This window comes from Danxiaibacter flavus, from assembly GCF_041060425.1.
Taxonomy (GTDB): Bacteria; Bacteroidota; Bacteroidia; order Chitinophagales; family Chitinophagaceae; genus Danxiaibacter; species Danxiaibacter flavus.
Map to the genome: position 1 here is coordinate 177,319 of NZ_JAULBC010000006.1, position 57,671 is coordinate 234,989.

At 40.8% G+C, this 57,671-nt stretch carries 48 protein-coding genes (1 of these 48 running past the window's edge); 28 read left to right on the top strand and 20 right to left on the bottom strand.

Going from position 1 to position 57,671, the window contains the following annotated elements:
- Positions 1-147: 147 nt before the first annotated feature.
- Positions 148-1,413: an aspartate kinase gene (locus tag QTN47_RS17935; RefSeq protein WP_369330786.1), complete on the bottom strand. Its 1,266-nt coding sequence runs from the start codon at positions 1,411-1,413 to the stop codon at positions 148-150.
- A gap of 420 nt (positions 1,414-1,833) precedes the next feature.
- Positions 1,834-2,652 (bottom strand): polysaccharide deacetylase family protein, encoded by an 819-nt coding sequence (locus QTN47_RS17940; RefSeq protein ID WP_369330787.1) that lies wholly within the window; start codon positions 2,650-2,652, stop codon positions 1,834-1,836.
- 426 nt (positions 2,653-3,078) lie between these two features.
- Here QTN47_RS17940 and QTN47_RS17945 point away from each other — a divergent pair, with 426 nt between their 5' ends.
- From QTN47_RS17945 to QTN47_RS17970, 6 genes are all read left to right on the top strand, one after another.
- On the top strand, positions 3,079-3,279 hold the full coding sequence (locus QTN47_RS17945) for a hypothetical protein (RefSeq protein ID WP_369330788.1): 201 nt from the start codon (positions 3,079-3,081) through the stop codon (positions 3,277-3,279).
- A 64-nt stretch (positions 3,280-3,343) separates the two neighbouring features.
- Entirely contained in the window at positions 3,344-3,736 is a 393-nt protein-coding gene (locus QTN47_RS17950) for a GreA/GreB family elongation factor (protein WP_369330789.1), read from the top strand.
- A 109-nt stretch (positions 3,737-3,845) separates the two neighbouring features.
- Positions 3,846-4,367: a bifunctional pyr operon transcriptional regulator/uracil phosphoribosyltransferase PyrR gene (pyrR, locus tag QTN47_RS17955; RefSeq protein ID WP_369330790.1), complete on the top strand. Its 522-nt coding sequence runs from the start codon at positions 3,846-3,848 to the stop codon at positions 4,365-4,367.
- A gap of 248 nt (positions 4,368-4,615) precedes the next feature.
- On the top strand, positions 4,616-5,542 hold the full coding sequence (locus QTN47_RS17960; protein WP_369330791.1) for an aspartate carbamoyltransferase catalytic subunit: 927 nt from the start codon (positions 4,616-4,618) through the stop codon (positions 5,540-5,542).
- Between the two features lie 134 nt (positions 5,543-5,676).
- The gene (gene coaD / locus QTN47_RS17965) at positions 5,677-6,153 is read left to right on the top strand and encodes a pantetheine-phosphate adenylyltransferase (RefSeq protein WP_369330792.1); all 477 of its coding nucleotides are present in this window, start codon (positions 5,677-5,679) and stop codon (positions 6,151-6,153) included.
- 171 nt (positions 6,154-6,324) lie between these two features.
- Complete coding sequence (locus QTN47_RS17970) at positions 6,325-7,794, top strand: glycoside hydrolase family 130 protein (RefSeq protein ID WP_369330793.1); 1,470 nt, start codon at positions 6,325-6,327, stop codon at positions 7,792-7,794.
- Between the two features lie 283 nt (positions 7,795-8,077).
- Here QTN47_RS17970 and QTN47_RS17975 read toward each other — a convergent pair whose 3' ends face one another.
- From QTN47_RS17975 to QTN47_RS17985, 3 genes are all read right to left on the bottom strand, one after another.
- Entirely contained in the window at positions 8,078-9,085 is a 1,008-nt protein-coding gene (locus tag QTN47_RS17975) for a glycosyltransferase family 4 protein (RefSeq protein WP_369330794.1), read from the bottom strand.
- Positions 9,086-9,090: 5 nt separating this feature from the next.
- Complete coding sequence (locus QTN47_RS17980; RefSeq protein ID WP_369330795.1) at positions 9,091-11,361, bottom strand: glycosyltransferase family 4 protein; 2,271 nt, start codon at positions 11,359-11,361, stop codon at positions 9,091-9,093.
- Positions 11,362-11,452: 91 nt separating this feature from the next.
- Positions 11,453-11,875 carry an NUDIX hydrolase gene (locus tag QTN47_RS17985; protein ID WP_369330796.1) on the bottom strand — a complete coding sequence of 141 codons (423 nt, stop codon included), beginning with the start codon at positions 11,873-11,875 and terminating at the stop codon, positions 11,453-11,455.
- Positions 11,876-12,259: 384 nt separating this feature from the next.
- Here QTN47_RS17985 and pyrE point away from each other — a divergent pair, with 384 nt between their 5' ends.
- Entirely contained in the window at positions 12,260-12,892 is a 633-nt protein-coding gene (pyrE, locus tag QTN47_RS17990) for an orotate phosphoribosyltransferase (protein WP_369330797.1), read from the top strand.
- A gap of 189 nt (positions 12,893-13,081) precedes the next feature.
- The gene (locus QTN47_RS17995; protein ID WP_369330798.1) at positions 13,082-13,501 is read left to right on the top strand and encodes a hypothetical protein; all 420 of its coding nucleotides are present in this window, start codon (positions 13,082-13,084) and stop codon (positions 13,499-13,501) included.
- Between the two features lie 592 nt (positions 13,502-14,093).
- On the opposite strand, the gene QTN47_RS18000 is transcribed toward QTN47_RS17995, so the two are convergent.
- The 4 genes from QTN47_RS18000 to QTN47_RS18015 all read right to left on the bottom strand — a co-directional run bounded on the left by QTN47_RS18000 (position 14,094) and on the right by QTN47_RS18015 (position 18,760).
- Positions 14,094-15,272: a hypothetical protein gene (locus QTN47_RS18000; protein ID WP_369330799.1), complete on the bottom strand. Its 1,179-nt coding sequence runs from the start codon at positions 15,270-15,272 to the stop codon at positions 14,094-14,096.
- Between the two features lie 28 nt (positions 15,273-15,300).
- Positions 15,301-16,281: a class 1 isoprenoid biosynthesis enzyme gene (locus tag QTN47_RS18005; protein ID WP_369330800.1), complete on the bottom strand. Its 981-nt coding sequence runs from the start codon at positions 16,279-16,281 to the stop codon at positions 15,301-15,303.
- A gap of 57 nt (positions 16,282-16,338) precedes the next feature.
- Complete coding sequence (locus tag QTN47_RS18010) at positions 16,339-17,331, bottom strand: hypothetical protein (RefSeq protein ID WP_369330801.1); 993 nt, start codon at positions 17,329-17,331, stop codon at positions 16,339-16,341.
- Between the two features lie 301 nt (positions 17,332-17,632).
- Positions 17,633-18,760, bottom strand: a complete 1,128-nt coding sequence (locus QTN47_RS18015; RefSeq protein ID WP_369330802.1) for a M42 family metallopeptidase — start codon at positions 18,758-18,760, stop codon at positions 17,633-17,635.
- Positions 18,761-19,025: 265 nt separating this feature from the next.
- On the opposite strand from QTN47_RS18015, the gene QTN47_RS18020 reads away from it, so the two are divergent.
- The 3 genes from QTN47_RS18020 (at position 19,026) to QTN47_RS18030 (ending at position 24,735) form a co-directional block, all read left to right on the top strand.
- Positions 19,026-19,886, top strand: a complete 861-nt coding sequence (locus tag QTN47_RS18020) for a sugar phosphate isomerase/epimerase family protein (RefSeq protein ID WP_369330803.1) — start codon at positions 19,026-19,028, stop codon at positions 19,884-19,886.
- 48 nt (positions 19,887-19,934) lie between these two features.
- Positions 19,935-22,805: a PVC-type heme-binding CxxCH protein gene (locus tag QTN47_RS18025; protein ID WP_369330804.1), complete on the top strand. Its 2,871-nt coding sequence runs from the start codon at positions 19,935-19,937 to the stop codon at positions 22,803-22,805.
- 100 nt (positions 22,806-22,905) lie between these two features.
- Positions 22,906-24,735 (top strand): glycoside hydrolase family 9 protein, encoded by a 1,830-nt coding sequence (locus tag QTN47_RS18030; protein ID WP_369330805.1) that lies wholly within the window; start codon positions 22,906-22,908, stop codon positions 24,733-24,735.
- Between the two features lie 232 nt (positions 24,736-24,967).
- Here QTN47_RS18030 and QTN47_RS18035 read toward each other — a convergent pair whose 3' ends face one another.
- From QTN47_RS18035 to QTN47_RS18055, 5 genes are all read right to left on the bottom strand, one after another.
- Complete coding sequence (locus QTN47_RS18035; protein WP_369330806.1) at positions 24,968-27,310, bottom strand: GAF domain-containing protein; 2,343 nt, start codon at positions 27,308-27,310, stop codon at positions 24,968-24,970.
- Between the two features lie 38 nt (positions 27,311-27,348).
- A complete protein-coding gene (locus tag QTN47_RS18040) occupies positions 27,349-30,981 on the bottom strand; it encodes a metallophosphoesterase (protein ID WP_369330807.1) in 3,633 nt (1,210 codons plus the stop codon).
- A gap of 14 nt (positions 30,982-30,995) precedes the next feature.
- Entirely contained in the window at positions 30,996-31,853 is an 858-nt protein-coding gene (locus tag QTN47_RS18045) for an SdiA-regulated domain-containing protein (protein WP_369330808.1), read from the bottom strand.
- Between the two features lie 11 nt (positions 31,854-31,864).
- Complete coding sequence (ppk1, locus tag QTN47_RS18050; RefSeq protein ID WP_369330809.1) at positions 31,865-33,958, bottom strand: polyphosphate kinase 1; 2,094 nt, start codon at positions 33,956-33,958, stop codon at positions 31,865-31,867.
- A gap of 114 nt (positions 33,959-34,072) precedes the next feature.
- Positions 34,073-35,299, bottom strand: coding sequence for a Pycsar system effector family protein (locus QTN47_RS18055; protein WP_369330810.1), 1,227 nt, complete (start codon positions 35,297-35,299; stop codon positions 34,073-34,075).
- Between the two features lie 640 nt (positions 35,300-35,939).
- Here QTN47_RS18055 and QTN47_RS18060 point away from each other — a divergent pair.
- From QTN47_RS18060 to QTN47_RS18085, 6 genes are all read left to right on the top strand, one after another.
- Positions 35,940-36,293 carry a hypothetical protein gene (locus QTN47_RS18060; RefSeq protein ID WP_369330811.1) on the top strand — a complete coding sequence of 118 codons (354 nt, stop codon included), beginning with the start codon at positions 35,940-35,942 and terminating at the stop codon, positions 36,291-36,293.
- Between the two features lies 1 nt (position 36,294).
- Positions 36,295-36,984, top strand: coding sequence for a LytR/AlgR family response regulator transcription factor (locus QTN47_RS18065; protein WP_369330812.1), 690 nt, complete (start codon positions 36,295-36,297; stop codon positions 36,982-36,984).
- A gap of 412 nt (positions 36,985-37,396) precedes the next feature.
- Positions 37,397-38,473, top strand: a complete 1,077-nt coding sequence (locus tag QTN47_RS18070; RefSeq protein ID WP_369330813.1) for a 3-oxoacyl-ACP synthase III family protein — start codon at positions 37,397-37,399, stop codon at positions 38,471-38,473.
- Between the two features lie 280 nt (positions 38,474-38,753).
- Positions 38,754-39,200 (top strand): RNA recognition motif domain-containing protein, encoded by a 447-nt coding sequence (locus QTN47_RS18075; RefSeq protein ID WP_369330814.1) that lies wholly within the window; start codon positions 38,754-38,756, stop codon positions 39,198-39,200.
- Positions 39,201-40,303: 1,103 nt separating this feature from the next.
- Positions 40,304-42,457, top strand: a complete 2,154-nt coding sequence (locus tag QTN47_RS18080) for a glycoside hydrolase family 3 N-terminal domain-containing protein (protein WP_369330815.1) — start codon at positions 40,304-40,306, stop codon at positions 42,455-42,457.
- 593 nt (positions 42,458-43,050) lie between these two features.
- Entirely contained in the window at positions 43,051-43,233 is a 183-nt protein-coding gene (locus QTN47_RS18085) for a hypothetical protein (protein ID WP_369330816.1), read from the top strand.
- Between the two features lie 16 nt (positions 43,234-43,249).
- Here QTN47_RS18085 and QTN47_RS18090 read toward each other — a convergent pair whose 3' ends face one another.
- Positions 43,250-43,717 (bottom strand): nucleoside deaminase, encoded by a 468-nt coding sequence (locus tag QTN47_RS18090; protein ID WP_369330817.1) that lies wholly within the window; start codon positions 43,715-43,717, stop codon positions 43,250-43,252.
- 75 nt (positions 43,718-43,792) lie between these two features.
- On the opposite strand from QTN47_RS18090, the gene QTN47_RS18095 reads away from it, so the two are divergent.
- The 4 genes from QTN47_RS18095 (at position 43,793) to lepB (ending at position 47,594) form a co-directional block, all read left to right on the top strand.
- Complete coding sequence (locus QTN47_RS18095; RefSeq protein ID WP_369330818.1) at positions 43,793-44,026, top strand: hypothetical protein; 234 nt, start codon at positions 43,793-43,795, stop codon at positions 44,024-44,026.
- Positions 44,027-44,167: 141 nt separating this feature from the next.
- The gene (locus QTN47_RS18100) at positions 44,168-44,620 is read left to right on the top strand and encodes an SRPBCC family protein (RefSeq protein WP_369330819.1); all 453 of its coding nucleotides are present in this window, start codon (positions 44,168-44,170) and stop codon (positions 44,618-44,620) included.
- A 233-nt stretch (positions 44,621-44,853) separates the two neighbouring features.
- The gene (locus tag QTN47_RS18105; protein ID WP_369330820.1) at positions 44,854-45,960 is read left to right on the top strand and encodes an MFS transporter; all 1,107 of its coding nucleotides are present in this window, start codon (positions 44,854-44,856) and stop codon (positions 45,958-45,960) included.
- Between the two features lie 95 nt (positions 45,961-46,055).
- Entirely contained in the window at positions 46,056-47,594 is a 1,539-nt protein-coding gene (gene lepB, locus QTN47_RS18110) for a signal peptidase I (RefSeq protein ID WP_369330821.1), read from the top strand.
- A gap of 128 nt (positions 47,595-47,722) precedes the next feature.
- Here the strand turns inward: lepB and QTN47_RS18115 are convergent, their stop codons facing one another.
- Together QTN47_RS18115 and QTN47_RS18120 are read right to left on the bottom strand one after the other, a co-directional pair.
- A complete protein-coding gene (locus QTN47_RS18115) occupies positions 47,723-48,469 on the bottom strand; it encodes a DUF4397 domain-containing protein (RefSeq protein WP_369330822.1) in 747 nt (248 codons plus the stop codon).
- A gap of 763 nt (positions 48,470-49,232) precedes the next feature.
- The gene (locus QTN47_RS18120; protein WP_369330823.1) at positions 49,233-50,228 is read right to left on the bottom strand and encodes a helix-turn-helix transcriptional regulator; all 996 of its coding nucleotides are present in this window, start codon (positions 50,226-50,228) and stop codon (positions 49,233-49,235) included.
- Positions 50,229-50,410: 182 nt separating this feature from the next.
- On the opposite strand from QTN47_RS18120, the gene QTN47_RS18125 reads away from it, so the two are divergent.
- The 5 genes from QTN47_RS18125 (at position 50,411) to QTN47_RS18145 (ending at position 53,328) form a co-directional block, all read left to right on the top strand.
- Entirely contained in the window at positions 50,411-50,836 is a 426-nt protein-coding gene (locus QTN47_RS18125; protein WP_369330824.1) for an SRPBCC family protein, read from the top strand.
- A 202-nt stretch (positions 50,837-51,038) separates the two neighbouring features.
- Positions 51,039-51,419 (top strand): ArsR/SmtB family transcription factor, encoded by a 381-nt coding sequence (locus QTN47_RS18130; protein WP_369330825.1) that lies wholly within the window; start codon positions 51,039-51,041, stop codon positions 51,417-51,419.
- Between the two features lie 4 nt (positions 51,420-51,423).
- The gene (locus QTN47_RS18135; RefSeq protein ID WP_369330826.1) at positions 51,424-51,915 is read left to right on the top strand and encodes an SRPBCC family protein; all 492 of its coding nucleotides are present in this window, start codon (positions 51,424-51,426) and stop codon (positions 51,913-51,915) included.
- A gap of 1 nt (position 51,916) precedes the next feature.
- Positions 51,917-52,804 carry an alpha/beta fold hydrolase gene (locus QTN47_RS18140; RefSeq protein ID WP_369330827.1) on the top strand — a complete coding sequence of 296 codons (888 nt, stop codon included), beginning with the start codon at positions 51,917-51,919 and terminating at the stop codon, positions 52,802-52,804.
- Between the two features lie 98 nt (positions 52,805-52,902).
- Positions 52,903-53,328, top strand: a complete 426-nt coding sequence (locus QTN47_RS18145) for a VOC family protein (protein ID WP_369330828.1) — start codon at positions 52,903-52,905, stop codon at positions 53,326-53,328.
- A 77-nt stretch (positions 53,329-53,405) separates the two neighbouring features.
- Here QTN47_RS18145 and QTN47_RS18150 read toward each other — a convergent pair whose 3' ends face one another.
- The 3 genes from QTN47_RS18150 to QTN47_RS18160 form a co-directional block, all read right to left on the bottom strand.
- Positions 53,406-54,050: an HD domain-containing protein gene (locus QTN47_RS18150; RefSeq protein ID WP_369330829.1), complete on the bottom strand. Its 645-nt coding sequence runs from the start codon at positions 54,048-54,050 to the stop codon at positions 53,406-53,408.
- 25 nt (positions 54,051-54,075) lie between these two features.
- Positions 54,076-54,525 (bottom strand): carboxymuconolactone decarboxylase family protein, encoded by a 450-nt coding sequence (locus QTN47_RS18155; RefSeq protein ID WP_369330830.1) that lies wholly within the window; start codon positions 54,523-54,525, stop codon positions 54,076-54,078.
- 61 nt (positions 54,526-54,586) lie between these two features.
- On the bottom strand, positions 54,587-55,162 hold the full coding sequence (locus QTN47_RS18160; RefSeq protein WP_369330831.1) for a Crp/Fnr family transcriptional regulator: 576 nt from the start codon (positions 55,160-55,162) through the stop codon (positions 54,587-54,589).
- Between the two features lie 324 nt (positions 55,163-55,486).
- On the opposite strand from QTN47_RS18160, the gene QTN47_RS18165 reads away from it, so the two are divergent.
- A complete protein-coding gene (locus tag QTN47_RS18165) occupies positions 55,487-56,530 on the top strand; it encodes an efflux RND transporter periplasmic adaptor subunit (protein WP_369330832.1) in 1,044 nt (347 codons plus the stop codon).
- A protein-coding gene (locus tag QTN47_RS18170; protein WP_369330833.1) for an ABC transporter permease crosses the window boundary here: on the top strand, positions 56,527-57,671 show its 5' portion. Its footprint extends 118 nt past the window's final position; only the first 1,145 of its 1,263 coding nucleotides appear in the window; the start codon lies at positions 56,527-56,529; its stop codon lies off the right edge, out of view. Before QTN47_RS18165 ends, QTN47_RS18170 begins: the two co-directional genes overlap by 4 nt.

A 57,671-nucleotide genomic window follows, 5' to 3' on the forward strand; every position in this document is an offset into this window, starting at 1 on the left:
ACACAGGCCTTAAGAAATTCAAGTCAGAAATTATAAATAAAAAGGATCGGTAAAAGTGAGATTTATCGATCCTTTTTTATTGTTACATTATGAGCAAGATTAAATTCAATCGCGCTGTATCACCTTTCACTATTGACCATTCACTATTCACGCCTTCATCACCAACTGCACCGTAACCGGTGTTTGTTGTAAAAGAACGATGCTTCTGCCCCGGGTCATTCCGTCGACAAGTTCTTTGTTGAAATGACGGATCGTAAGCAACTCAAGGTCCTTTTCAATCTGCACATCGAAAATATCGGCTGAGGAAGTAGCTAACTGGTTTATTTTATCTTCACGATCATCCAGGCACAGCTGTATGCTTATCGCACCTGTTTGAATCAGGTTGGGTTTTATTTTTATTCCGCCGAACAATTCATATAAATCGCTCATTGGCTGCTCGCCAACAAAAGAAAAATCTTTTGTATGTAAATGCACCAATACCTGGTTGTTCTTTTGAATAATGATCGGAGGGAGATTTTTCGCTCTTTTGCTGCTGATTGTTGTGCCGGGCAACTGCGGATCGAGAAAACATTTTACATGCAGTGGAATGCCTTTGTTTTGAAGCGGCTTGATGGTCTTGGGGTGAATGACCTGTGCACCGTAATAGGCCATTTCAATTACTTCATCAAAACTCAGTTGTTCAATAAAAGTTGCATCAGGAAAAGCTTTGGGGTCAGCACTCATTACGCCCTCTACATCTTTCCAAATGTATAGTCCTTTTGCATCTAACAGGTTGGCAAATATTGCCGCCGTATAATCACTGCCTTCACGTCCGAGTGTAGTGCTTTCATTTTCATCTGTGCTGCCAATAAATCCCTGGGTAAGTACAATGCCATTCTTTTGCAGTGCTGGTAAAACCCTGTCTTTTACGCGCCTCCCGGTAAAATCCCAGTTGACGCCTGCATCTCTAAAGTTATTATCGGTCCGGAGAATGTCGCGTACATCCATCCACTCGTTATTGATGCTTACTTCATTCAGGTAGTGGCTGACAATAACAGTACTTAACATTTCCCCAATACAAACGATCTGATCATAGTAGTAATCATAATTCCGCACAGGCTTATCGTGCAGCAACCATTCAACTTCAGTAAAGAAATCAGATAACGTTTCAAGGCAGGCATTAAAATGTGTTACCAATAAATACTTTGCCGTATTAATATGCTGATTCTTGACAATTGTAAATAGCTGAAGAGCCTCGTCTTTGTTCCCTGCAAAAAAAGCCTCTGCCACTTTTTCCAGCGCATTGGTTGTTTTACCCATCGCTGAAACTATCACCATCAAATTTTCATCTTTATAAAGGGAAAAGATATGTTTGAGGTATTGAATACGCTCTATATTGCTAACGCTGGCGCCGCCGAACTTAAAAACTTTCATGGTTGCAAAGATAGGAGAGCGGAAATTGAAAATTGATAATGGAGAATTGAAAATAGGGGAGGGTGAGGTATCAGGTGTCAGGTATCAGGTGTCAGGTATCAGGTGTCAGGTATCAGGTATAAGGTATAAGGTATAAGGAATGAGGTGTAAGGCATGAGATGTTGAAAAAAATGAGCGGGTTTAAAATTAGGTACTTCGTCCTTCGTAAATCGTACTTGACGAGAGGATGGTATGGCGTTTAAGGTACAAGGCATGAGATGTTGAAAAAAATGAACCGGTTTAAGACCGGGTACTTCGTACTTCGTAAATCGTACTTGGTAACGGGCCCGACGATAGGTAGGTTGTTGCACCTTTCACTATTCACCATTGACTATTGACTCATAAATAAAGAGGCCGGAATCAACTTCCGGCCTCTCGAAATTATTTTCTCTGTACCAACGGGTAGTGGTCGATCGTTTCGAACACGTTCCGCGGATCTTGTTTTAAAGTTGCGATGAACTTTGTCAGCGAATCTGCATATTGTGGTTTTGCAAACATTCTGTCGTGAGCAAGAATTACAATTGTGTTTTCTTCATTGCTTGTTTCGTTGTCAAATTTTGCATTAACCATTCTTACCATTTCGTCTGCACCCTGAACAGGCGTAGAACCACCTTTAAATTGCCATTCAATATCCCATCCGATTACTTTGTATCCTAAGGAGTCAAGCCCTTTACAAACTGCAAGCGTTGATTTCGGGCCGCGTATTTCACCTTTGCCAACCCATGAGTTGTTACCCGGTAGTCTAACTATTTTCAGTGGCACTTTCAATTCTTCCTGTGCTTTTGAAAAGTCCTTTAAAGCACTATCTACATGCGTATAAAAATGCTTATAGTTGTTTTGAAAGCCGTGCGTATAACTGTGGTTTGCTATCAGAAATTGCGGATAGGCATTGCGCAGGCTGTCCACTATTCTTTTGCGTCTCGGATCAAACTGGTGCATGCCAACCATAAAGAAGGTGGCTTTTACACCCTGTTGCTGAAAAATTTGTTTGCAAATATTAGTTCCCGGAGGCTGAGGCGCATCATCCCAGGTTAAATAAATATATCTTTTGGAGCTATCCATTTTAAAAGGTCCACCCGGAACCGGCTGGGTAACTTTTGCAGTAGAATCGCTCTTTGCATTTTTTTCTTCTCCTTTGTTTCCGCCGCAACTTGCCAAAGCGGCCAACAAAAACAAACATCCTGTTAATCTCATTCTCATGTTAAAAAAGTTTAGCTGTAATAACTCAAAAGTAATGGCCTTTATTTTAAAAAGCCTTTAATGTGCATAAGATGTAGATGGTTGGGCATTTAATTACCAATCGCACCAAACTTATGTGATTTGATAAACTGTTTGTTAAAATGACCAGAGAAAACTAAAAATTTAATGGGCTATTAATATTATGTGTTATTTTGCCAATAGATATGATTTATCGTGCTTACTATATTATGGCCATTCATCGTTTTGCGCAAGCAGCATCCCTGCTATGGTTGTGCCCGGCTGTAAGCACTTTTTATAATCGACCTCGCTTTTATTCCTCCTTTAAAGACTTGGATAAGTAAGCCCCGGCCTTTGTAGCAATATTATAAATGTAGGTCCGGGGACGGTTCTACCTGTTTTCATTCCATATTTTAAATATTGCTTGCCGTGAGTGTTAATCAAAATTTACCCTACGTAAATAAGTCCGTTTTTGTTGTAATGATATTGATAAATGGAGCCATTCTTAAAGTTGGCTACATCAATCCAACATGGTATTGGTTACTGTTGCCAGCAGTGCCACTGCTACTGATAGCGTTATACAAAGCCGGCGATAAAGAAAAACCTCGAAAAAGATCAGGACAAAGCTGATTCCAATTGTCCACAACTGGCTGTAAATATTTAATAATCAATTTTTTAACGTAAAACAATACATATGAACTCTGCAAGCACACTTTATTTATTAAAAGAAGAATATCACCTGTTAATGCGCTATGCTGAAGGTCCGAATCCTTTTACGGCTGGAGAAAAAGGAAGTGCATCAGGTTTATTGCATGAACTTAGCCGGGCTGAAATTGTAGAAAAAGATGACATGCCCTTAGATGTCATTAGATTAAATTCAAAGGTTAAAATTAAAGATGAAGGTACAGGTAAGGTCACCGATCTGATTTTGGTATTGCCCGAATCTGCAGATATCAAGCAAAGAAAAATTTCAGTTCTGGCACCCATAGGTACTGCTCTTATTGGTTTTAAGAAAGGTCAGCAGGTTACCTGGGATGTTCCTGCCGGCACTAAAACATTTCAAATAATCGAAGTATTGAATGATTAATTCCGGAAACCAGGCAGTATACATCCTGTACTACCCACTCCTTTAAATAAGGAAGCTCTGAATTTTACATCAGACATTTTTATTTACTTTAGTGCAAAATTGAATATAGTTGAAAGCAATTCTTACAGAGCAGCAAGTAGCATTATCTATTAAAAGGCTGGCATACGAGATATATGAAAATCATTTGAACCTGGATAATACGGTGATCATCGGTATTCAGCCAAGAGGAATCTATCTGAGTGACAGGATTGTAGAGGAACTAAAGACAATTATTGGGGATAAAAAAATACAATACGGTAAGCTTGATATCACATTTTATCGTGATGATGTGCGTAAAAGCCTGCATGTGGCAAATGCTACAGATATTCCGTTCAGCATTGAGAATAAACATGTTGTAATCATTGATGATGTTTTATGGACGGGTCGCACGATCCGTTCAGCGCTCGATGCATTACTTGATTTTGGTCGTGCATCTACAGTTGAGCTTTGCGTGCTGATTGATCGTCGTTTTAGCAGGGAACTTCCTATTCATGCTGATTATGTTGGTGCTGCCATTGACACATTTTCTTCCCAGAAAGTAATTGTACGCTGGAAACAGAAAGGAGATAAGGATGAGGTGGTGTTGATGTAGGGGAGTCAATAGTGAATAGTGAAAGAGGCAAGCCGCTGATTTAGAATTTGCGACGATAATTAATGGGAAATAAATTTAGCTTACACTTTCGTCATTCATCCTCGTTGAAATAAATCTTAATTGAATATTTTTTTTAGCCGGAACAAACAGGTTCCGGCTTTGTTATTCTTTAGTACGCAGGCGCAAGTTGGACAAAAAAATTGAAGGGCACGCAAACTAAACTTGAATTCCTATATCTTCGCACTTTAATGGAACTATCTACACGACATCTGCTTGGTATCAAGGATCTTACTAAAGATGATATCAATCTTATTCTCTCAACGGCAGAACAATTCAAAGAGGTTTTACAGAGACCGGTTAAGAAAGTACCTTCTTTAAGAGATGTAACAATCGTTAATCTTTTTTACGAGAATTCAACACGCACCAGAATGTCATTTGAGCTGGCTGAAAGACGCCTTTCTGCTGATGTGCTGAATTTTGCGGCAAGCAGCTCATCAGCTGCAAAAGGGGAAACGTTGCTGGATACAGTGAATAATATCCTAAGCATGAAGGTAGATATGGTGGTAATGCGCCACAGTGCAAGCGGTGCCCCGCATTTTCTTGCAAAACATATTCCTGCAGCCATTATTAATGCCGGTGATGGAATTAATGAACACCCCACCCAGGCATTGCTGGACGCTTTTTCCATGAGGGAAAAAACCGGCAGACTGGAGGGATTAAAAGTTGCCATTATCGGTGATATTATGCATAGCCGCGTTGCACTTAGCAATATTTACCTGCTAACAAAAATGGGAGCAGAGATAATGGTCGCCGGGCCCCCTACACTAATTCCTAAATATATTACCGATGCCTTCGGCATTCGTGTTGAATATAATATTAAAAAGGCGCTTGAATGGTGCGATGTGGCCAACGTGTTGCGCATTCAACTGGAGCGTCAGAATCAACCGCTGTTCTCGTCGCTGCGTGAATACAATATTGCGTATGGCATCAACAGGCGATTATTGGAAAGTCTGAAAAAAGAAATCGTGATCATGCACCCGGGTCCCATCAACAGAGGTGTGGAACTGGATAGTGATGTTGCAGATGGTCCTTTCTCCATTATTCTTAACCAGGTTGAAAATGGTGTTGCTGTGAGAATGGCTGCGCTTTATCTTTTGGCTAACCGCCAGGAGTAATTGGATGCATTTTACCTGTGCGTGATGCAACTAATATCCGGAGCAGTAACGAGCTGAGATCAGTAACCGTTCAAAACCGGTAAGCCTGATCATTTGTTTTTATTCGAACTTTGACCAAATAATATTTGAAAAACATGCAACGCATTTGCTTGTTCCCCGGCACATTTGATCCCGTTACGCTTGGACATGTAGACATCATAAACCGGGCGCTCTCTCTATTTGACAAGATAGTCGTGGGAATTGGAATAAATTCCGCAAAATCTCCCATGTTCAGTCCGGAGCAACGCCTTACCTGGTTTAAGGAAATATACAAGGATGAACCTAAAATAGAAGTTGGCGTTTATGAAGGATTAACCGTGAACTATTGCAACAAAATCGGCGCAAGGTATATTTTACGTGGCATCAGGTTCGTAAACGATTTTGAGTACGAAAAGACCATCGCGGATGCCAATAGGACACTGGACAAAAATATTGAAACTATTTTCCTTACCTGTGAGCCGCAATACACATCCATCGCTTCTACCATTATCAGGGATATCTTAAAAAATGACGGCGACGCTTCTCCGTTCCTCCCCAGGGTGGTGATCGAAAGTCTGAAGCTTGGAGTCTAGCGCTCCCTTACTGTTAAATCAGGGTTAAGCCTGATCTAGTGGGCTTTTGCATATTTTGGTATCAAACCTTCGCTGCCCGGTTTAAACGTTTGACTTTGGTCTTTGCGCTTTAAAGCTTATATTGGAATACAATTTGAGAATAAATTAATCATTCATGCAAAAGATTGATTTATGCGTATACCAATTGAACGAAAGGACATTAAAGTATACCCTGACTCCTCACGCGTAATTGCACGCTTTTTTTTCTCGGACATTGACCGGGCCAAGAGCCTGATCCAACGGGTAATGGCTTTGAGCGAAGAAGAAGTATATTCCATTGTCATTCCACTGTTACAGGAATTTTCAAAGCGACACAGAAATATAACCCGCGTTTTTGAACGGCACTGTAAAAAGCTTGATGCTATATTCAAGCAGCTTAATATTGACGCAGAGGAACTTTCCCGTCACAGAAAACTACTTATTGGTTCTTACTTCACACACGAATATTCCATTGAATCCGCTGCTTTTTTTAATCCTTCCATTATAGAAGATCCTGATCAGACAGAGCTTACCGAAGGTCAGAAAAGATTGATCATTAGTTTTAGGGCGGTGGGTGAAGGACATATTTCTTCCATTGTTTTCCGGCGCGCGATCGTAGACGCTAATAATGATATCACTGTTATTCCGGCGGGTGAATATATTGATGAAGCAGAAGTTGTGAGAAATTCCATCTACAATAAAAAGCTATTCCTCAAAAAGGCACTCGAGGCCAAAATCAATCTTAATATTTTAAGTGAGGCGGAAAGTAAACTGGATGAGCATTTTGAATACAAACGACTTAAAAAATTTGTAGTCGATTCGCAGCATCTTGCTGATGATGATCTTACAAAACTTGAATACGAAAAAATCTTGTGGCTGTCTGATTCATATCATGAGATCCAGTTTTCGCTTGATACTGATATCTCTGACAGAGTAATTTTTCCTATTTCTGAATTTGAAAGCAAGGGCATTGAAGATGCACGTTTTGTTAAGTTTTTTGATGAAAGTGGTGAAATCAGGTACTACGCGACCTATACCGCTTACGACGGAACTATCATTCTGCCGAAACTTTTAGAGACGAAAGATTTTTATCACTTTAAAGTAAGGCCTTTATATGGCAACGGTGCGCAAAATAAAAACCTGGCGCTGTTTCCTGAAAAGATCAACGGTAAATATGCGATGCTTTCACGCATTGATGGCTGGAACAATTATATTATGTATTCAAAAAATATCGGACTGTGGGATGATCCGCAATTGCTGCAACCGCCAAAATATCCATGGGAATTTATACAGATAGGTAATTGTGGTTCTCCGTTAAAGACAGAAGACGGATGGCTGGTGATCACTCACGGAGTAGGGCCAATGCGGAGATATAGCCTCGGCGCCTGTCTGCTTGACCTGGAGAACCCTTCCAAACTAATTGGTCACCTGAAACAGCCACTGCTTGTACCGAACGATGATGAGCGTGAAGGATATGTGCCGAACGTGGTTTATTCATGCGGCTCATATATCAATAATAATAAGGATCTGATTATACCATACGGCTTAAGTGATTATTCTGCTTCGTTTATCACAGTGGATCTCCATGCATTGCTGAAAAGATTAAAGGAAGATGGTGATTGATAAATGATGTAAGTTTGCAATCGTAAACGAAAGAGCCCCCACTAAAAAGAAGGAGCTGGATTTGTTACCCTGAAGGGGTATTAACCTATAGAACTGCAAAATTAAACTCAGCTCCTTTTTTCATCAAATCAAATGCTCCCGGATTGTGTAGACGAATGTCGAATTTTGGTAGTAAAATGCTTAAGGTGTTGTTCTTCAGAGGCTTTTGCATTGCGTCGATTTCTTTTGCCTTTCTGAATTATATTGCCGGGCTTGCACTCAACCGGGGTCAAACCTCAAAAACCTAAAAATTGCATAGCTTCTCATACACTTTCACGTAATCATTCACCATTTTCTCCTGGCTGAAATTTTTGACTACGTGATTGTGGCAGTCTATTCTTTTGATGGATGGAACCTGTTGAACGGCTTCTGCTGCCTCGTCAACAGAAGAAACCAAAAAGCCGGTTTTTTTATCTTCAATTAATTCCGGCATTGAGCCTTTATTGAAAGCAATTACCGGTGTGCCGCACAGCATGGCCTCTGCAACGCTGAGCCCGAAAGGCTCTTTGAAATTGATGGGATGCAATAATGCATAACTGTTTCCCAACAGCTCATTCCTTTTTTGGGGGCCTGCACTTCCAATATAAATGATTTGCTCATTGTCAATCTGAGGAAGGATCTTCTCTTCGTAATAATTTTTGTCCTGTATAAGCCCGGCAATGTACAACCTGCGCTTTGCTTTTTTGGCTATTTCAATTGCTTCAGCCGTGCCCTTATCGTGATGTATTCTTCCAAAATATAACAAGTCATCAGAAGGCTTTTCGGTAAAGGAGAATAATTCAGTTTGAATGCCATTATACACCGTGGCTATATAATCCAGCTCCGGGCTCCTGTCTGCATTGCTGATTGAAACATAGTGGCAGTGTCCGTTATATTTTTTATAAACAGGAATAATTTTTTGCGATGAGAAACCATGAATAGTAGTGACAACAGGCGTTTGGATGAGTTTAGAATAAGTAACAGGCAGAAAGTCAAAATTATTGTGGATGATGTCAAAGCGATCGCTGTTTTCCATCAGGTGGCTTATGTGAAGACATTCAGCAACTTTTGCATCCTGATCAGATTCTTCGTAACCTTTTTCGATAACGGACTCCAGCTTGCCGCTGGTAACAGAATCTTCCGTGGCAAACAATGTTACGTCAAATCCTTTTTTAACCAGGCCCTCCGCAATGTTTGAAGCAATCTGTTCCCATGGCCCGTAGTGCCGTGGCGGTGTTCGCCAGGCAACGGGTGATAAGATGGCTATCCTCATAATGTTCAGCTGTTCGTTTTATCCAGCAATTTATGACTATATTGATATTCCAGTTCAAATGCTTCAAGAACGGTGAGATGAGAAATAATATATGCCAATGTGCTTTCCGCACCCTGGTTTCTGTTTATGCCGTTGGGCTGTAACCCGTCGCAGCAACCCTTTGTTTCAGGATCGTACAACGGAACCCGCAATGTGTTTTCTCCCAGGAACCAGAGATAGCTGGTAAACATTTTTTGGATGTAAGATGTGTCATGAGTAAGCTGGTAAGCCTGGAAATAGACAAGCACCATCGCCATCACTTCAATAGCTTGTTGATCAAATACCGGTAAACTTCCTCCGCGATAATGCCAGCCATCGTTACCGACCGGACTCAGATAGCCTTTACTTAACGTAAGTTCGTCAAGAAAATTCAGCGAAGTCAGCCCGATTGATTTTGTTTTTTCATCACCTGTTATTTCTGCCGCGTGCAACAATGCAAGTGGAAAAATACCGTTGTCATAAGTAAGTTTTTCTTCAAACCACTCCCAGTCGTCATCTGCATTACGTTCATATGCAGTAATAAGGGGAGCGCACAACTCATTCATCAGCGTTAACATCTCTTCATTGTCCGGATGCAGTTTTAAGAAATACGACAGACCTATGATGGCGTTAGCTGAACCTCTTAGATGCTTCAGCGATCTGCAATGAATGATAGATTTATAGAATAACTCTTCTGCAAACTCTTTATAAGAATTCTTTGGTGCATTATAAATAAGAAATCCCAAAGCCCAGATTGTTCTGCCGTAAGAATCTTCGGAACCAACTTCATCAAGATATTCGCGGTTAAAGCTGAGGAAGTTATGGAAGTTACCGTCTTCTCTTAGCATATAATGTATATAGCTCAGGTAAACAGGCAACACACGCAGCGCTTCTGTGCTTTTGTACTGCTGATAAGCCATAAGAGCCATAATCAAGGCCCTGGCGTTATCATCCAGGCAATATCCTTCTTTAAGATTCGGAATTCCATACTTAGCGTGTTGAACTATTCCGGTGTCATCCGTCATTCGCAATGCATGTTCCATGCTGAATGCCGGCATCAGTTCAAGATTGATCAGTAATTCACTTTCTTCTTTAAGATCGCTCCAATTATTGATCGCTTCTTCAAAAACCTGTAAAAATTCACCACCAATCTTGGGCCAGCGAAGGTTAAGTCCATAATTAAACGCCTTGTCCTTGATACCCTGCATCTTATTCTCGTTTTCCAACAGATCTATAATAATATTTGCAAGGCCTTCAGTGTCCTTAAAGTTAAACAACACACCTTTGCCTTCTGCCAACAATTCTTCTGCGTGCCAATAGGGCGTTGATACAACAGCGCAACCCGCACCTACTGCATAAGACAACGTACCGCTGGTTATCTGTGCTTCATTAAGGTATGGCGTTATATAAACATCAGTTGCTGCCAGGTAACTGATCAGTTCATCTTCACCAACAAAATTGTTGATGAACATCAGGTGTTTATCAACCTTCAACTGCGTTGCAAGTAAACGGATACTGTTTCTGTAAGACTCTCCGGAACTTCTGAACACTGCGGGGTGTGTCTTCCCAAGTATAACATAAATAACATCAGGATGTTTTTTTACAATAGCGGGTAAAGCTCTGATCACTGTTTCCAGCCCTTTGTTCTTACTTAGCAAGCCAAAAGTGAGCAGGATCTTCTTATTGCGAAATGTGGGCAAATGCTGAAATGGATTCACAACAGGCAATTCAAAATCAGGCACGCCATGTTCAATAATACTGAGCTTATCAGACGGGATATCGTAGATCGTTGTAAGGAAGTCAACTGCACGTTTAGTCATTACCACAATTTTTGCAGCATGGGTTGCAATTTCCTTAACAATCACTTTCTGTATATAACTCGGGCTTTGCAGCACTGTATGCATAATGCACACAAGTGGCTTCTTAATGCGGTGGATCAGTGGCAAAATATAAATTCCGCTTTGCCCGCCAAAAATTCCAAATTCGTGTTCAAGCAGACATATATCAGCATCGCTGTTATTAATAAACTGGGCAGCATTTATGTAATCCTGCTGTTCTTCCTGCCTGATAATATATTTCACTTCTTCGGGGTAATCATAATCTTCCGCATCGTCGCCATCGTGCATCGCAACAACAAAAAAATCATTTAGATTATTGTTGTTATTTACGTTTGACCAAACTGCCTGTACAAGATTCTGATTAAAAGTCGCTAAGCCACATTTACGTGGGGGATGTGTAGAAATATAAGCTATCTTCATAATATAACCTTAACAGAGTAAATGTTTGATTAAACTCCACTAATGCCATGCCATTTAGCAAGACAATATATCAGGAAGAAAGATGTTAATATTAACGGCTGCTGGAATTGAGATACTTATCAATTATTTCGACAATGTTTTTGTAACTATTGGTCAAATGATCTGCTATTTGTTTTCTGTCAGCCCATACTATCTGTTCAATATCTTCCTCAGTTTGTGGAGTCAGGTTTTGATCGGTGACAGTTTTCATGGCGTACCAGTGAGTTCTTTTTATAACATCTGCGTTAGTAAATTTATCGAAATATTCGTGATAAGTAATTCCAACTTCATTCAATAAATCTAGTTGTTGCAACCCGGTTTCTTCGCGAACCTCTCTTAATGCACACGCTTCAATGCTTTCTCCTTCATCCAGCTTGCCTTTGGGTAAATCCCATTTTCCGCGTCTGAAGATCATTAGTAGTTCGTTTTTTTCATTTGTAACAAGTCCGCCTGCAGCAATAATGATTGGTTTCATGAATTATAAATTTTGGACTGGCTAATGTAGGAAATCAAGCTTAAAGCCTAAAGCTTAAAGCGTAAAACTATTTACTGACTGAAAATGAGATTGTACTCGCAAACAGCTTAAAGCCCAAAGCTCATAGCTCAAAGCCCAAAGTTCAAAGCCTAAAGCTAAGGCCTAAAACTATTTGCTGACTAAAAATGAGATTGTGCTCGCAAACAGCCCAAAGCTCAAAGCTCAAAGCCCAGAACTATTTACTGACTAAAATGAGATTGTGCCCGCAAATATGTTTATTATAAAACAATTTATCAGGTGAGTTTTATTTGAGTCGTCAGTTTTAGGCTTTAGGCTTTAAGCTTTCCGCTTTCTCCCTATCTTCGTGGCTCTTAAAAATCACCTATGTCTTCAAACGCAAAAGCAGTAGCAGAGAAATTATTACAGGCTGCAGCCATTAGGCTAAGCCCCGCAGCGCCTTTTACCTGGGCAAGCGGCTGGAAAAGTCCGATTTATTGCGATAACAGAAAAGTTTTGTCATTTCCTTATATAAGAGATTTTGTGAAGAGCGAAATGTGTAACGTGATTTTTGAATCATTTCCTGATGCGGATATGCTCGCAGGTGTTGCTACCGCCGGTATTGCCTGGGGTGCAATGGCTGCTGACCAGTTAAAACTGCCATACATTTATGTACGCCCGAAACCTAAAGAGCATGGACTGGGTAACCAGATTGAAGGCTCCTACGAAAAGGGACAGAAAGTGGTGGTTGTTGAAGATTTGATCTCAACCGGTAAAAGCAGCCTCCAGGTTGTGGACGTTCTCAAAGCTGCAGGAGTTGAAGTAATAGGAATGATCTCAATATTTAATTATGGGTTTGCGGTTGCTGACAAGGCTTTTGAAACTGCAGCCGTGCCTTATAAATCTTTAACCAACTATCCCGCATTGATAGAGCTGGCGCTGGAGAAAGGCATTGTAGGCAAGGATGATGAGCAGATTTTATTACAATGGAGAGAAGATCCGTCGAATTGGGGAAAGTAGGGGATTGGAGATTTGAAATTTGAGATTTGAAATTCCGACGATAAATCAGCTTCACGAAGTTCGGTCCGTTTTTTAAGAAACAGGATTAAGACCAATAGATGTTCAATTAAAATTCAGAATTTCAATCAGGATCAATAATTTCAAATTTCAAATCTCAAATTTGAAATCTCAAATCTTAAAAAAGACCAAATGAAAAAACTATTATTAAGTCTGCTCCTCGTGGCCGGCGGTTTTGCTGCGAAGGCTCAGGTAATGCAGAATAAGACGCAATGGGCAACGATAAGCGTTCCTCAGCTTAAATGTTGGGAATGTAAAGATCGCCTGGATAAATATCTCCTGAGAGAAACCGGCGGCACTGGTGATGCAGGAATAATCAAGTGGAACGTTTATATGAATACGGGCACCATCCGTATTCAATATTATCCCGACAGGATAACGCTGGATTATCTGCGCACTTCAATTGCCAACGCGGGTTTTGATGCTGATACTGTAAAAGCTACAGAAGACAGCTATAAATTATTGCCTCCGATCTGTAAAAGAAAAGAAGAGGGCGGTGGTCCGGAAAAAGGGAAGCCATGTACGATTCCGCCGGAAGACAGAATTAAATAGTGAATGGTCAATAGTGAATAGTGAAAGGTGGAAATGGCTTTGTTTAATTGAAAATTGAAAGTTCCTGCCCGACTGACGTCGTTCAGGCGGGGACAATTGAAATGTGCGGATGAGTGAATATGCGAATGTGCAAATGGATTTAATTGAAAATTGAAAGTTGATAATTGAAAATTTCGGTAAAGAGCAATTCTGATAGTTATAGCAGCCGCAGAATGGGTTAACTCCTCTGTGGCTGTTTTTTTGCGATCCGATAGAAGTTAGTTGCTCCAACCAATCAACCCGCCTGCATCTTTCACTATTGACTATTGACTATTCACTTTTTTTATTGCAGAACCGATTCAATGCAAGATGCCGCAACCAATCAACCTGCCAGCATCCTTCACTATTGACTATTCACTATTCACTTTTTTTATTGCAGAACCGATCCAGTGTAAGTCACCGCAACTGATCAGCCTGCCTGCATCCTTCACTATTGACTATTCACTTTTTTTATTGCAGAACCGATCCAATGTAAGTTGCCACAATTAATCAACCTGCTTGCATCTTTCACTTTTGACCATTCACTATTGACTTTTTGATTATTCACCATTCACTACTTTCCCCTCAGGCACAAATACTCCAGCAATAATGCCTTATTATACGCCGTGCAATAAAAATAGTAGTTGAGCATGCCGTTGTTCAAAAACATTCTTTTGAACGGGCGTTTCATTTGTGAGCCTGCCCGCGCCTGGTAAAATATGAACTTGTCATCCTGCCGGGTTATGTCATTTATGTTTTGTATGTCAAGGCTGTCGGTTTTTTCGCCGAGCCTGAGAAGTGATGTGTGCAGGATCACCTTATCCATGGGGATTTCGCAATATTCCAGTTCATCCTTGATCTGCTGAATTAATGTGTCTTTATATGTGCTGAGCTGCGGAATGTTGAAAGCGCCGATCAGTCTCGCCAGGTGATATAAGATTACTGGTCTGCGTACGTAGTAAGGGGCTACATATGCACCATCTGAAATATGTTCATTGTTTTTTAAGATCGATGCAATGAGCTCAATGGTTGCAGTATCATATTTCGTGAGCGGGATATTGTTGGCGTAAGTAAAGTATAACACGTTTGCATGCACGCAAAGATCAAAATCGCTGTGCATATTTTTTCCAAGGTAAGTGTTGTAAGCAGCCACATCACTGTATTTCTTGTAGGTACTTTTGTTACTGCGAAGGTTGGTATTGGCAAATGAGTCTATGATGGCTTTTGCCAGGCGGTTGATGCTGTCGTTTTGCTGAAGCATGCTCATTAGAATTATCACTGTATCATCGGCGTCCTCCGCTGTAGAGATCAGTGATGTCATATTTTTAACCAACCAGGTATTGGGCATTATTTGCTTACCGGTGGGCCAGAAAAAATAAATGGGCTTGCCATCTTTATTTTGAAAATAAGGGTAAGCCTTTTCTGCGTTTTGTAAAATGGTGGTTGCGATCTGTTGCTGAGTTGATGAAAGGTATTTGCTGATAGTTTGCAGTGTAAAACAAGTTGTGCCGGTATAAAAAATGCCGTAGTCAGGTTTTGTGTTTGGCGGAAATCCCGCAAAATGCCTGTAAGTAGGGAAGGAGCCGGTATAAAAATCATTGCTTGTTTCAGTTGATTGCATGCCCTGTATCTCGCTAAGAAGCTGAGTAATGAGAACGGAATCATTTGTTCTTTTTTGCGAATACACACAAGCATATAAAAGCAACATCGCTAAAACTGCAACAAAACGGGTTAAGTATTTCCTCTGTATCATTTGCTCGAATTCATTTATCGGGTTTATTCTATAAAGACATTAACTGCCTGAGCCATTTTAACTGTATGGAGAGCTTTTCTGCATCACATATCAGTTCACTTCTGCTGCAATTTTCCCATGTGAATGTTCCGCTTGTGTTAGCCTGCAATTTAGACAGGTTATTGAGTGATACCAGCGTCATCGCGAATAGAAACTGCGGGCGCCGCAAAAAGGCCTCTAAATTACGTTTCGGCAATGGTAACGCATTGGCGCGTAATATAAGTTCATCATACTCTGACAGAAAATATAGTTTCAATTGTGTTATGTCCGTATAACTTCTGGGTAACGTGTAAATTCCTTTTTGTATGTCCTTATAAATATCAAAAATATCATTGCAAAGTTGCAGTAGAGCGCCCGTTTTATAAACTACGTCCTGTATTGCTTCATTTCGCTCAACATTCATTCCTGCATAGTAGAACAACAGCGAATAACCGCCTTTGTTGCGGGTGAGTGTTTTGTTTTCTTCAACAGAGATTTTACTGCTTTCCTGCAAAGCCGAATCTATCTGTGACCTGAAAACCTCTTCTGAAATGTTGCGGAAGAATTGTTTGTCAGGAACCGAGGATAGTATTTCACGCCCGTAATGTGTAAATGCTTGCTGCATCAACGTATCAACGGACGTATTGAAAGGATCGGTAAACAAAGCATGAATTTTTTCTTCGCTTAACCGCTCAATATCAAAAAAGTCATCGAAGAAAGGTGTGACAATTCCAAGAAGCGTCAACAGGCGTCTTTCTTTTTCAGAAAGCGCTCTACCGTGCAGCCGGGCAAAACCATTCCCTATCACAACCGGGACATACAAAGCGTAGTACTTGAATATTTTATGGCAGAGGTAGGTGTCGAACTGTTCATGATATTCATTTTCCAGTTCCCTGAAGCCGGGCATAATGGTCTCTTCAAGATAACGGTGCTGGGCTTGTCTTTCTTTTTTAAATGAGAGTATTTCAGGGAACAGTAGAAAAAGGTTCATAAGTTTAATGTTTCCATTACGCACTGGTGAATACACATAGTCTGCGGCTTCAGTAAACTACAAAGTACTAAGTTTTTTTATAGCCTTCAGCAATTGCCACCTGGTCGGCCATTTTTCCATATCGATCACAAGCTCTTTTCTTGTTGCTTCGCTCCATTTTACCGGCCGGCCATATTTTTGTTCAAGATCTCTGAACTGATGAAAAGCAACCAGCGCATAGCCGTGAACACAAGCAAAACGGTTTACCAAATGTTGCTTATTCTGTTTGGAAGCATTGCTTTCACGGATCAGCGTTACAAGCTTTCTCCATTCAGCAACAAAAAAATCCTCGCTTGCTACCAAAGATTCAAATCGTTGCAGATAGGTTTGAACGCCGGATCCGATGTCTTTAAAAATGTCGTATGTATCATTAACAAGCTGTCCGAGAAATCCTGATTGTGCAATAACCTCTTTCTCAATTTCGGTCCATTCCTCATCCAGCAGGTAAGAAAACATCAAAGAAGTCTGACCGTTTTTTTCTTTGGAGATCTGCAATATTTCTTCGGTGCTTATCGCTGGATTGAGCTGATCGAGGGATCTTGCCTGCCAGTATATCGCCGTTCGTAGCTGCTTTTCATAAACAATATCCGGGCGATGTGTTTTGTATAGTGCTTCATTTAATGCAAGAATCAGTTTTGCTTTTGGTGATAAAGGCAGCGATTCAAGACGGTTGTCAAGCAGGTCAAACAACTGTGCGGGCATCCAGTTTTCTTCATCGATCAGATCGTCACATAAGCCCGACATAATGCTGACTGCAGTTAACCTGTATCTTTCCTCCTCGTTTAATTTTCTCTTTTCTTTTAAAAGAATAAAATTCTCTGCTCCAGCAAGAACTGTGAAACAGGGGTAGTAGACGGTTGTTTTCTTCCAGTCGGCTTTGCTGAAGGTATAGTTTAACTCGTCTGCTTTTTTCCGGAGAAACTGCTCAAAATGTTCTTTGATGAATTTCTTTTCTTTTTGTAAAGACCAATAATATCCGGTAAAATACTGTATGAGACGAGCATTATTCATTGGCGTCAAATATAACGCATAGCCCAAAAACAGTGGTCACTATTTTTATTCAGGCGGATCAATCCGGACAAAATTGCCGGATGTTTTATTGATCTAAAGGAATACAAAAGAAATGTGCAGGCTACTATTTTTGTGTTGAAATAAAACGGGCCGCCAGGCAGGAAAAATCCAGAATGGTCAGTAGTTTTCAATCGTTGTAGAGTGGGAGTAATATTTACTTTCACTTTTTTTTTGACGGATTTGGCAAAATAAAAAGAGATGTTTCAAGCCGAAACATCTCTTTTTATTAGATCCTGCTGTGTTACAGGTAACTCAAATTGGTTGTAGGCGTTAATGCCAGAACTGTTTCATACATCAGCCTGATGGTGCTTTCAATATCTTTTTTATGGATCATTTCTACAGTTGTATGCATGTAGCGAAGCGGTATAGATATCAATACGCTTGGGCAGCCGTCGTTGGCGTAAGCAAAGCTATCTGTGTCGGTGCCTGTGCTACGGCTAACGGTGCGCATTTGTAATTGAATTTCGTTCTTCTCAGCCACATCCTGAACAAAGCTCAACAGTTTGTTATGCACTGCCGGACCGTAAGCAGGAGAAGGCCCTTTTCCGCAGGCAACATCACCTTCAATGGTTTTGTTGATCATTGGTGTCTGGGTATCATGCGTAACGTCTGTAATGATAGCTACATTCGGTTTTATGCGGCGGGCAATCATTTCCGCGCCACGAAGACCAACTTCTTCCTGAACAGCATTTACTACATAAAGCCCGAACGGTAATTTCTTCTTATTTTCTTTAAGTAACCTGGCAACCTCAGCAATCATAAAGCCGCCAATGCGGTTATCCAAAGCACGTCCGATATAGTAATCGTAAGCCAGTTCGTCAAAGCCTTCTTCGTAAGTCACAACAGCGCCAATGTGAATGCCTAGTTCTTCAACTTCTTTTTTATTTCTTGCGCCGCAGTCCAGGAAAAGGTTCTCCACTTTTGGTTGAGGTTCTTTTTGTTCACTGCTGGCGAGTCTTGTGTGGATAGCCGGCCATCCAAAAACTGCTTTTACCTGTCCTTTTTTTCCATGAATGATCACTCTTTTAGCAGGTGCGACCTGGTGGTCTACACCGCCATTGCGTTTCAGGTAGATCAGGCCCTGATCATTAATATAGTTTACAAACCAGCTAATCTCATCAGCATGTGCTTCTATTACAACTTTAAATGGCTCACTGGGATTGATCACTCCCACCGCAGTGCCGTAGGGATCCACAAAATGCGTGTCAACATACGGCTGCAGGTAGTCCAGCCACAATTTTTGCCCCTTTGCTTCAAACCCAACGGGGGAGGCATTGTTGATATAGGATCTTAAAAATTCCAGGGAGTCATCGGTTAATATATCGTGTTTGGACTTTTCTTTCGAATGTTTTTTCTTGTCTTTAGCCATGGCTGTATATTAAAAGTTGTTTGAATTAGGTTGCTAAGGTAAGGCCAAAAGAGCAAAGGGGGAAGAGGTATCAGGTGCCAGGTATCAGGTTTCAGGCGTGAGGTGGTTAGTTATACGTTATACGTGGTACGTTTTGGGAGCGGAGATGGCAGACGAGATAAAACGTTGACCTGGCTGGCAAAAGATGAGGCGGCAGTTGTTTCGACCCGATTAAACTTTATTCTTTGCCTGAAACTTTATATATTCAGTATTCTAACGGTTGCTTATGATGAATCGCCGCCATCTCCTGAAAAATGCCGCACTTTTTTCCGGCGCATTGTTGCTTGACAAATTTTCGCCGGCTTTTGCTTTCAATAAATCAGCCTATAAGATTGGTGCCTGCGACTGGAGCCTGGGCAAAAGCAGCAATTTAAGCGCATTTGATGTGGCAAAACAAATCAGGTTGCAAGGTGTGCAGGTAAACATGGGATCATTAGGTGATAACATGCGGTTGCGGGACAAAAATTTGCAGCAACAATATTTACAAAAATCAAAGGAGACAGGTGTATCTATAGCTGGCCTGGCGTTGGCAGAACTGAACAATATTCCTTACAAGAGCGATGCACGCACGGATGAATGGGTGGCTGATAGCATTGATGTAGCCGCCAACATTGGCGCGAAAGTAATTCTACTGGCTTTCTTTTATGCAAATGATCTGCGGAATGATGATAAAGGGAAAAAGGCTGTAATTGAAAAACTGAAGAAGGTGATGCCCAAGGCCGAAAAGCAAAACATCATTCTTGGCATCGAGTCGTACATGACGGCAGAAGAACATATCGATATTATTGAAAAAGTAGGCTCGGACAACCTGAAAGTTTATTACGATTTTAGAAATGCTGCAGATGCGGGTAATGACATCTACAAAGAAATAAAACTGCTTGGCAGTAAGTACATCTGCGAATGTCATTGCAAGGAAAACGGATATCTGTTGGGCAAAGGTGACCTCGATTTCAGAAAAATACGGACCACCCTTGACGAAATTGGTTTTTCGGGATGGCTGCAAATTGAGGGGGCCGTGCCGAAGGATGTTTCCGTTGTTGATGCCTATGTGCAAAATCTGGCATTTATGAAAAGCGTGTTTGGCTGATAAGTAGTCTTACCGTTTTGTTCAACTATACCTATACAACCAACATACATGAAACGATTGCTTGCTTTTTCATTTCTTATCACATTGCTGTTGGGCTTAACACAATGCAAAAACAACAAACAGCCTGCCGAACCTCCATTGGGATTGTATTTACCCGACGACCTCGAAGCAACTTTGTGGGCAGAATCTCCCATGATGTACAATCCTACCAATATGGATGTGGATAGCAAAGGCCGCATCTGGATCACCGAAGCTGTAAACTACCGTAGTTTTAATAACGATTCCGTGCATCATCTCCATCATAGCAAGGGCGACAGGGTTATGATCCTGGAGGACCGGGATGGCGATGGAAAAGCTGATACATCTAAAGTGTTTGTGCAGGACAAGGATCTTACTTCGCCCCTGGGTATCGCTGTTATAGGAAATAAAGTGATTGTTTCCTGCGCACCCAATCTTATTGTTTATACTGATGAAAACGGTGATGATATACCGGATAAAAAGGAAATTTTGCTAACAGGATTTGGTGGGTTTGACCATGACCATTCGTTACATTCCACCGTTGCCGGCCCTGATGGAAAATGGTATTTCAATACGGGCAATGCAGGTCCGCACATGGTAAAGGATAAAGCAGGTTTTATGCTGCGGTCAGGAAGTGTGTATACCGGTGGAACTCCTTATAATACAAAAAATCAAAGCGGGCTGGTAAGCGATGACGGCAAAGTTTGGGTTGGTGGATTGGCGCTGCGGATAAATCCTGATGGTACGGGACTAAAAGTGCTGGCGCATAATTTCCGTAACTCTTATGAAGTGGCGGTAGACTCTTATGGAAATTTCTGGCAGAACGATAATGATGACCAGGTGCTTACCTGCCGCACAAGCTGGCTGATGGAAGGGGGGAATGCCGGGTATTTCAGCAACGATGGTTCACGCTACTGGCAGGCTGATCAGCGCCCCGGACAGGACATGTTTACTGCGCAATGGCACCAGGATGATCCTGATGTGATGTATGTGGGCGATAACAGTGGTGCCGGTGCTCCAACAGGGATTGTGATGAATGAAGGCGACGCTTTGGGAGAGAAATACTGTGGAATGTTGCTGAGTGCCGACGCTGGCAGGAATGTAATCTTCGGTTACAAGCCTTTGCAAAAAGCCTCGGGCTTTGAATTGAAAGGACAAAGGCTGAATTTTATTACATCACTTCCTGATGATAATACCCATTATGTCTGGAATGATTCGGCTGCAAACAGCAATAAAAAAATGTGGTTTAGACCGAGCGATGTTGCGATTGGAACCGACGGCGCCATTTACGTTGCCGATTGGTATGATCCGGTTGTCGGCGGCCACGCCATGCAGGATTCTACCGGCTACGGAAGGATCTACCGCATCGCTCCAAAAAATAAGAAATTAAAAAGGCCCTTATATGATTTTTCGACCACTGAAGGACAGTTACAGGCAATGCAAAGCCCTGCCATTAATGTGCGCGGCTGGGCAATTGATCAGTTAAGACAGCAAGGCGAGTCCGTTATACCAAAAGTATTGCCATTGTTAAATGCTTCAAATCCTTATTACCGTGCGAGGGCAGTTTGGTTGCTGTCTCAATTGGGTAACAGTGGTATTGCAGAAACGGAGAAAATTCTTGATAACGGCGATCCGCAATTGCGTGTAGCCGCATTTCGTGCGTTGAGAGAGACAGGAAAAGATGTGATGCCTTACTGCCGGAAACTTGTGAATGATACTTCGTCAATGGTACGCCGTGAGGTTGCAATAGCGATTCGTGACCTGCCATTCGATTCGACTCATCAGATGATTCTTCAGTTGATAAAAGGTTACAATGGTGATGACCCGTGGTATTTGTATGCGCTGGGTTTAGCTGTTGGTCAACATGGTGCTGAATTATATCCTGAAATAATTAACGCATTAGGAAAGGGAAGTACTTCCTGGAATAAGAAACTTGCCGATGTGCTTTGGCGAATTCATCCTGCAGCCGCAGCCGGCGTCTTCCAGCAATGGGCGCAAGACAGTTCGCTTACTGCCGACGCAAGAAAGACAGCTATAACGGCTTTGGCTTTTGTGAATGATAAAACGGCTGTCAATGCAATGTTAGTGTTGGCCAAAAGTCCTTTACAGGATGTCGCTGAGCAATCAAAATACTGGCTGTCCTTTAGAAAAGACAATGATTGGTATGCACTGATAGACTGGAAAAAGACCGGGCTTGATCTGGATAAAGAAAAGAAATATGCGGCCATGAAAGTATGGGCTGGCAAGGCTTTGAATAAGGATCTCACATTGTTTGACAGAAAAGATGCACTTCAGCACATGGCTAATGATTCGATAGGCGGCCAAATGATTATGGGGCTGCTTGCTGATAATAAGTTTGAACCAGGCCTGGATACAATTATCGGGAAAATGATCTTTAAAAATCCTGATTTGAGTGTGCGCGTGCAGGCTGACAAGTATTTTGCAGGGAGAAACGACAAGGCTGAGTTCTCCATAAATGATGTTGTTGCACTCGCAGGCAATGCAGAGAACGGCCATGTGGTATTTACCTCGAAATGTGCCACCTGTCACCGCGTAAATAGCGAAGGACACGATATAGGGCCGGAACTTACGGCTATTCAAAAGAAGCTGGATAAAACGGCTCTTGTTGATGCGATCATTCATCCGAGTGCTGCAATTGAATTTGGATACGAGCCGTGGCTGGTGAACATGAAGGACAGCACGGCTGTCTATGGTTTTATCATTGCTGACAGCAAGACTGTTGTAGTAAAAGATTTGGCAGGAGTAAAGCATTCATTGCCGAAAGACGAAATTAAGAATAGAAAAAAGATGGATTATAGCCTGATGCCGGAACCTGCAGTGCTTGGTCTTTCAGCAAATGATATTGCTAACGTGGTAGCATTTATACAGGCTAAAAAATAAACGCTGGTTGGGTTGATAGCAGTACAAATTTTCACTAAATCGGTGTATTTTAGATACGGATTAAGTGAGCACATAAACTGTCTTATTTCAAACAACTGCTATGATCAATTTACCCCGGCATTCTTTTCTTTTTGTTGTTTTGCTTTGCCCTTTGTTTTTGTTTGGCCAGGCCAAAATAGCTACGAATCATGTTGGTTACGAGATAGGCATGAACAAAAAAGCAGTTTTGGTGTCCGACGGCAAAAAGCATGTTGGCTCTTTTCAACTGGTAAATGTTTCTGACGGAAAAGCTGTTCTGGAAGGGATACCTTTTTATAATGGCCCTGTTAATAAATGGAAGAACTGGACTTTCTGGACGCTTGATTTCAGCAGTTATAATACACCGGGTTCTTATTACATGCAGGCGCAGGTGGATGGTAAATATATCATCTCTTATCCTTTTATTATCGGCAAACAGGTGTTGGAGCAAACGACGTTATCGGACGTTATCTATTATTTTAAAGGGCAACGGTGCTCGGGTTTGCTGGATGCAGCGGATCACCATTTACCTATGCCCGGAAAAGAGGGGCATTTCGTGGATCTGCATGGTGGCTGGTACGATGCCACAGGTGACTACGGTAAACATCTTTCTCATCTTTCATTCTCCTCTTATTTCAATCCGCAACAGGTGTCACTAACGGTGTGGACCTTGTTGAAGACATATGAAGAGTTAAGTAAGAAAACAGGAAATAGTTTTCGTCAGTATAAAAGAAGGGTTTTGGATGAGGCAATGTTTGGCGCCGACTATCTCGTTCGTTTGCAACAGCCGAATGGTTCTTTCTTTCGTTCGGTTTCGGCACCCGGTCCCGCAAAGTTGGCCAAAGACAGGGTTGTTGGCGCAGAAAGCAAAGGCTACAGGATAAAGCAATCCAAAGATCAATCCTGGGGTGGTGGTTCTATTGAGAATAACTGGAAAAGCTACCAGGTTAGTTTCCGTTCGGGCGGCGGGCTATCGATTGCAGCGCTCGCAATGGCTGCTGCTTACGATACAAGCGGGGATTTTTCCAACGCTGATTATCTCAAAGCTGCTGAAAATGCATTTGCATTTCTTAACAAGAACAATGCTTCCATGACAAACGATGGAAAAGAGAACATTGTAGATGATTATTGTGCATTGCAGGCTGCAACGGAATTGTTTAAAACGACGAAAAAGCCTGTTTATAAAGAAGCTGCGGACAGAAGAGCTGAGAGCCTGATGAATCGATTAGCATCGTGGAAAGAATATGTTGACTACTGGCGGGCGGATGAAAAGGACAGACCATTCTTTCATCCATCTGATGCCGGCTTGCCTTTAATCAGCCTCGTAACCTATTATGAAGTAGCCGACAAATCAGCCAGGGCGAAAATAAAACAGGTTATGCGCCGGTCAATCAATTTTGAAATGACCATTACGCACGAAGTGAACAATCCTTTTGGCTACAGCAGGCAACTGGTTCAGGATACATCGGAAAAACGATGGAGCTCTTTTTTCTTTCCGCAGGGAAGTGAAGCTTCTCCCTGGTGGCAGGGTGAAAATGCACGCTTAGGTTCTATGGCCGCAGCCGCGCGAAAGATAGCGCCATTGTTTAGTGGCGATAAAAAGCTATACGACAGCCTGCAAAACTTTGCCCAGGATCAGTTGAACTGGATACTGGGTCTTAATCCTTTTGATGCCTGCATGTTGCAGGGCACTGGTTATAACAATCCTGCCTACAATTTCTTCGGCACATTTGAATACACCAATGCGCCCGGTGGCATCGTAAACGGAATTACCTCGGGCTTAAACGATGAAAATGATATTGACCTGAATGTACCTTATTCTATTACCGGCAAAGACTATGACTGGCGTTGGGCCGAACAATGGTTGCCACATGCGGCTTGGTACATGTACGCGGTAGCTTTAGGGAATTGAAAATGAATGTGCGAATTTGCAAATGTGCAAATGTGCGAATGTGCGAATGAGAGAATGTGCGAATGTGCAAATTTGCAAATGTGCAAATGTGCAAATGTGCGCACCGGCAAATTCGTAGGCTTCAAGTGCCTTCTTTCTTTTTCTCAATTCATTTTCTCTTACATTCTTACCATCTTACACGTCCTGCGGTCTTACACGTCTTACATGTCTTACTGTCTTACGATCTTACTATCTACTTCATATTCACTCCAACTCTTAACGCTTTAAGCCCCGAAACTCCCTGCAGTTCCTGTAGCTCAAGATATTCGAGATCATTCAGCAGCATGTTTTGTTCCTGCAGGTACTTGATATATTGCACGTACTCTTCAGCATCCTTCTGGTTGTAGTAAACCATCGCAATTTTTCCGGGTTGCGTCAGACGCTCTTCGGTGTTTTTGATGAAGGCTTTGTCAATACGTTTTTTTATCACCTGGTACTGAATATTGTATCCGCCTTTTACATCAAACCTTTTTTCATCAATCCTGAATTCAATATCCAAAGGATTGGTATGTATGAAGATCAACTGCGTTGTAAATAAAGCTTTTGGTATTTGCGGCACTAAAGCTTTGGTAAGTTGAGCAATAGCAGCCATGGATGTCAACTGCCAGAGGCGGATATCTTTCAGATATTTTAATTCGAAATGCTTGTCCGGCGCAATCGACTGTCCAATGTAAATATCATATTCAACTCCATCTGTTCTGAACTTTTCAAAATAGAAAGGAAATGCTGTTTGCAGCTCCATATTCATTAGATCGAGATACTGACTTATTGAGGCATTAATGGTTTGCATGGATTCTTCCAGCAGACGTCTGTGTTTGTAAGCCTCTCCATCTTTGTCATTCATGTGTGCTAAGTATTCAGCAATCCCGGCGCTGCAGTCAGGTTGTGTTTTTTGGACATGTTGCAAAAATGGCAATACTTCAGAATCCCTGAAATAGTTGATGTTGTTTTCTACTTCTGTTGTAATAAATTCTTTTATCCGTTCTTTCCATTTATTGGTTTCAAAAATAAACTCATCTGTTAGTATTAAGGTTGCAGATTGTTTGATCTTTTCCAATAGGTCAACAAGATTGGTCAGCTGATAACGAAGATCACTTCTCAATGCCTCATTTCTTTCCAGCGTTGAATTGCGAATGTCTACTGCGCCATACAAGGGATAAACTTTATTAAAAACAATTTGCTCCAGGGGATTTTTTTTCTTTTCGAAGCGGTTTTGCATATAATGCCATGCCGCTTCATTAAACTTCCATTGAACGGCAGATTGCAACGCTGTGTACTTGCGTTTAATTACGTCGTTAATGCGGATGTTGAAATCATCAATGATCTTTTGCATTAATTGCGCAATTAGCGGTAATGCAGGTTCCAGGTTTGCCAGTATGCTTTCGTCCAACAGATCAGGAACCCTGCTGTATATTTCCATTGCGCCGGCCATCTTCGCGTTATAAAATATCGGCAACATTGCAAAGGATTGAATGTCTGTATGCTGAAGCGTGGACATCAAAAAGAAATGTGATTTAATCAGCTCCGCGTGATTTCTGAAGAAAAGCAGCCTTGGGTTTTTGACATAATTTGTAGCAAGCGAAAGAAATGCCTGCTCCGCTATTCCGGCATCCCTTCCTAACGATACAACTACACTTTTCTGCTGATGTGCGTAATCAAGAACCAGCTTGTCATTAACCGACAAAAGAGGTAGTAAACCAAATTCAATCGCGCTATTACCCGCCAACGTTTTTAGTGATTGTACAAGATTGACATAATTCACTTCTTTTTTCTCGTTTGTATTATTAAGCAATATGCTTTTGATATTTTCAATAGCATATTGCTCGGTTATGTCTTTGATGGTGACAATGGACATACCGCTGAAGTGAAAATTTTCAAGTGGAAGAATATCGTCAAGTACATCCATGGTCGGAGGTTCACGCAGATCGATATGAAGATGCTCGATATCAATCTCCGGTAAGGGCATTGTTGTTGTTACTTCAACAAATCTATTATCAACATTTAGTTTGAAATATTTTGTAAGAAGTGTTTGATGGTCCACAAACGAGCGGATGAGATTGCTTTTTTTTGTGATCTTAATGTTATAGAAACGCTCCAGGATCATAGAATAAAGCAATTCTTTCTTTTGCGCCAGTATCATTTCCTGTTCAGAAATTACAGTGCCGGTAATTGCTCTGCAAGTGGCATCCGTGAGCGTTTCGTACAGCCTTTCTGATCCATAAACGATCAACGGAGAAACGGGTAGGCTAATTCCCCAGTATGCTTGCTTTTCATCATCCATCAATGTAGAAAGACAGACGTAAACAAGATCGAACAACTTCTTGTATTTATGTAAGTCTTCGTTTTTTATTGGATGTTCCAGTTCCGGATATTTTTGAAATTTCTCCAGCAACATTGGATAAATGGGAGCCTTTACAGAGCTTTCATCTTTACTTAGATTTTTCAAATAAGTAATAAAAGGCTTCAATGAAAAAGAAGAATGCTGAAGCTCACTTGTCGTTGTTCGTGTTAATATGTTGAGTAGAATTTGCTGCATAGTTAAGTTTAATCACGGGCCTTTTTAATACCGTTGTACTAGAAACGGAACCCCATCGTCAGGTAAGGATAAAAGCCTTCCCTTGAGTAACCCAGTAAAAATTGAAATAGTGCAAGCTGGGCAGGTGCAAAATATATGCCTGCGCCAGCAGCATTGTGCCATTTTCGCGAATCTTCATCTTTTTGCCACACTCTGCCGATGTCATAAAACGCAATCATGCCAAATTGGCCGGGTAAAATATAATTGGCAAAGTCGGCCAGTTTAATACGTGCTTCAAAATTATTATACACCATATGCGTGCCCGCGAACCGGTACCTGCGATAACCGGAGAGGTTTTCGCGTCCGTCCAGGAACATTGATTGATAAAATGCTGCATTGCCAAGCGTAAAACCACCTCCCAACCTGTCTGCAATTACAACGCTTGATCTGGCATTCACACTTTTGTACAATGCTACTTCGGGGATAATCTGCGCAAAGGACTTGGAGTATTTGTTCAGCCCCTTAAAACCCTGCAAGCGCACATTTATGTAGGAGCCCCATGTGGGCAATATTTTGTTGTTTCTTGAATCTTTAATAAAACTGGCTACAAAGCCAACATGGCCTTTGTCATTTGCAATCGTAGCGCTGTCATAAGTAAGAATCAGCGCTGAATTGTTAATAACCCTGCCAACATTATCAGTGCTATCGTAATGATAAAACTGAACTGCAGGGCCAACAGTAATGCTGGTACTTTCATCTGTTCTCCATCTTAAAGATGGCATAGCTTCGTACAATGCAAATCGCGTTCGGTAATATCTTTTGTAATCGCCGGTCTTATTAAACTCAGTTTCATTGCCGCTGCCAAAAAAGTTGATCGTGTTGTTTGGGGCATATACATTGCCATAGGCAACGATATCCGCATTGCCGATTGCTTTGATCCATTCGCCTCTGTATCTTATCCTGTATGCTTTTGTAGAAAAAGAATGTGCTGCGGTAATTTGTTGTACGCTGCCATAAGGTCTTTTTCTGAATCCCTGTTGAGTATACTTAACACCAAGACCCAGTATCAGCCCGTCATCAATATTATAACCGGCCGTGATCAAAGGAGCTACTATATTGTATATGTTGGAAGGAACAATGGCTGTGTTGGCGCTGTCATTAGATAAATGTTTGTGTATTTTTTGGGTTGATCCGCTAAACGCTGGGCTGTCTTTCTTTTCGTAAATGTGGGTTGCGGCGTTATTGTTTGCAATGTTGTATGATTTTTTTCCTTCTCCACCAACAATGCGGAATTTGATTGCGTTAAGCTGATTGTCGATGGCAACGCTGTCATCACCTTTTGATGTAAATATTCTAACTTCTTTTGTTTCTCCTTTTACAAAAGTCCGGTTGTAGATAGATTGTTTAAGATCTCCGTCTTTGGCGATTTTTTTGATAGATACGTTTACTGAACTGTCGTTGTTCGACGAAATCTTTACAAATTCATTTTTGGTGGTAGTTTGTATATCAACGGTCTTACTATAAAAGCGATAATATGCCTCCATTGCCTTAGGAAGGTTTGTTCTTCTTTCTTTCAACTTGCGAAGCAGTTCATCATGTCGCAGATCATATGCAGCTTTGGGGAGTGTGCGCAATGCGGCTTCGAGTACTGAATCTGTAAGCTTGGAAGTGAAATCATTCGTGATCGCCATCCACTGCTGATAGTTAAACTGGTTGAGCAGTCTTGCATTCATATACCTGGCGGACCAGAAGACGAAATTTGTCTTCTTAATTTCACCGTCAAAATTATGGAGGAAGGGTGCAATCCATTCCCTTGCTGCCGCTGTCGGAACTACACCTTCTTCTACATGAAATACCTGGTCGCGATCTCTTGGTACGGCAGCATAGGTTTTACCCTTTCCTTTTTTGGTGTCAACCCAGCGCCATTGATCCTCATGCCTGTCCCAGTCGCCAATGTAAAGATCAAGCAGCTTGGCGCGGAGATACAAAACGCTGTCTACGTTGTTGTCATTGTCTTTGTCAAGCTCTGCGGCCATTTTAAAGGTGTTGTCTGATTTGCCCGGCGGTTCTCTTTCTTCCAGTAAACAGACCGTGTTTACAAATGTCTTTGCATAAATGCCTAACGCCCTGTCAGGAGCCACTACTCCGATTACCGGGTTACTGTGGGGAACATTTACTGCGTTTGCTATAACCGGCACCACCAGCGCCGCGAATGGATGCTGCGCGCTCATTGCATCGTAAACCACATCTTTCGCAAATGTTTGTCTTAATTGTTCAGGAAGCAAAACGTCCGGATATTTCTCAACACTTCTCAGCGCCCATTCATTTCCGTTTTTGTCTTTTAGTCGCAACGATTTGGATTGGTGTCCGCCACCGCGTTTTACCGGAGTAAGGCCACTCTTTATTTCTGATATTTTTATCACCGGCAGGGTAGTAGCAGCAGCCCATTCTTTGCGGTAATTTTCACCAAACAAATATCTGTGCAGCTTGCTTACATCATCATAAGCAGGGTGTACTTTTACTGTTGCGCTATCGCCCAATAACTGTCTAAAAGTCGTGTCTTCCTTTAGCTTCACATCTTCATTTTTTTGCGTGTAGGTAAAAACAGGTTGACTAACGGAGTCCGTGTTTATGTAATAAGTAAAAAGTATATTCCTGTTGCTTAGCAGATCGGCGGTGACAAAGCCGCCGCTCTTGTTTGTATACAGCGCATTTTTTCCCTGCCTTACATAAGCATTTTTGGCGCCGGAGCCACTTACAACCTGTACCTGTTTATCTTTTATAAACTGAAGACCATGTTCGTGACCAGCAACATGTACAACATTTGGGAAGTCTCTAAAAACATGATCAATCTGCCGGATCATATCCTTGTATAAAGGATGTGCCAGGTCCTCAGGATTCGTAAATGCTTTTCGCAACAGCGGGTAAAGTGAGCCTACAATGGGCAACGGTATGTAAAGGTTTTTATTGATTGCTGTAAAAGGAAAAAGATGATCCTTCCAGGAATAGTAACCGCCATGGTGGCCATAAGACTGAAATGGATGATGTGATGCAAGGAGAATGGTTTTGTACCTGTTTTTGAACAGCAGTTCTTCAAAACGGGCAACTGCTTCCTCTTTTGTATTACAGTCGCAATCCGCATCGGGATTTTTTTTGTCGTGGACATAGACCCACCATTCAGAGTCGAATGCAATGATCACCAGATTATCTGAAACATTAATTTCTACCGGTCCCGGGCAACCGTTGGGCGGAAGCAGTTGAAGCAATGAATCCTGTTGTTCGTTCAGGAATTCCCATTGTCTTTTAATTTTTTGCAGGCCTTTGGGACCCATTCTGTCCCAATCATGATTGCCCGGTACAAAATAAACAGGTGCACCTTTGCTTCTCATGGGTTCATACTGCGAACGCAATATATCTTGTGTTTCCTTTTCTTTTTTGTTTCCGGGCAGGGCCATTCCCGTTGGGTAGATATTGTCTCCTAAAAAAAGAACCGTGGTGCGGGATGGAAGAATTCTTCCGGCTGCGGAAGTGATCACCTGTTTTTGCTGTGGACCTATTTCTCCGGCATCGCCAATCAGTATGATCCTTTGTACAACAGAGTCCTGTTCAAATGATCTGAACGATAATAAACAGCAAAGAAATGTCAGTGTGATCGTTCTTATTCCCGGTCTATATGTAATGCATGTACTCATCAGCAGGGCATAAATTATTTATTCAGGAATTTAAATTTCAGTACGTTCCCATTTTTCAGATCGTCACCTTCATTAGATATGTAAAGATTGTGTTCACTATCAAAAGCAATCCCTTCCGGTTGAAGAAATGTCCCGGGGTCCAGATCAAATACCTGCTTGACTTTCCAGTTTTCATCTGTAATCACCAGCATCTTATTGGACGCAGAAAGAATGAACCACTCGTTGGTACGTAAATTAAATGTCAATGCAGAAGGACGGAACTTTACATTTTTTTTCTCCGTTAAGGCCTGTATTTGTTTTACATCTATAGAGAACTGACTTGAATTGATCAGTGAATCGTTGCTTACTGTTAATACATATCCGCTAACTTCTTTTGAAGATTTATCGTCGGCGCATTTTTTGCACAGCACATACAGGTTGTTCTGTTTTGCATCAGCATGCAGCCCCTCGTATTCACCTTTAGGTAAAAGATTGACCCATTCTTTTGAATTTATGGATGATTCAGTTTTGGCGGAAAGTGGAAAAGAGTAAAGTGTTCCGTCGCTGCGCAATACAAAAACAACATTATTTAAAATTGCCAGATCTTCATAATCGCCGCGCTTGCCAAATTTTGCAGAGCTTATTTTTCTACTGCCTAGTTGCCAGAAAAACAACTTGCCTTCTTCATCCTGTATCGCATAAATTGTATCATTTTTCAGGTTGTTAAAAGTAATGCCGGAAATTTCCTGCAGGCTTTCCGTCATGGTGAATTTTTCCGGTGTGTTTAAATCATAATTGGCAGGCGAAGGAAAAATTTTCTTTTGTGCGCACGCAGTTATGCTGGTAATGATTATGTATAAGTAAGAAAAAATGATTGCGTACTTTAACTTCATGGCCCCATTGTTTAAGATGAATGATCAGCAGATATTTGCTTTTCACTAAAAATTTCTTCCTTAGATGAATTGTTGCTTAACAGATCATAAATGGCTTTCTGCGAACATAACGGAGGCGCATTTCCGCTGACCGGCACATTCATGAGCTCGCTGTTGATGGTAACGGCTTGTGCATTATCGTTCAGTTGCAAGTATGTTATTTTCAGCAATTCATTTTTTATTGTAGTGTCGTAAATCGGAAAACAAACTTCCACGCGATGATAAATGTTCCGGTTCATCCAGTCGGCTGACCCGATAAATATTTCTTTGTCTCCATTATTATTGAATATAAACAGTCTGCCATGTTCCAGGTAACGGTCTACAATTCTTGTTACTGTTATATTCTCGCTCAGACCTGAAATGCCGGGAACAATACAGCAAATACTCCGGACGATCAGCCGGATCTTTACACCGGCTTTAGAAGCTTCATACAATTTGTCAATCAGAACCCGTTCTTCCAGGTTGTTGAGCTTTATAATTATCTCGGCAGGAATGCCTGATTTAGCAAAACTAATTTCGCGATCTATTAGCTGCAGAAACCGCTCCTGCATGTTGACACGCGCAACCAGCAGGTGTTGCAAATGAATGTTGTCAAATGCCGGACGTTTCTTGCGTTGTAAAAGCATAATGAAAATCAACTCAAGTTCGCGCAGCATTTCTTTATGAGAAGTGAACAGGATATGATCTGTATAAAACCTCGCCGTACTTTCATTGAAGTTTCCCGTAGCTAAAAGCCCGGAGTATTTCAGTCTTCCATTTTCTTCTTTTTTTACCAACGCAACTTTCGCGTGCACTTTGAGTGATGGTATGCTGTAAACAATTTGTATGCCCGCGGCTTTCATTAATTTAGACCATCTAATGTTATTGCCCTCGTCAAACCTGGCCTTCAGTTCAACAAATACAGTCACTTTTTTGCCGTTTTTTGCCGCGCTGATCAAGGCATTGGCAATTTTTGAATCATCAGCAATGCGGTATAACGTCACGTATATTTCCCGCACATCTTCATTGATGGATGCCTCATTAAAAAAGCGTAATACGGTATTGTAGGTTTGATAGGGCGTGTGAACGATGATGTCTTGTTGCTCGATTTGGCGTAAAAGAAGCGTCTCTTTGTCCACCAGTACATCTATCGCCGGCCACTTATCATAACATAATGCCGGAATATTCAAAGGTAGCTGGGCTAGATCTTTCAGGTTGTGATAATTGCCGCCCTGCATAAGTGTACCCTCGTTAAGTCGGAATGCGCTTACTAGCGTGTGAAAAATACGCAAAGGAATGCCGGGCTGATAGAGGAATCTTGCGGCAAAACCAAGGTCTCGTTTGCTAAGTTGTCTTTCAATCAGTTCCGCGATATCTCCCTCGTAGTCTTCATCCAGAAATAATTCGGCGTCGCGGGTGACTTTAAAATTATAGGCTCCCTTAATCGCGTGAGTTGGAAATATATCCTGCAGGTTTTCGTTGATAATATCATCCAGAAAAACAACATATTGTCTCCCTGCTTCAAAAACAGTGTAAAATCTCGGAAGTGAAACGGACGGAATATTAATAATGGCTAATTGTTCAACGCCGTTCTTTTCTAAAATTACCGCCATGTACAAACGGTTATTTTCGGGAAAAAAGTTAGCACCCGTTGAGATAAAAACAGGTTGCAAAAAAGCCAGTACCTGTGTAAAAAAATAAGCTGTTATATGTGGCCTGATAATTTCCGGCACAGCTTTGTTAACTATCAGCTCAATGTTATTTTCAGCAAGCAGTGGTTGTATTTGCCCCAGGAATATTTTTCCGAAGAATTCCTGCTGTCGCTGTATTGTATTTTGAATATCGTTCAGTATGTCTGTAATTTCATTTTGTGCTTCAGTATCCTTTTTATTGGCAGCATTTTTCTGAACGGCAAGTAATGCAGGAATTCTAACGCGGTAAAACTCATCAAGATTGGAAGAGTATATAGACAGGAATCTGATTCTTTCCATTAGTGGCACAGATACTTTTGCTGCTTCGTCAAGCACTCTTGCGTTAAAAGAAAGCCAGCTAATATCCCTGTTAAAATAAATTGGTGTTCCGGTCATGTAACGCTATTGTTTTTATTGCTGATCTCCTGGTTTAAATTCCTGCTTAACTAGATTCGCCGTTGTCTGTCGCCCTGCATTAAATTGCTTTTCAGCAAAGGATGCCCATTCGTATTATTTCCCGAAATAAACAGAAGCAATCACAAACGCTATTACAGATACCACCATTCCAAACATGAATACATTGTAAGAAATACGCAGCATCCGGTATTTTTTGCCGAGTACAGTTCCCTGGGAATATACATCCTTAATAAGACTCCCATACAGAAACTCCCGGTCGTTCATCATATGCAACATGCCATCTGTATATTCTTCCAGGTTCATGCGGTAAAAATTACCAAAGAAGAGGAGGTTTACTTTTTTTTGCCTGATATCTTCCGGCGTAAAAGTGCCGGAAGGAATTTTTGGCCTTGTTGCAATAATTGAAAACACCGTGGTTATAACGCAGACTGCTAAAAGCATCACCGATGGAATAGTAAGGTGCGGATAATCTTCAATTTTCCTCAACAGCACACTCAGTAATACTGAAATGATAATAGAGTTGGTTGAAATCATTATGTGTGCCTTGCTGTCCGCCATGTCGCTCAGGCGTTGCTGATTGTTGGATGTAATGCGGAACATCGTTTCAATTCCGCGTTCAGGCCTGTCGTTTTTTTCTTTCTTGTTCTTATGACCTTGCTCTTTCTCGTCTTTAACCGGCGTCAGTATTGTTTTTTCAGTGATTTGTTCCGAAGCATTTTCTTCTTTCGCTTCTATTTTATGCATTAACTTTTCCAGGTTCTGTTGTTTTGTATCCGAAAGAAGCAATCGGCAATAATCTGTGTGATATTGATGTTGCTGCAGGAAAAGCACAGTTTTTCTATTCCACTCGTCTTTGCCGATATCGGCGTTATGAAATGCCATATATTCTTTTCGCAACAGCTTATTCACTTTTCCAAAATCTTCTGTTCCCAGGTGAAAAAGGTCTGCGTCGCAAACAATTTTTTCCAGCAAAGTTTCCGGCCGTTGAGGCATTTTAGTAGCCAGGATACATTTTTTTACTTTTTGGATCGTACCCTCGTCAACGGACGTTTTCTGTAAAAAGTCTGCTGCCAGCTGCGCGCCTGCTGCTTCGTGATCCCCTGGTTGGATGTAATAACCTGCATCGTGAAACCAGGCGGCGGCAACCACAATAAAAAAATCCTCGTCCGATAACTGATAATGATTGGCAATTTCCTTTGCAGCTGTAACTACCCTTTCGGTGTGCTGCATATTGTGATACACCAGCTTTTCGTCGGGGTGTTCCGTAAAAAAAGTAGTGGCAAATTGTTTGGCCTGTTCTAATAACTGCTGATAATTCATTACTTCCGATAATTATTATTATGAATATAATGCATGTTCACCTGGAAAGGAAATTCCGCAACGCTTGTTCCCCGCCTGCATTTTTACTGTGATAATTTAACTGCTGTTTACCTAAAGGTGCGCAAACCGGCAAAAACAAAGGCATCGCTAAGAAACAACATTGAAACGTAATATTATAAATTGATCTTAATCCAATTTTTTACAACATGAAATTTGACAATAAAATGAATAGTTTATACTACAGTTAGCCTTTGATGGTGAAAGTGTTGCAAAGATAATCATGCGAACTTTATAAGTACAATTTTGTGCTATAATGTTTTTGCAGTTCCAAAACATTGGCTGCGTTGTCTTGTGTTGATGGTGAATTAGTTTAATATGATGGTTGGTGACCGGGTTACAAGTAGCCAATTACCTTTATTTTTTTGATTTTAAGTTACTTATCGATAAACAGACAGCTGATAATTGAAGTAGTTTCTTATTTTTGAAGCCTCTTTGTTTGTTGAAATTAAAAGTATTATAATTTACTGCCAACAATCAGGCATCTATTGGAATAATTCCTTACCTTGAAAAAATGCTTCTAAGGTAATTTCAGCAAAGTTTAGAAACGTAATTAAACCTATAGCTATGAACAACTGCACTTATGATCAAGCAATTATTGAATAAGGAAGCCTTAAATGTCTATTTCGATAACGATTATGGCATAGCCTTAAGTGTGTTAAAGATTTTTATTGATGAGATATTGCCCGAAACGTATTCGCTCTTATCCGTAACCGGTGAGGATGATGTAATGCAGATCGTGCATAAGATAAAACCCTCGTACAGAATGATTGGCCTGAGATCATTTGCCGGAGCACTTGAAACAATTGAAGAGAATTGCGACAAAGGCAACTACGGCAAAGTCAAAGGTATGATTGGTGATTTTATGAGTGAACTTAATTCAGTAAAACCCCTGATACTGGACGAATTTACTCATCTGTCAAAATTGTATAAGTAGTATGGATCTGAGATGTATTATTGTGGATGACGATAAGATATCATTATTGCATCTGCAACGTTTAATAGAGCAGGAACCTTACCTATCCCTTAGTGGAGCTTTTACCGGTGCTGAAGAAGCATCCGCTTACCTTGTCGAAAACGTGGTGGATCTTATCTTCCTCGATATTGAAATGCCCGGAATTAATGGCTTTCAGTTGCTGGACACATTGTCTTATATGCCGCATGTTATCTTAACTACTTCTAAAACGGAGTATGCTTTTACAGCGTTTCAATACAACGTAACAGATTACCTGAAAAAGCCTCTCACAAAGCCTCGTTTTAAGGAGGCGCTTGAAAAGGTTAAGCCTTCATTACCCAAACACAAAAGCGCAACCGTTAGCGACCTGTTCATAAAAACAGATGGCCGCCTGATACGTTTGCATGATAACGAAATACTTTTTGTTGAGGCCCTGGGTGACTACGTGAAATTTGTTACAGAGAACAATAAGTACCATCTTTCACTAACCACGCTGAAAAGTATAGAAGAGAAGCTTAACGGCGATATTTTTTTGAAAGTGCATCGTTCGTATATCATCAATACCAAAAAGATCAATGATATAGAAGATAATTCCATTGTGATTGGTAAACATGTTATTCCTATAAGTAAAAGTCACCGCAAACGTGTAATGGATAAGCTGAATATTGTTTAGGTCCAGAAACCTGAACTTATCAAATACAAACGACCCTTTTATTTATCTCCGCAATATCCGATATCCTTGCATAAGCCCTCATTCAACGGTGAAAAATTCCATTTAACGACAATATCCTTTTGTTCAACGAAATTGAATCCAATTCGCATTCCCGGTCTGTATTTTCGATAAAGAATTTACAACATAAAACAAATATGTTTAATAGTTAAGTTGTATTCTTTAAACATTTTCCTATTACTTACAAATATAAAAATGCGGTGTTTTTTACGCCGCATTTTGCTTTTCCATACATTAAGCCATGCTTACAGGTGTTTGGTTAAAAATAAAATTAAGGATGCTGCCGACAATTGGCTAAATTGGGCAAAATCACAGGTATTTTCACCTAACCAACTGACCTGTGATAGGTAGATATATGCATAATATAAGATCTGTATTCGTAGCTACCGGAAGCTATATCCCGGAACTTAAAGTACATAATGCTCATTTTTTAAATCACCAGTTTTGTGAAAAAGACGGCTCACTGGTATTAAAAGAAAATAGCCACGTAATTGAAAAGTTTAAGGAAATAACGGAAATTGAATGCAGGCGATATGCGAGTGACGACCAAAGTGCTTCTGTACTTGGGTATCTCGCGGCAAAAAATGCACTCAATAGCTCAAATATTGACAAAGAAACGCTCGACTACATAATAGTCGCACATAATTTTGGTGATGTAGCAAAGGATTCTAACCGTTCAGATATAGTGCCTTCTTTGGCGTCAAGGATAAAACGGTTATTGCAAATTAAAAACCCGGATTGCGTCGGTTATGATCTGGCGTTTGGATGTCCGGGCTGGGTAGAAGCACTAATTCAGGCCAACTATTATATCCGTTCGGGAGATGCACGTCGTTGTCTGGTAATCGGCACAGAAACATTGTCCCGCGTTATAGATCCGCACGACCGCGATTCCATGCTATATGCTGATGGGGGGGCTGCTGCTATCCTGGAAGCATCAACATCCGGTGATGCAGGTATAATAGCACACAAAACACAAACGCACGCTATTGATCATGCGCTTTTACTTAAGATGGATAAGTCCTATCACTCAGACAAGTCGCAAAGCCAGAACATATATCTTAAAATGAATGGCAGAAAACTGTATGAGTTCGCGCTGAACCAGGTGCCGCTTGTAATAAAATCATTGCTTGACAAAGCTGGTGTGCCATTGACGGATATTAAAAAAGTGATCATTCACCAGGCAAACGGGAAAATGGACGACGCTATCCTGCAGCGATTGTTCAAGCTCTATAATGTTGAACAGATTCCTAAAGGAATTATGCCAATGACTATTTCATGGCTTGGTAACAGTTCCGTGGCAACGGTCCCAACTTTACTGGATCTGCTCATGAAAAATGAGATAGAGGGGCAGGCAGTTACTAAAGGCGATAAAGTTTTAATTGCATCAGTTGGCGCAGGTATGAATATTAATGCGTTGATTTACCAGTTTTAAAATTTTATGCTTAAGTACATTTCTATTATTAAAACCTGAACAATAGATAATTAATGCCATTGCCAAATTGGGTTAGTGCTACGGTTTGCCGGCGTTGTTAATATTTATTGTCCAACATTAACGTCTTTGAAATAATTGTAAAGTAGATTTATACGTGTCATTTGACTACCTTCACATTTGAATTAGCCACACAATTGATAAAAGGGGCATTTGCGAAATAACGATTGTCTGTTTTGCAATTACTAATTGCGGTTATTTTTTCACCTTAATAGAAATGAACATGGTTCTTTTTGTAACCGGCCTAACGCCCGATATGGATGATATCGATTTGAAGGAAATGTTTGAATTGTACGGCGAAGTTGCCTCTGCAAGAGTCGTGCTGGACAAAATGACCAAGAAAAGCCGTGGCTTTGGTTTTGTTGAAATGCCCAATAAGGAAGAGGCACTCGAGGCAATAAATTTATTGGATGGTGTTGGCCTTGGCCGTAAAGTAATGTCCGTTCAGGAATCAGAAGAGCGCAAGCCTGGTTTTGGCGGCAATTCTGGCAACAGGGATAACTTCAACCGGAATTTCGGTAACAGGGATAACCGCGGCGGAGATCGAAACGATAGGGGCGGAGGCGACAGAAACAACCGCGGCAATTGGAGAGACAGGAATGACAGAAACGACAGGGGTGACAGAGGCAACCGAGGAAACTGGAGAGACAATGACGACAGGCGATATTAGTCTGTAGAACTGTCTAGTTCAGTCGATTGTTCTGTTTGATTGTAGAATCCACTAAAAAGATTGTTTTATAAAAAAGCTCACTTTGTGGGCTTTTTTTATGCCCATATACATAGGGGGGCTTTACAGAAAATGTAATTGAGGGCTGAAAAAATAACCTGGTCGAATTTTCTAAAAGCCAGATCCAATATAGGTTTGCATCCGGTTGGTTGTAAATATTTCAGAGAAAAGATTTACAGCTTTACAAACTTCTGGTTGATATAGGTTAGCAAGGGCCCGATTTTCATCGGGGCCTTTTTTAATTTTATGAACATTACAAAGACTATTTGCTACGCAGATAACTGATGTTGTATTGTTAATTATGGTTGGCTACCATTGAAGTTGCTTCTGTTTCGCTTTTGCTGAAGGGTACTCATCGTCATTTCGATGATAGGAGAAATCTCTCAAAATTGAACAGGATTGTAGAGCAAAAAATACCTCTTCCAAAATTCATCAGCATTAACTTCGTGAGACCTCTCCTGCGGGCCAATGACAGATTTCACAATAGTGACAGTTTTTCCCGTAGGGAATTAAGCTCAATAGAAACGTTCAAATTGAGAATATCCTAACCCGTTAGGGCATTAACCAAATAAAGGGGGTTAATGTCCTACGGACAAGAAATGCCTTGTATGTTTGAGTTTTCTATTAAACTTAAAGTCCTACGGACTATCGACGAAAAGTGTACTGCCCATCTCCTTTCGACTGTGATTAACTAAATCCCCTGTCGAGGTAACTATGCAAATGCATTCTTTTCATTATTAGTTACAGGCTGTTACTAAAACTGCTTATGTTTATGTCGGTAATGAATACTCATCGTCATTTCGACGATAGTAGAAATCTCCCAAAATTGAATAAGATTTAAAGCAAAAGAACTCTCCCTATTCAATCATTGAGAAAAATACAATCTGTATATTGCTTATCCGGTTTATTTTCATGAAGAAAATGCACAAATCACGCAATCGTATCATCTTTTACTGATATTATTTTGTCAGTTCTTAGCTTCGCACTACAACGGGCAAACCTGTTGAGAAGAAGCATTTATTTTTACCCACAATAAGAATTTTCGCATGAGAAAGAAAAGTATTTTCCGCCTGGCCGCAGTACTGGGAATAGTCATTCTACACAGTTCTGCAAACGCTCAGTTGTATAAAGACCCCAATGCACCTGTAGAAAACAGGGTAAAAGACCTTTTACAAAAGCTCAGCTTGAAAGAAAAAATTTCTTTGTTGGGATATGTTAGTCCCGCAATTGAAAGGCTTGATGTACCTGCTTATAACTGGTGGAATGAAGCATTGCATGGTGTGGCCCGCAATGGCGAAGCAACCGTTTTTCCACAGGCTATCGGGCTTGCCGCCACTTTTGATAATAACCTCGTAAACAACGTTGGTTCTGTTATCTCAACCGAAGCACGTGCAAAATACAACCTTGCAGTAAGCCAAAACAGGAGAGGGCAATATATGGGCCTCACTTTTTGGACACCTAATATCAATATTTTTCGCGACCCACGCTGGGGCAGAGGTCAGGAGACCTACGGTGAAGATCCCTTTCTTACAGCAACCATGGGCACGGCATTCGTGCAGGGACTGCAGGGAAATGATCCGCATTACCTGAAAACTGCAGCGTGTGCAAAGCATTATGCCGTTCATAGCGGACCAGAAGCAGAGCGTGACAGTTTTAATGCCGTTATTGGAGAAAAAGATTTACGCGAAACTTACCTGTATGCTTTCAAAAAACTGGTTGACGCAAAAGTTGAGGCCGTTATGTGCGCCTACAACAGGGTAAATAATCAACCTTGCTGCACTGGCGAAAGTTTGTTGCATAATATTCTGCATAAGGAATGGAACTTCCAGGGACATGTTGTTACTGATTGCGGCGCGCTGGATGATGTGTTCTCTCAACATAAAACCTATCCCACACGGGTGGAGGTTGCAGCTGCTGCCATTAAAGCTGGCGTGGATCTTGAATGCGGTTCTATTTTACAGAGAGATGTTGAAAAGGCGATTAACCAGGGTTTGTTAACTGTTGCAGATGTTGATAATGCACTGACTAAAACATTGGGTACTGAGTTTAAGCTCGGTTTTTTTGATGATGCATCACGTGTGCCATTCAGCCGTTATGGTGCGGATAGCGTACACAACGATCAGCATGTAGCACTTACAAGAAAGGTCGCTGCACAAAGCATGGTACTCTTGAAAAATAATGGATTATTACCGCTGCAAAAGGAAAAATATGCTTCGATAATTGTTACAGGTTCTAACTCATCTAACCTGGATGCATTGATGGGCAACTATCATGGAGTTACAAATAACATGGTGACATTTGCAGAAGGCATTACGAGGGCCGCTGGTCTTGCAACTGCCGTTCAGTATGACCAGGGCTGCGATTTTACCGACACAGTGCATTTTGGAGGTATTTGGGCCTCACAAAACAGTGATCTTACTATTGCAGTTGTTGGCCTGACACCGCTGCTTGAAGGCGAGGCGGGTGATGCTTTTCTTTCTGCCTCTACAGGCGACAGGCAAACATTGGGGCTGCCCAGGTCGCAGGTTGTTTTCTTAAGAAAGTTGAGGGAAGCACATAAAAAGCCTATTGTAGTTGTAATAACAGGCGGAAGCGCTATTGATGTAAAAGAGATTGAACCTTATGCTGATGCTGTGGTGATGGCATGGTATCCCGGCGAGCAGGGTGGTAATGCCTTAGCAGATGTGTTATTTGGTAATGAATCTCCCGGAGGTCGTCTTCCTGTCACATTCTACAATGCACTTTCAGATCTTCCTGCTTACCGCGACTACAATATGGCCGGAAGAACTTACCGTTATTTTAAGGGCGAGCCCCAGTATCCATTCGGTTTTGGCTTAAGCTATACAACCTTTACAAGCAAGTGGTTGCAGCAGCCCAAGAATAGTTATAGCAAAACAGAGCGCATTGATTGTACTGTTGAGGTTGCCAATACCGGCAATTATGATGGTGACGAGGTGTTGCAACTGTATGTTGAATATCCTGATATGGCTGGTATGCCAGTAAAAGAATTAAAAGCCTTTAAAAAAGTACACATTTCAAAAGGCGGCACAGCAAGCGCTAATTTAAGCTTGCCTGTATCTGAGTTGCAGAAATGGGATGTAGCCACACAAAGCTGGAAATTATACAACGGCAGATACAATATAGTTGTTGGCAAAAATGCAAAAGAAAAAATTCTTGAAAAAAGTATTCAAATCAATTAGCGAAGTGGTTTTGTTGTTTTAAAAGGTTAGATGAAATATGCTATTATCTCACTAAAAGTTTGAGATAGCAATTTGGTTGGTAAGAGCAAATTAATCAGATTTGATCTTATCATGTCGATCGAACTTGATTGATGGAATCCCGAAGGGATGAAATTTTTATAGCAAAGCCTGGCCTATTATTTGAACCCAGAATGGGTGACATTATACTATGTCACCCATTCTGGGTTTATATATTTAGGCTTTTGCATTTCTCTATAATAATTTCATCCCCTGCCCGTCCGGTCAGGCGGGCTTCGGGATTTGCTTTATCGGTACTCCTCTATATTCCGATGTAGTTTAAACTCATAGGTAATTATCATCTCAAGTGATTTTTGGTAAGTCACATCCGTTATGCTGTTGATGTTTAAATAGAGTGAAAGAATATCGCTTTTCTTATTGTTGAACTTTACTCTGACGCCCAAAACTTTGCCAGCTTTGTGTATTAACCGCTGTGTTTTCAAGCGTATCAAATGAATATTGAATGAAACATTTTGGTTGATGTATATTCGAACCAAAAAGGCATGCGGAATACTACAAAGTTGAAACATATTTTAATGAAATACGATGTAAATCTTTCTATGGATGACGATGGCCACATGAAAATGACATTGGTTGATAAACAGGACGGCTCAATGGTATCTTTCGGGCACAGCTCATACAGTTCTCTCATCGCCAAAAGTTATTCTCATCTGTTAAAACAGGTGAAACCTTCGCTGCAAAAAAGGATTCGTGAATAAACATACCGGCTAATATTTAGTTTGCCAGCTTTCTGCATTCTTCTTCAAGTATACCTGTAATTATTGTTGGTGATTTATCCCATTTAGCAATGGAAGAATCAGCCAGCAGTGCGTATTTTGAACTTAATCCACCAACTTCTTTATTTGTCAGACCAATAACGACGGCCTTGATTTTTGTTTGACGGATAACGTAAGAGCACATAATACACGGTTCATGCGTCGTGTACATTATGCATGATGAAAGATCCTGGCTTTTCAAATTTTCAGTAGCTCTGCGAATAGCTTCAATTTCTGCGTGAAAAGTAACGTCGTTATGCATTTTGTTGGATTCAATGCCTTGTCCTATAATTTCAGTTCCCTGTACAATAATGCTTCCAACCGGACTTTCTCCCTGTGCTTTAGCCCGGAGCGCAAGTTCAATGCATTTAAACATATATGCTTCGTGTGTGTTTAATTTATCTGATGTGTTATCTGACGTGGACATAGTTGAGCAATAAGCGTGATTAACAATATTGTTGGATGAGGTTAATTATTTTTAGTAAGTTTAAAATAAAAAAACATGACTTATAAACAAAAATTTGAAGCACTTCAGAAAGACCTTGCTGAGAAAACAGAAAAATATCTGCAAGCTGACAAGGAATTATGGCAAATAGATGGATATGTTGACCATGAATTGAATGACTACGCAATGGCTCGTATGGAGTTTGAAACCGCAAGCGACATATATCACAATTTTGTTGAGGCATTCAAAAAAAGTGGTAAAAGCCCGTTAGACGAATATGAAGAAGTATAAAATGCTTTTCTGCTCAATTGAAAAACTTTTAGCTTTGCACCACTCTTCTTTATAAAGGCTTTACCTGAAGAAATATTTACGCTACAAGTGCCAGGTTTTGAGGTAAGACTTTATTATTTACCGGATCATAAACTTGCTAATATGAGTAATTCTTTAATCGTCAAAAGTTCCATCGTTATTAATGCTCCTGCATCAAAAGTATGGGATGCACTGGTGAATCCCGAACAGACAAAAAAGTACATGTTTGGCTGTGAAACGGTGTCTGACTGGAAGCCCGGCAGCCCGTTATTGTGGAAGGGGGTGTTCAACGGCGCAGAACTTGTTGCAGTAAAGGGACATATAGTAAGTATTGTGCCAGGGAAATTTCTGGCATACACTGTCTTTGATCCTAATTCAACAATGGAAGATGTTCCTGAAAATTACACCACGGTGACTTATGAGCTCTCTTCCGAAAGTGGTCACACCGTGTTAGATGTTACACAGGGCGACTTTTCAACCGTAGCCAACGGCCAGAAGCGCTATGAAGAAACTTATAACAATGGTGAAGGGTGGAATCCTATTTTAGTTGAAATAAAAAAACTTGCGGAAGCATAATCTTAATTGCATTCCTCTTTCAAATCTTTTATAACAGCATTGCTGTCTGCTGCGTAATAAACTTGCCGAAGGCAACCAATAGATTCTTTATTGCAGGACTAAATGCTTTTCTTTGCGGCGCAGAATGTTGTATGATCAGAAGCATTGCTAATACCTATCGTTCTTCTTTTAGCGGTTTAAGTAAAGAAACCTGGCTGTTAAGTGTAGTTATATTAATAAACAGGTGTGGCTATATGGCTATACCGTTTATGAGTATGTATATTACCCAGGGCATGCACAGAAGCCTGGAAGATGCTGGACTTATAGTCACGTTGTTTGGTGTTGGTTCGGTATTAGGGACTACCGCCGGTGGCTATTTAAGCGATAAAATCGGGTTTCGTTCTGTGCAAATAATGGCAGCACTGGCCAGTGGCCTGGCTTTTTTCGTATTCGGACAAATAACCAATTTTTCGGTTCTCTGCATTTTAATTGTCCTGCTCGGCTTTATAGTTGAAGCCTTCCGTCCTGCGAATCTTACGGCTGTAGCAAGCTACGCTACGCCAGATAACCTTACCAGGTCTTATTCATTAAACCGTTTAGCGATCAATATTGGCTGGGGCGTTGGTAGTGCGCTTGGTGGCTTTCTGGCATCCATAAATTATCATTTGCTCTTCAGGGTTGAAGGCGCGGTAAATATTTTTGTAGGTATACTCATCATCATTTTGCTGCCTGCAAGGAAGGTGCCTGTAAAAGAAAAAGATAACTCGCAGAATAACGAGAGTATTCAATCTCCATGGAAGGATAGAGCAGCAGTGCGCTTTTTGTTGCTTTCGACCCTGTGGACTATTTGCTTCGTTTTGTTGTTCCGGCTTGTGCCTGTTTACTGGAAAGAGGAAAAGCATATAGGCGAGTCCGTTATAGGAATTGCGCTCGGTCTTAATGGAGTTATAATTGCTGTGTTTGAAATGATATTGGTAAAGGCGCTGGAGAAACGTTCGGCTCCCCTTACCTATATCAGTGCCGGAATTGCTGCCACTGCTATTGGGTACTGTTTTCTCTTACTGCCTGCAGCCGCTTCATTTGCAATGCCACTACTTGTTGTGCTCGCTATAACTATCGGGGAAATGCTCGCGATGCCTTTTATGAACAGCATTTTTATGAAGCGATCCAATGAATATAACCGTGGCAAGTATTCTGCAGCCTACACCTTGTCCTGGTCCGTTGCAAACATTGTGGGCCCGATGGGCGGGGCCCTTATTGCCCAAAGATTTGGCTATCTGTATCTGTGGTTGTTAATGGTGGTTGTGTGTTTGCTATGCGCATACCTTTTTAAAGTTTTTGCTGCACGTGAAGTGATCTGAGTATTCAAAGTTCGCACTATTATTCACGCTACATCTTCGCTTTTAACTTTATCTAAGCGTTTGGTTTTTTAATTTAAACAGCAAATTAGCTAACTATGACGCTGCTTATCCTTTTACTATTTATTGCCGGCTGGGGTGCGGGCATGTATGGCATGTTTAAGAAAGCCGGTATAGCTGGCTGGAAAGCGTTAATCCCTTTTTACAATACCTGGCAAATTGTAGAGAAATGCAATATTAAACGCTATTGGTTCTGGCTGCAGTTGGTGCCTGTTGCAGGTCAGTTTGTAACTATCTGGATCACCATCATTTTTGTAATGCATTTCGGTAAGTTTTCCCTGCTTGATCATACGTTGACCGTGTTAGCGCCATTCCTTTGTTTCCCCTACCTGGGTTTTTCTAAAGGGGAAACGTTTAAAGGTGCAAAGCATGTGGCCCAATACAAAAAGTCTACTGTGCGTGAGTGGATTGATGCCGCTGCATTTGCAATAGTGGCGGCCACCATTATCCGTACGTTTATTTTTGAGGCTTATGCAATTCCCAGCGGCAGTATGGAAAATACGCTGTTGGTGAACGAATTTTTATTTGTAAACAAAATGAGTTACGGGGCCCGCCTGCCGCAAACACCGCTGAGTTTTCCATTCGTGCACAACGTAATGCCAGGTTCTGAAACACAGCCATCTTACCTGAAATGGATAGAGTTACCCTATAAGCGGCTTCCCGGTTTTACTATGATAAAGCGCAACGATGTAATCGTATTTAATATGCCGGAAGGTGATACGATTATTAATGTTTCCGGATTTGGATCAAAAGTTTTGTATTACGATGTGCTTCGCGAACAATATAAGGGTAACAGGGATGCATTAGAGGCGGATTATCCTGTGTTGGTTCACCCCGCAGACAAAACAGATAATTATATTAAACGTTGTGTGGCAGTGGGTGGGGATGTTCTGGAAATAAAAGACGGCGTTGTTTATATAAACGGACAAAGAGGATTTGTGCCCCCTGATGCAAAAATGGAATATATGGTGGAGACTAACGGTCCTGCCTTTTCGAAGGATTACCTTGAAGCGGAACTGGGTTTTGAATTTATAAATGATAGTGAATCAGGAAATGACTTTGAACATAGCGACGATCTTCAGATCCTTGGTGATAATAAATACGTGATGTACTTGTCAGAACGGAATATAGCAAAAGTGAAAAAGCTGCACGGCGTCGTAAAAGTTACTCCGGATCTCAAGAGCGGTGCCGATGCCAATTTGTTTCCTTTCAAAACGGATACTTATAAATGGAATCTTGATAACTATGGTCCGTTGACAATTCCTGCAAAGGGGGCAACTGTTCAGTTGAACGCGAATAACATCGCACTATACCAGCGGATTATTGATACCTATGAACACAATACATTTAAAGCGATCAATGGCAAGTTTTTTATAAACGATAAAGAAACTTCAAGCTATACTTTTAAATATAACTATTATTGGATGATGGGCGATAACAGACATAACAGCCAGGATAGCCGTTATTGGGGTTTTGTGCCAGAAACGCATATTGTAGGTAAGCCTTCTTTTATTTGGTTTAGTCATACTGCCGGCTGGAAGCCCCGATGGAGTCGCCTGTTTACAGGGATTAAGTAATAGTTACTGCATGTACGTTGAATGTGATTGATAAATAAAAAAGCTGTATTGCTACAGCTTTTTTTTGTTGGGACTTTCACGGAATATTGGATCGCATCATCTCATGTAAACTCGAATATTGTTGGAGGTTAATTGCTGCTTCTTGAATTTGCTGATGTTATAGTTCTCTGATCTGCCACATCAGTTACTGTGCCATTTTCAATATATCTTATCTGTATTTTTTTTGTTGAATCTGTTGCTTTTGGATCGCCCGTTAACAGGATTGTATAAGCTTTTAATTCATCAAGCTTTATTGTACGTGTTGCATTAATTGTGTTGTCGTTTTTTACAGACACGGTTACCTGTCCGGCTGTTACCTGTGTGAAATCAGAAACTTTTCCGAACGGCGCATTTTCATCTATCACGCTTTTTTCAGCTGTAACAGAAACAACAGGTTTACCCGAATCTGGTATCGCATTAATGTAGCGAATGAATGCGCCACCTTTGGCTGCGTCTAAACTATCAAGATTGTCCTTCACAATTACGTTGCTGTAATTTTTCAGATTGCCTATTACAAAAAGTGTATAATATTTGTTTGGCTCAAAGTTATAGCTGGAGTTTGTCAGCATGCTACCGGTGAAATAATCGAATGCTGCAACTGTTCTGGATCCCGGAAAAATTCTGAGGTAACCGCCTGTATAACTAAGATAGTCCATCGGGCTTCCCGGTAAAATATTTCCGGATAATGTAATATTTGTTGCGGGTTGATCCGTTGCGAGATTAAAAGCCATTAACCCTGCGGCTGGTATATTGCTATCGTTGTCAGTTTTTGTACACGACGAAAAAACAATGAAGAGAACAGCCAACGTTGCGGAAATCATCTTACTAAATCTCATTGCCTTACTAGTTTTAATTTTTCTGGTTATCGTCTCACCTGGTTTTGATGGTTTGAAAAAAAGGAGGCAGAATGTTTTTGAGAATAAAGAAATCATTAACAAAAGTCCTGGCGATGGAACATGTTGTGTATACAATATGTTTTTCCTTCTTATCCCATTATTACAAAACCGAATCGCTTATTATTACTCCACAAAGGTAGAACGGGTGTTGCGATGGTTGTTAGCCCATTGAGACGATATGATGCTCCAAAAGGTGGGAGGGTGATGTGGTGCGTTGGGTGTCAGGTATCAGGTTTCAGGTATAAGGATTAAGGCATTACGGTTTTGCGTTAGGCTAGCAATTATTAGTTGCGAAAGAATCGTAACAATGAAATGTTAAAAGATGACAGTTGCCGATTAATTTGTTTGCAAAAAAAATATAGATACAAGTAGTAAAACTGCTTGCACCAGCGTACTTTGTACTTCGTAATTCGTACTTATTTATTCAATTAGTAAAGGATCAAGGGGGAACCTTTCTGCACCAACGTACTTCGTAATTCTAACTTCGTACTTATAACCGTTGCCAGCTAAAGATTGTAAGCCTGCCCGAACCAATGTACTTCGTAATTCTAACTTCGTACTTATAACCATTGCCAGCTAAAGATTGTAAGCTTGTCCGCACCAGCGTACTTCGTAATTCTAACTTCGTACTTATAACCGTTGCCAGCTAAAGATTGTAAGCCTCTCGCCTCAGCGTACTTCGTACTTCGTACTTCGTACTTGCTCATTGGCTCGCAACAGCTCCCGGTGTGATATCAAATACATCTTTGAATGCTTTGGAAAATTTGCTGAGGTTATTGTAGCCAAGCATATATCCAACTTCGGAAACATTAAGCTTTTGCTGTTCCAGCAGTTCTTTCGCTTTATACATACGTACATGTTTATAAAACTGGTAATAGGTTTGACCAAACACCTGCTTAAAAAGTGTCTTGAATTTTGTCGGTGACATACCTGCTTCCTGTGCAGCATTGTCAATTGAAGGGCATTTCTGATCGTATTTTTCGAGTAAACGGCTTTTTATCTTATTCAGTTTGTCAATGTCTTCATGATGAACATGTCCGGACGTGTTGCTATGACGTTGTTCTACGCGCTGAAGCATGTAATAACATAACTCAAGCGTTCTTGCATGCAGCAGCAAGTTGTTTGATCTTCTTTGGCCGAGCTGATAATCAATGTCTTTTAGTATGTTTAAAAAATGGGCATCCAGCCATTCAAAATGATAAACCGGTTTTTCTTTATCAATGATCAGGTACAGAAATTTTTTTTGTTCTTCACTCTGAGATGCAATGAAACTTCTCAGTCTGTCATAGGTGATTACTACAAATATTAAATGATATTGCGTGTCTGGTTCAAAAGTGTACGAGGCAGCCAGGAGGGGCGAGCTGAAATAGATGCCATTGTCCGTTCCTGAGCCTAGTTTAAAATGGTGTTCGTTGGTAATTGTTCCAATATATTGATCTGAAAGATTAGACACAAGTGCAAAATATCCCGGCCTTAGTGCAGGCTCACGGATAAATATAACTTCCCTGTTAAACTTCAGCTCTACTCTTCTTAAACGCAATCCGGCATCAATTTCAGCTTTGTACATTCGCCCCGAACCGATTTCGTTGTCAAAAGTGAGCGTAGTGTCGTCAAAGACGGCATTTAGTTGCGGTCCGATCTGGGGAAACCAGTGTTCATCATTTTTATAAAATATTTGCAGGGGCTTTGAGAAGGCCATAAAAGTTTCTTCGGTTATACAAAATAACATAATCCCGCAAATGGTATCGCGTTTTAATGATCTTTTATACCGAAATAAGGGCTTCATTATTTTTGCATCCAAAAAGAGTCTGTATTTGGTGCGGTTGTTGGAGCATATTTTATCTGAAAAATTATTTTAATCATTTCTAAAAGATGCAAACAATGGAACATGAACCACTTGTTGTAGAGCGAACGTATAACGCAACAGCAGAAACTGTTTGGGATGCGATAACAAATAGCGCTAAAATGAAAAAATGGTATTTCGATATTTCTGCGTTTAAGCCGGAACCAGGCTTTGAATTTGAATTTACTGCAGGATCGGATAAGAAAATGTATAAGCACTTATGTAAAGTAGTAGATGTCGATCCTCTTAAAAAGTTATCCTATTCATGGAGATATGAAGGTTATCCGGGCTCTTCTGTTGTTACATTTGAGTTAATGCCAACTGGACATGAAACAGTAGTGCGTTTAACTCATACCGGCCTGGAAACTTTTCCCCAGGATAGTCCTGATTTTGCTTTGGCGAGCTTTACAGAAGGGTGGAATTATATTCTTGGCAAAGGTTTGAAAGAGTTTGTGGAAAGTTAATTTAGTAATTTTTTATAAAAAAACGGTCTGATAGCCTACGATATTTACAAAAAAGGCGTTCAAAATCCGCTGATTTTGAACGCCTTTTTTGTAATGGGAAAGCTATAAAAATACCGCTTACAAAGCCCATAAAAAAAACTTTCAAAAAAACTTGCGCAAGTAAGTGCTTGCATATAAATTTGCAAGCAAATGATTGCATAATATGGAGACACGCAGAGATGTTTTTCAGGCAATAGCAGATCCTACACGCCGGGCTATAATAGGGATGATTGCACAACAGTCTGTAAATGTTAACTCAATAGCGGAGCAATTTGATGTCAGTCGTCAGGCAATTTCACTTCATCTTAAAATTCTTTCTGAATGCGGGTTGCTAAATATACAGCAGCAGGGACGGGAGCGTTTTTGCGAAGCAAGGCTTGAAAAGCTTAATGAAGTGCATGAATGGGTGGAGCAATACCACAAACTGTGGGCTGGCAGAATGAAAACTCTCAAGCGTTTTCTTGAACAGGAAGAACTGCAAGCATCAGTTGTGTCTGAAGAACGCAAGAAAAAGGCAACTAATATCAGCAAATCAAAAAAATAATATAATGGAAAATCTAATCACCAAGAATGAAGTTTTCATTGAAGAAATCTTCGACGCCAGTATTGAAAGAGTTTTTAGTGCGTGGACCGATCCTGACAAATTAATGCAATGGTATGCGCCCGATGGATGCACGTTTTTTATCAAAAAAATGGATATTAGAACGGGTGGCCAATTTCATACGTGTATATCTAATCCTCAATATGGTGATTGCTGGTGCATAGGAGCGTACAAAGAGATTTTGCCTAACGAAAAAATTGTATTTACGTTGATGAACGCAGACGAAAATGGTGATCCCATTAATCCGGTGGACATTGGGATGGATCCTGATTGGCCCGGGAAAACACTTGTAACGGTGACATTCACGGAGGAGAACGGCAAAACCAGATTGCAATTGCGACAAACAGTCTCTCAGGAACTTGCGAAGAAAACCGGTGCTTACCCAAGCTGGCTTCAAATGCTCAACAAAATGCGAAATCTGTTCAATCAAAACGGGTAAAATGAAAAAGACAACCTTATGCGCTATTGTTGCGCTGCTGATTTTTTCTTCCTTTAGCAATAAGAAGCAATCTGCAAAAAATGATCATAGTAGTAATCTATTGGTAAATGATACCCTGATGTTTCAGAAGGGGTATTCTGAAGTTAACGGTATTAAAATGTATTATGAAATCTATGGACAAGGCCAGCCACTCGTCTTGCTTCATGGAGGTGGATCCACCATTCAAACAACATTTGGAAGGGTTATTCCGATGTTAGCCAGGCACAGGAAAATTATTGCTTTAGAGTTGCAGGCTCATGGCCGGACCAGCGACAGAAATAAGGATCTTTCCTTTGAGCAGGATGCCGATGATGTAGCGACACTTCTGAAGAATTTAAATATTAGCAAGGCAGACTTTTTTGGTTTTAGCAACGGAGGAACAACTACTGTTCAAATAGCCATTCGTCATCCTGAAATAGCAGATAAAATTATTTTAGGATCAGCGCTATGTAAACGTAGTGGAACGCCTCCGGAGTTTTGGGACTTCATGAACCATGCAAGGCTGGAGAATATGCCTGAAAAACTAAAGGAAGCATATATGCAGGTTGCACCGGATCCAAAGGGTTTGCAGGTAATGCACGACAGGGATGTTAAGAGAATGGTGAATTTTAAAGATATACCAGATGAGCAACTGAAATCCATCAAAGCGCCGGCATTAATTGTCATTGGAGATAAAGATGTGATAACGCCTGAGCATGCTGTCGAAATGTACCGGTTGATAGCAAATTCAGAACTGGCAATTATTCCTGGTGGGCACGGCGATTACATTGGAGAAATAACAACGCTAAAGCCAAACTATAAAGAAGAAGAATTTGTAATTCCCATGATTGAACATTTTCTTGATAAGTAATGTCAAACAGCGGAATAAACATACTGACATAGGGTTGTCATAATCCAAATTTACTTTCGGCTCGTAAAAAGAAACCGTCAAAAAGTAAAAATTGAATTATGCACCTAGTTTCAATCAGAATCATTACTGAGGATGTCAAAAAAATGAGCTCATTTTATGAGTATATCACCGGAATAGCTCCAGTACTATATACAGAAGATTTTGCCGAACTAAAAACTCCTTCAGCGATACTGGCTATCGGCAGTACAAAGACCTTGGAATTATTTGGGGGTGATGAGGTTGCAAAGGCTGCTCAAAATCGCACGGCGATAATCGAATTTCGGGTAAATGATGTAGATGATGAATACAATAGGCTGGCTGGCTTCGTTCAGGACTTAATCGTGCAAAAGCCAACAACAATGCCCTGGGGCAACAGATCTTTTCTATTCAGAGACACAGATGGCAATCTTATAAATTTTTTTGCACCCCTTACCCGTGAGGCAATCCAAAAATTTAATGAAGGTTCGACTGAAGAGCTTGCGTAGAAAAATTATATCAAAAAACTTCATACTTGCTGTTCGAAATGTTAGCGCACGTCGAACAGCAAATATTGCTTGGTTCCTTAGTCCAGCCACGGCGATTGCAGAATCGAATCGCAAAAGTCTTTTCTTTGGTATCCAGGGATCATGCAGGCACAGATGTCTGCATTAATGCTGCCATAGGTTGTGTGCGGTTTGTGTTTAAAGCCATCAAAAAAAGTCGGAATAATATTCTTCTTAAACCCATCGCGAGGAAATTGTCCGAGAATTTCATGCCGGTCACTTTCCAACAGTTTTTCGTACCCTTTGCCCACCACATCCAGAGCAACTCCATAGTTCAGTAATGCCACTTCCGGTTCCTTATATTCTGCGATACCAGGCGAGGTGTGAAGTGCGATAGCATCCCAAACCAACTGAAGCATTTGCGGTGAAACACCATGGCCGCTAAGAAAGTCTCGTGCAGCATTAGCTCCGTCAACTTCGAATCTTTTATCCTCACTGCGATAATGCGATGTCAGACCCAGGTCGTGAAATACTGCACTGACGTACAAAAGTTCCGTGTCGAACTGTATATTATTTTGCTGACCGTTCAGCGCGGCGAATAGAAACGTTCTTAATGAATGGTTGTACAGAAGTTCTGAACCATATTCGCGCAATAGTTCAGTTGCCTGACTTGTCATTGCGCTGTCGGGCATTTTAATCCCTGCGATAATTTTGGCTGTTCCCATGCCTTTCTTTTTATTGGTAAAACCTTTAAATTGCTGCTGTCTTGGTTGAAATGCCCACACGATTTAAAAAATTCATGTGGCAGATACTAATGAAAATATGAGCTATTTCCTGGTCTGTAAAATAGGATTTGAGATTTTCGTACGCCTGGTCTGAAACACCATGATTAAAAATGTAGGTCATTTCCTCTGCTACCTGGAGAACAGCCCGCTCTTCGCTGGTGAATAATGGACTTTCCTGCCATGCAGACAAAGCAAATATCCGGCGGGATGTTTCTCCGTTATTTAAAGCTTCCTGTGTATGATAGTCAATACAATAAGCGCATTTATTGATTTGCGAAACCCGGATTTTAATAATATCCAGCAGCGTCATAGATACTGTAGACTCATGCAGGTGTTTATCCATTTTCGCTATCAGATCCCAGTACAAAGGTTGCTCTTTCCATACATCCAGACGATGTTTAATTACTTTTGCCATATCGTTTTGATTTTGTTTTGGCAAAGTTGGAAAACATAAAAGCCTTGTCGCTTAAACCAGTTTAAGAAATATATTTTTTCCTGATTTCACTTAGATATTCAGGCGTGAAACCCAGAAAAGAGGCAAGCAGGTATTGTGGCACGCGTTGAATAAATCCCGGAAAATGCTTTAAGAAATGTTGATATAGTTCTTCTTTTGAAAATTCAAAAAGAAATCTAAATCTCATTTGGCTCGCGGCGTATGCTTTCTGGAATATATAATGAAAATATTCATTAAGCTCAGGAACCTGTTTTAAGAGTTTGCGTTGCCGTTCAGCAGTGATAGATAATACTTCTGTATTTTCAACGGCGCGAATTGAAAACTGTGCGCCGGCACCTTGTTGAAAGGCAGTAAAGTCTGAAGTCCACCAATTTTCCAAAGCAAAGTCTATCGTCTGTTCGGTACCATTTTGTCTGAGGTAAAACAAATGCACACATCCCTTTACAATAAAAAACTTTTCATAACATCGTTGCCCCTCGGTCAATAGTAGTTCCTTCTTTTTGTATATTTTATGCTCGAAGAAAGGTTCCAGTAGACTGGCTTTGTTCGCAGGAATCGAACTGAATTTTTCTATGTGGGCTATAAGAAGTTGTATCACTGATAATTAGCTTGCTTTACGCAAAATTATTGTAATTGTCTTTTTTAAATATTATTCTTTAAGTCAGAATAATTGTTCAGGTCGATATGGGCTAATTTCAACAGTCACCAGGAATCGATGGCAATCGCGGTATCGGGATTGATGACAATCAGCAATAGCGCTGCGGCTTATCATTCATTCTTAAGATGTACAAGAATAGCTTTGTTTTATCATCTGCACATTATGAGAAGGGTCTTGACAATGTTTCGAGGTGTAATCTACAGGTTTCGGACTGCTCTCCTGGTTAGTACTGTGCTATGCTCTGACGCGTGTAAGAATATACCGGTGATTTATCCTGAGCGAAAAGATATTATCGAAGTAGTCTATGCTTCTGGTAAGATCGTTTCGGAAAATGAGTACAGGCTTGCTGCGCTTAGCAACGGTACTATTATTAAGAAACTTGTGAAGGATGGGGACACTATACAGAAACAACAACTGCTATACATTGTTAGTAGCGAAGGTGTGCAGGAAAAATACGATGCTGCACTTAAGAATTATAATGTGGTAACTGCAAATCTCTCTGACAATTCACCATTACTTAATGATCTGAAGCTGACTTTGCAAAGTGCGGTCATGAAGTGCAGTAACGACTCAGTTACTTATTACCGATACAAGGATTTATGGGCTCAGGATATTGGGACTAAAGGAAACCTTGATAATATGTATATTAATTATCAGCTGTCCGTTAACCAGAAAAAGATCGCTGAGCAAAAATATTATGCCGCTTTAAATGATCTGCAGGTGTCCTATAGCAATGCCCGCAGTCAGTTGACGGCCGCGGGAAAAAGCCTGAAAGAATATTTCATAAGAAGCGATCGCAATGGGGTTGTGTACCAGACTTTTAAGGAAGCAGGAGAAACTGTTAATGTAAATGAGACAGTGGCTTTAATAGGCGAGCGGGCGAGTCAGGTAATTCGTCTGGCAGTAGATCAGCAGGATATCGGAAGAATAAAAACAGGTCAACAGGTATTATTACAAACAGATATTACAGCTGATACAATATATGAAGCAGTCGTAAAATACATCTACCCGGTGATGAACGATCAGGATCAGACATTTCGGGTAGACGCTGTTTTTACCAGGCAGCCTGCTTCCTTTTTTATTCATAGCTCGGTTGAGGCAAACATTGTTATACAGAAGAAAAATAAAGTATTGGTTTTGCCTCGGAACGTATTGTCCGGAAATGACAGTATTTGGATACGCGAAAGCAGGGGAGCAAAAAAAATAGCGATTCAAACGGGCATTACCACGCTGGATAACGTTGAGATTATTTCGGGCGTAGACGAGAAAACAGCGGTTATGCCATCTTCAAAATTTAATGAGCCATGATGTTGCCCGTAAATTTTAAGATTGTGAGAGCGCACCTGCTGTCTCGTAAACGCCAGACCATAATTGCTATGTTGGGTGTAACATTTGGAATAGGCATGTTTATTTTGATGATGAGCTTTATGAAAGGGATGAATGATTTTTTTGAAAATATCATGCTTTCTGTTACCCCGGATATCCGTATCTACAATGACTATAAAACTGATTATTCTTTTTCTGTTGCACAACAGTATTTTGGTGAATCACCGCAAAGCTGGATTGTTATTCGACATCCCCGGCCAAAACAAATTACGCTCAATTTGAAAAATGCGCCCGGTATTATAAGTGATCTCCATAAGTTCAATGAAATACAGGTTGTATCACCACTTGTTTCTGCGCAACTACTTTTTAATTATGGTCCCGTTCAATTAGGTATTGTTGTTGACGGTGTAGATATCAGAGAAGAAGACCGTTTGTTTGGGCTTTCAGACAAAATGAATGGCGGAAGGCCGGAAAATCTTCTTACCACAAACAATGGAATCCTGTTAGGTTATAAACTCGCTAATAAATTAAATGTAAACATCGGAGATATGGTAACTGCTATAACGCCGTCAGGAGTGCAGTCGAGATTCAGAGTTGTGGGCACTTATAAGTTCGGAATATCCATTATGGATGAATATAAAGCGTACATAAGTCTTGCAAGTATGCAACAGCTATTAGGAAAAAACCGGGACTATATTACTGACATTCGTTTAAAGCTTAAAGACATGAAAAACGCGGCGGCATTGGCTTCTTCTTTAGCAAGAAAATACCGGTACAAAGCGGAGGATTGGGAAACGGTGAACGCTTCAGTAAAAGCCGGTAACCTGATAAGAGATACATTCACTTATGTATTAAGCTTCACGTTGCTGCTGATAGCCGGATTTGGTATCTATAACATTATGAACATGGTAATCATGGGCAAAATGAAAGATATTGCGATTCTTAAAGCTGAAGGGTTTGCAAAGAAAGACATTGTGCAGATCTTTTTATCACAATCGTTATGTATTGGTTTAGTGGGTGCAGTTGCCGGGCTGTTACTAGGCTTTCTTTTATCCTATGCATTATCACTGGTTTCGTGGCCGGAAGATGAATGGATTGTGATAAAGCATTTTCCGGTTAATTT

Bases quoted from the DNA above. Each gene is read 5' to 3' on its own strand.
- QTN47_RS17935 (WP_369330786.1), bottom strand. From the start codon at position 1,413: ATGAAAGTTTTTAAGTTCGGCGGCGCCAGCGTTAGCAATATAGAGCGT.
- QTN47_RS17940 (WP_369330787.1), bottom strand. From the start codon at position 2,652: ATGAGAATGAGATTAACAGGATGTTTGTTTTTGTTGGCCGCTTTGGCA.
- QTN47_RS17950 (WP_369330789.1), top strand. From the start codon at position 3,344: ATGAACTCTGCAAGCACACTTTATTTATTAAAAGAAGAATATCACCTG.
- QTN47_RS17960 (WP_369330791.1), top strand. From the start codon at position 4,616: ATGGAACTATCTACACGACATCTGCTTGGTATCAAGGATCTTACTAAA.
- coaD (WP_369330792.1), top strand. From the start codon at position 5,677: ATGCAACGCATTTGCTTGTTCCCCGGCACATTTGATCCCGTTACGCTT.
- QTN47_RS17970 (WP_369330793.1), top strand. From the start codon at position 6,325: ATGCGTATACCAATTGAACGAAAGGACATTAAAGTATACCCTGACTCC.
- QTN47_RS17975 (WP_369330794.1), bottom strand. From the start codon at position 9,085: ATGAGGATAGCCATCTTATCACCCGTTGCCTGGCGAACACCGCCACGG.
- QTN47_RS17980 (WP_369330795.1), bottom strand. From the start codon at position 11,361: ATGAAGATAGCTTATATTTCTACACATCCCCCACGTAAATGTGGCTTA.
- QTN47_RS17985 (WP_369330796.1), bottom strand. From the start codon at position 11,875: ATGAAACCAATCATTATTGCTGCAGGCGGACTTGTTACAAATGAAAAA.
- pyrE (WP_369330797.1), top strand. From the start codon at position 12,260: ATGTCTTCAAACGCAAAAGCAGTAGCAGAGAAATTATTACAGGCTGCA.
- QTN47_RS17995 (WP_369330798.1), top strand. From the start codon at position 13,082: ATGAAAAAACTATTATTAAGTCTGCTCCTCGTGGCCGGCGGTTTTGCT.
- QTN47_RS18000 (WP_369330799.1), bottom strand. From the start codon at position 15,272: ATGATACAGAGGAAATACTTAACCCGTTTTGTTGCAGTTTTAGCGATG.
- QTN47_RS18005 (WP_369330800.1), bottom strand. From the start codon at position 16,281: ATGAACCTTTTTCTACTGTTCCCTGAAATACTCTCATTTAAAAAAGAA.
- QTN47_RS18010 (WP_369330801.1), bottom strand. From the start codon at position 17,331: ATGAATAATGCTCGTCTCATACAGTATTTTACCGGATATTATTGGTCT.
- QTN47_RS18015 (WP_369330802.1), bottom strand. From the start codon at position 18,760: ATGGCTAAAGACAAGAAAAAACATTCGAAAGAAAAGTCCAAACACGAT.
- QTN47_RS18020 (WP_369330803.1), top strand. From the start codon at position 19,026: ATGATGAATCGCCGCCATCTCCTGAAAAATGCCGCACTTTTTTCCGGC.
- QTN47_RS18025 (WP_369330804.1), top strand. From the start codon at position 19,935: ATGAAACGATTGCTTGCTTTTTCATTTCTTATCACATTGCTGTTGGGC.
- QTN47_RS18030 (WP_369330805.1), top strand. From the start codon at position 22,906: ATGATCAATTTACCCCGGCATTCTTTTCTTTTTGTTGTTTTGCTTTGC.
- QTN47_RS18035 (WP_369330806.1), bottom strand. From the start codon at position 27,310: ATGCAGCAAATTCTACTCAACATATTAACACGAACAACGACAAGTGAG.
- QTN47_RS18040 (WP_369330807.1), bottom strand. From the start codon at position 30,981: ATGAGTACATGCATTACATATAGACCGGGAATAAGAACGATCACACTG.
- QTN47_RS18045 (WP_369330808.1), bottom strand. From the start codon at position 31,853: ATGAAGTTAAAGTACGCAATCATTTTTTCTTACTTATACATAATCATT.
- ppk1 (WP_369330809.1), bottom strand. From the start codon at position 33,958: ATGACCGGAACACCAATTTATTTTAACAGGGATATTAGCTGGCTTTCT.
- QTN47_RS18055 (WP_369330810.1), bottom strand. From the start codon at position 35,299: ATGAATTATCAGCAGTTATTAGAACAGGCCAAACAATTTGCCACTACT.
- QTN47_RS18060 (WP_369330811.1), top strand. From the start codon at position 35,940: ATGATCAAGCAATTATTGAATAAGGAAGCCTTAAATGTCTATTTCGAT.
- QTN47_RS18065 (WP_369330812.1), top strand. From the start codon at position 36,295: ATGGATCTGAGATGTATTATTGTGGATGACGATAAGATATCATTATTG.
- QTN47_RS18070 (WP_369330813.1), top strand. From the start codon at position 37,397: ATGCATAATATAAGATCTGTATTCGTAGCTACCGGAAGCTATATCCCG.
- QTN47_RS18075 (WP_369330814.1), top strand. From the start codon at position 38,754: ATGGTTCTTTTTGTAACCGGCCTAACGCCCGATATGGATGATATCGAT.
- QTN47_RS18080 (WP_369330815.1), top strand. From the start codon at position 40,304: ATGAGAAAGAAAAGTATTTTCCGCCTGGCCGCAGTACTGGGAATAGTC.
- QTN47_RS18085 (WP_369330816.1), top strand. From the start codon at position 43,051: ATGAAATACGATGTAAATCTTTCTATGGATGACGATGGCCACATGAAA.
- QTN47_RS18090 (WP_369330817.1), bottom strand. From the start codon at position 43,717: ATGTCCACGTCAGATAACACATCAGATAAATTAAACACACACGAAGCA.
- QTN47_RS18095 (WP_369330818.1), top strand. From the start codon at position 43,793: ATGACTTATAAACAAAAATTTGAAGCACTTCAGAAAGACCTTGCTGAG.
- QTN47_RS18100 (WP_369330819.1), top strand. From the start codon at position 44,168: ATGAGTAATTCTTTAATCGTCAAAAGTTCCATCGTTATTAATGCTCCT.
- QTN47_RS18105 (WP_369330820.1), top strand. From the start codon at position 44,854: ATGGCTATACCGTTTATGAGTATGTATATTACCCAGGGCATGCACAGA.
- lepB (WP_369330821.1), top strand. From the start codon at position 46,056: ATGACGCTGCTTATCCTTTTACTATTTATTGCCGGCTGGGGTGCGGGC.
- QTN47_RS18115 (WP_369330822.1), bottom strand. From the start codon at position 48,469: ATGAGATTTAGTAAGATGATTTCCGCAACGTTGGCTGTTCTCTTCATT.
- QTN47_RS18120 (WP_369330823.1), bottom strand. From the start codon at position 50,228: ATGGCCTTCTCAAAGCCCCTGCAAATATTTTATAAAAATGATGAACAC.
- QTN47_RS18125 (WP_369330824.1), top strand. From the start codon at position 50,411: ATGGAACATGAACCACTTGTTGTAGAGCGAACGTATAACGCAACAGCA.
- QTN47_RS18130 (WP_369330825.1), top strand. From the start codon at position 51,039: ATGGAGACACGCAGAGATGTTTTTCAGGCAATAGCAGATCCTACACGC.
- QTN47_RS18135 (WP_369330826.1), top strand. From the start codon at position 51,424: ATGGAAAATCTAATCACCAAGAATGAAGTTTTCATTGAAGAAATCTTC.
- QTN47_RS18140 (WP_369330827.1), top strand. From the start codon at position 51,917: ATGAAAAAGACAACCTTATGCGCTATTGTTGCGCTGCTGATTTTTTCT.
- QTN47_RS18145 (WP_369330828.1), top strand. From the start codon at position 52,903: ATGCACCTAGTTTCAATCAGAATCATTACTGAGGATGTCAAAAAAATG.
- QTN47_RS18150 (WP_369330829.1), bottom strand. From the start codon at position 54,050: ATGGGAACAGCCAAAATTATCGCAGGGATTAAAATGCCCGACAGCGCA.
- QTN47_RS18155 (WP_369330830.1), bottom strand. From the start codon at position 54,525: ATGGCAAAAGTAATTAAACATCGTCTGGATGTATGGAAAGAGCAACCT.